Raw genomic sequence first — 46704 nt, forward strand, 5'->3', positions numbered from 1 at the left:
CGATCCACGGCCGTGACTCCCTCTTCCCCACGACAAACCAACGAGCAACCAGGACGACAGTCACATGATCAACAGCTTCTGTTAGGACCTCTAAGGCTGAGCGTCAGAAGGCAGACCAGCTTGCCGAAGAAGCCGCTGAGCAAGTCCGGCTTCTCACCGAGGAACTCGAACGACTACGCGGTAAAGTACCCGACGTCACCGCTACCGCAGAAGCGGAGACGACGGCGCCGGCCGTGCAGGCACCGCTGGATGTCGAAGCCGACGACATCGATCTGCCTTTCTCCAAGGCTGCCCGCCATCTGGACGACCGAGCCGACCGCCTTGACCAGCTCGCCAGCGAAGTTCACTTGGACAACCCGCCGGACATCTCGCTCACCTCGAACGATGCGCCGGACAACCCGCAGATGTCCGAACCGGATACGGTCTACCTGACACCCGAACACGTCGTCGACGCGGTCAAGGCGCTGCTGACCGAGGACGGAGCTGACGACGATGCGGAGGGCCTGCTCCATCTGGCGGGGCAGACGGTGGATCGGTTCCATACCCAGACGACGACCGGCGCGAGCACCCAGTTCGCCCGGCGCTGCGAGTTCACCCGACTGAGTACGGCTCCCCTACCTCTTGAAGTGCGTCTACATGGCGATCATGTCGCTCGACCCCACCGGCACAGGTCAGGCGCGCTGGACCAGCCGCTGGAAGACCGCCCTGAACGCCTTCGGCATCACCTTCGACGGCCTGGCTCTCCGCAGCCCGCCAGTAACCCAACCACCCTGGTTACACCGTTCGTTGGCAGACCCGGCCGAGGCCGCCAGCGAATTTCGTGCCGCGGCCCTTGGGCACACCCCTCGAAAGTCCGGCACACTCCCGTCACCGGTCCGTGGAAGATTGGCTGCATGGCGACTGTCGTGGCGTTCCACGCCCACCCCGATGACGAAGTGATCATGACAGGAGGCACCCTTGCGTGCGCCGCCGCCGAAGGACACCGCGTCGTAGTCGTCACTGCGACTGACGGCAACACCGGCGAGGCAAGCGGCAAGGAGCCCCTGCGGATGCGCGAACTGCGGGCGAGTTGTGCAGCGTTGGGGGTCCACCGGGTCGTCCACCTCGGGTACGCGGACAGCGGCAGGGATGAGCCGATGCTCCCTGACCCTCCCGGCCGCGTCCGTTTCGCTAGGGCGGACACGGAGGAGGCGGCAGAGCGACTCGCGGCGATCCTCAGGGCTGAGCGGGCAGACGTCCTGCTGAGCTACGACGCCAACGGCGGGTACGGCCACCGTGACCACGTGAAGGTCCATGAGGTCGGCCGCAGAGCTGCCGCACGTGTCTCTGTCGCCGTCCTGCTGGAGGCGACGCTGCCACGAGAACCCATCGTTAGGGCGCTGCGCCTGGCTTGCCACCTTGGCCTGCCACTGCGGGGGACCACCGAGGCGTTCCACAGCGCCTACACTCCGCGCGCTGCTATCACGCACCGCGTCGACACGCGGCGCGCCGCCCGCCGCAGGCGGGCGGCGCTGGCCGCGCACCAGTCGCAGGTCCATGGCACGGGCCGGATCGCCCCGCTGATGCGCTTCGCCCTACGGCTGCCGGCGCCCGTCTTCGGTTGGCTGCTGGGGCGGGAGTGGTACGTGGAGCCCGGTGCGGCACCCGCGTACGGACTCCGCTCCTCGATCTTCGCCGAACCGCCCCGCTGACACCGGCTCCGCCCCCGCCCCGCCCTCGACCTCGACCTCGACCTCGACCTCGACCTCGAGGATGATTCGGCGAAGGCTCGGCGGGGGATCCCCTGGGGGGGGATCTCTTGGGGGAGGGGACATGCCGCAGCAGCTCTCGCGCGACGATCTGAAAGAACTCCTGAACATCGCGCTCAAGGAGTACGAGTGGCTCCGCCGTGAAATAGACCAGCGCGTCGTCGCTCGCAGTCAACTCATCAGCTTTATAGGCGCGATGGCCGTCCTGGCGTCGGCCGTGGGCACGATCCTACTTAAGGACGGGAAGCAGGGGCTGTCGGGCATCTTCGTCAGTGGCATCGGCGCGTTCTTCGTACTCGCCATCGTCTACTGGCGGACGAGCAACAAATCCATCGTTCGGCTCGGCGCCTACCTCGAGGGGCTGGAGAAGAAGATCAACACGCTGACCGTGGAACTGTATGGAGAGGTCACGGTCGAATGGGAGACCCAGCGCGAGGGCGTGCGCCAACAGTCCCCGAACTGGCTTATGAAGGTCGGCGGATCCGTCCTCGCCCTCTACCGCAGGGAACCGATGGCCCGCCCCACGCCCTTCAACCGCGTTGGATGGCCCTAACCTTGCGCTTTCGCGAAGCACGATGTCCAGCAGGTGATCAGATAGGCGAAAAGTGCCTCTGACAAGCAAGAATGAGGATTGTCGAGGTCCTTGTTCCTGCCATCGCCGGAGGCACTTCTCAGGTGAAGAAGACTATCGCGTCGTACCCGCGTGTCCGCGGCGAGGGCGGTGGTCGCGGGGTGAGCTTGTTCCGCTTTGACGGACACCATCGGTGTGGTGGTCAGGCCGCCAGTGCGGCCTCGTAGTCGGCGGGACTGCGGTAACCGAGGCTGCTGTGCAGCCGGTGCAAGTTGTACCAGCTCTCGATCCACTCAAAGATCGCGGTGTGGGCGGCGGACCAGCTCGGCCAGGGCTGGGTGCCGCTCAGCTCGTTCTTCAAGGTGGCGAAGAACGACTCGGCCAGCGCGTTGTCCCAGCACTGGCCGGTGCGGCCGACCGACAGTCGGATGTCCAACTCGCCTGCCAGCAGGGAGAATTCATGACTGGTGTACTGGCAGCCGCGGTCGGAATGAAAGATCACCGACCCGGCGGGGCGGCGCTGGTGGCAGGCAGCTCGCAAGGCGTCGGCGACCAGCTCGGTGCGCAGGTGGTCGGCCGTTGCCCAGCCGACCACCCGGCGGGAGGCGATGTCGATGACGGTGGCCAGGAAGAGCCAGCCCTCGTCGGTGGGAATGTAGGTGATGTCGCCGCACCAGCGGGCGTCGGTCGCCATCGGGTCGGGCCGGAAATCGCGCAGGACCAGGTCGGGGCGGATGGCCGCGTGCGGGTCGGGGATCGTGGTGCGGTGCCGTCTTCTGCGGTGCCGGCCGGCGAGCCCGGCGGCCCGCATCAGCCGGGCGATGCGTCTGCGGCCGCACGCCGTGCCCTCGCGCTTGAGGACGGCGTGGATGCGCGGGGCGCCGTAGGTGCCGCGGGACTGGGCGTGGACGGCGGTGATCTGCTCGGTCAGCTCCGCGTCCTGCGCGGCGCGGGGGCCCGACAGCACCGGTGCGGCGGGCATAGAAGGCGGCACGGGAGACCTTCAGCAGCTCACACGCGCGTTTGACGCTGTGGCCCGCCTGCTTCTCCGCCTCGATGAACGGATGCACGTTCACCGGGTCTCCTTCGCGAAGAAAGCCGTGGCCCGCTTGAGGACCTCCACGTCCTCCCGCAGTCGGCGGTTCTCCCGCCGCAGCGCGGCCAGTTCCTCACGTTCGCTGCTGGTCAGCCCGTCACGCTCACCCGCGTCGACCTCGGCCTGCTTGACCCAGTCGCGCACCGCGGTCTCGGTCAGGTCGAAGTCCTTGGCGACCTGACCGACCGAGCGGTCCCCGCGCTGGCACAGCTCGACGATCTCGGCCTTGAACTCCGGCGTGAACGAGCGGCGAGGACGCGGCTTCTTCTTCCCCATGCTCTCCATGATGGACATCATCCTTCCGGGGGCCGATCTTCGATGTCCGTCAAAGCGGATCAAGCCCAGTCGACGGTGTTGCCCTTGTCCCGGGCGTGCAGGACCTCACTGGTGGTGAGTTCCACGCTGGTTGCGGCGCCGGTCGTGCCCTTGACCTTGACGTGGCGTTCCTCGGTGCCGCGGGCGCAGCGCAGGTCGTAGGGCTTGCCGAGCTTCTCCACCGCATGAGTGGCGGGAAAGTGATCGCTCGATCGGATGGTTGGCGCGTTGAGGCGTGTCACGAGGGCGGAGCGGGACAGGTTGCGGGCGTCCCATTCGTCCTTTGCGAAGGAGCACATCATGCGTGTACGCCGGTCTATGACCGTGGCCGCCACTAGGGCTGCCGCCTGCCCGAGCCGCCGGCGGTGGCGCCGTACGGCTGTCGCTGCGGCTGCGGTGTGTGCCGCGCTGGGTGGCGTGCTGGGCACTGCGACATCCGCAGCGGCTGAGGTGTCCGGCGGCACCGGAGAAGTCCGCAACGCCAGCACCGGCCGGCACATCGGAACCTACGGCAACTACGGTCAGGTGCTTGCTGCGTTCACCGATGCGAACTGGCCGGGCTCGTCCGACAGGAGCTGGACCTTCACTCCGCGCGAGCACGGCAGGTACTACAGCATCCAGAGCACCACCAAGGGAACGTGCTGGACCCGCAGCCCGAGGCCGGCAGCCGGTGGCGACTGGGAACGATACGGCCCATGGGTTGTCACCCTGGCGCCGTGCAGCCCGAACGCCACGAACCAGCAGTTCCAGCTGTGGTCGGTGCCCTACCCGGCGCCGCGCGGGACGGTCTCCATCCACCCCCGGGACGACATCTCCACCGTCCTGAGGCAGACCAGCACCCTCGGTGACGGCGGTACCTGGAACGCGCTGAGCCTGGAGAACCCCCAGCACACCAACGACGAGTTCTGGACGGTGCCCGTCACTCCCAACGTCGGCTGGTGATCCCCTACACCTCCGGCACGTCCTGCGGCATCGAGGCAACGGCGAGTCCAGTCGTGACAGGTATGCGCCGCCCCTCATCAGAAGCGTCAGCAGAGCGTCCGCAAGGCCCAGGGCCGACCGGACCGCGTAACCACGTCGGCGTCGCCCGCGACAGCGCCGGACGCTGGCGGCACCCGGCCGGCCCCCACTGCATCCGCGCGGACGTCGACGTACAGGAGGTGCCGCTGTTCCGCGAAGGCGACACCTTTCCTTGAGCCAGGTCCGGGCCGTGGTCGGCTCCATGGTCGGGCCGACCACGGCGGCCGGTGAGCTCCTGGCGCAGGTCCAGGTAGCAGCGCAGCCGTACGCCGGGCTGCCCTGCGTCCCGCGTCGTCTGCTCCGCAGTCGCCGCTGCCCACCGTTCGGCGAGCAGCTGCTGGAAGGCCAGGGCGGTGTCGTCGTCGGCGGCCGCGACGTCGACGACGACCAGGCCCGGCTCACTCACGTGCGCCTTGTTGATGGGGCCCATGTACGGCAATACGCCTGCGGGTTCCGCAGCGGCGGTGTCTTCACCCGACCGAGTGCCGGTGGTCAGGGGCTGTCGCCGCCCCAGTCCCAGCGGGCCGGGTCGCCGGGGCGCGGGTCGTAGAGCGCCCGGCCCCCGGGTCCGAACTGGCCCGAGTTCCGTGAGGAGGGAGAACCCGTCGTCGATCTCCTCCGGCCTCCAGCCGGTGATGTCGAGCAGCAATCCGTCCAGCAGCCCGCCCACCAGTTCGGCGTAACTGCGTCCCGGATTCGGGCCCGGATGGTCGTGGTCGGTGCTGTAGATCCGGCCGCGCAGCAGCTGCTCATCGTCACTGTCCATGTCGTCCAGCCTTGCAGCCGCCACCGACAACGAGGGCTTGCCCAAGGGGTGCTTGGGCAAGCCCTCGCGCTGCCAGGGGTGGCTTGCCCGGATCAGCTGCGCCAGCGTCCGAGCCAGCCGCCGGCCTTCAAGGCCTGCGCCGCCGCCTCCTCCTGGCGCTCCTGCTCCTGCCGCTCGCGTTCGGCCTGTTCCACCTGCCGCTCCGCTTCGAGCGCCCTCGCCTTGCAGTCGTCGCACAAGTGCGGGTGACTGTCCCCGCGGCCCCAGTCGACCGCGACGCTGGCCTTCCACCAGTCGTCGGTGAACTTCTGTCCGCAGTCGGCGCACACCGGACGCTGAGCCTCGCGTTCGGCTGCTTCCTGCGCGAGACGGTGCCGCGCCTCTTCGGCACGGCGGGCGAGGGCGGCATCGCGGCGGGGCGCGGGCCGCGGGCCGACCTGGTTGGACACGAGCAGGACCGGCGGGTGCGTCGCGTCACCCCACTCGGGATCGGGGACGGACCAGCGGGTGCGCCACATCGGCTTGTCCTAGCCGTCAGTGTCCTTCGCCTTCCGGTGGAAGTGGCGCATGTACTTGTCGAACTTCAAGGCGATGACGCTCGCGTCCTCGGTGCAGTTGTCGGCCTCGATGAACAACAGCGGCAACCCCACCTCCGGGGCGACGAGGACGATGTCGGCCCACGCACATCCCACGCCGGGGTTCCTTCACGTGCCCGTCGACGGGAGGACGACTTCGGTGGCGTAGGAGGTGATGCTGCCGATCCCGTCAGGCGCGTCGACCCAGCCTGGGCGGCCGCGATGGCTTCGGCCGGCTCACCCGCTATCAGGTGAAGGTCGGACTTCGGACAGATCATCGCGATGACCGTCTCGTTGACCGTCATCGCGCGAGGCGCCGGAGCGGCCCGCGCTCTTGGGCATGCCGCCCATCTCCTCCGGCCCCCGGTCCAACTCGATCGCGGCAGCGGCCAGCCCGTCCTTGGTGAGCAGGCGCACCTCCTTTCCTCCTCTGCTGCGGCCGCCGTCGACGGACAGGCCATGCCGTCGCAGCTCGTTGAGCGCGCCGCGATGGGAGGCGGTGCGCGCCTCCTTCCGCAGGGCTGGCGTCTTCTTCGTGGTGTGCCGGAAAGTCAGGTGCGGTGAGGACAGACGCTGTATCTGATCCGCCGTCGCGGCCTTGAGCACCCGAGCACGCACAGCAGATCGGCGTGCAGGTTGTTCGTCGATCCCGCCTCGTTCGTCCTGCGCTTGCCCGCCATCAGCCCCGCCCTCCCGTGCGTCGCGACCGGCCACCGGCCGGGCGCCGGCCCCCGGCCGCAGAGGGCACCCGGCGCGCCCTCAACCCGGTGATCGCCTCCACCACTGGCACCCCCACCTATTTCCAGGGCTTGGTCAGTGAGAGGAGGAGAGAAGAGGGTCGTGACGACGCGCGACAGTCCCGGAAAGCTGTGGTGGCCTGGGGAAATGCGGTCAGCGCTCGCGCCGGGCACGGAAGTGGGTACGGCAGTGGGATCGCAAGCGCCGGCGGCAGGGGACTGCGGCGGCTTGCCCAGCCGACCAGCCCTCCCAGACCTGGGTGCTCGGCTCCTTGGTCGGCGGCGTGGTCAGGGTACGGCGGGCGCCTGTGTCCGGTCATCATCCCGGGTCTCTCCCTTGCGTCGTGGCGTCCTCCACCGGCCCTGTGACGGCCGGTGACACACCCGCGCGAGGCAGAACCGCCCCGATGCTCGGTGGCCGCTGCATGTCCCTCCTGCGGGCGCGCGGCGGCCATCGTGAACACCCACCCCTTGTCCGCGACCTGACGGCGGCCGGTAGCGAAGTTGGTCAAGGAGAAACGCCCACTCCTGGCGGCCCTCGCGGAATCGGACAAGGGGTCCGTGGTCGGCCCGACCGCGATCGGACAAGGGGTCGTGGTCGGGCCGACCAGACTCGACAAGGGGGCCCGGGTCACCCCATGCAGTCCTATTCCATCCCGGTTTGAAAAGGGGGGAGAGATCTCCGGCCTCTGTCCACAGGCTGACGGGCTGACCCTGCTGGAGACGTCGTCGTGATCGGCACGGCGACCGTACGTCAGGAGCTGCCCGTGTCCCCCAACGTTCCCCCGCTGCCCCCGCACCTGGTCCAGCTGGGCTTCGACTACATCCTGGCGGTGGAGAGCGGAGACGGCGTCCAGGCCGCGCGGCTCGCGCCCGAGGTGGAGCAGCTGTCGGGGCTGCTGCCGGGCATCACGGAACTGATCGTCTTCCCCGTGACCGCGCTGTCCGACGACACCGACCCCTGCGCCGACTCCTTCGTCCTGGACGAGGTCGGCGTCATCTACCTGATGGCGATCCGCGCGTGGGCCACGCACGCTCCCGCGGCTGCCGCGCCGGGGATCGCCCACACCGTCGCGCACTTCGTCGGCCATGTCCTCGCCGACGCGCCGAAGGACGTCGTCCGGGCTCTGCAGGCGCTGCGCGATGAGGAGGTGGAGCGGGCCCGCGCTGCGCACTGCGCAGACGGCGCGCGCCGGTAACCGCACCTGCGCACCGCGCGGGTGCGCACCGCCTGCGCATTCGGTGCGGCCGATGCGCACCAACCGGTGCGGATGACCGCACCGGTGCGCGCGTGGCGCGATGCGTAGGTTCTCGCGGATGGTGTCCTGCCAGCGGGCGGCTTTCGCGTACCGGAGCACGGTGTTGAGGCCCCAGCCCAGATGCCGGGCGATAGCCCGGCGTGAGTGGCCCTGGGCAAGCATCTCGTGGACCAGGGCGTGCGCTGCCTTCTTCCGCTCGGCCCGCCGGCCGACGGGCTCCGAGTCGTCCTGCGACCGACCGGAAGCTGGTCGGGTGTCCTGCGACAACATCCCGGGGGAACCTCCGGGCGACAGGTTGCGCAAGCAGTCGCGGTGGGCGGCGACACAGGTCTCCACGGCTCGGCCGAGGCCCTGCCACAGGTGGAACCGGTCGGCGACCTGCAGAGTGTCGGGGGCGCCGCGACCGGGCGCCCTCGGCGTAGGCGCCCGCCCGGTCGCGGCAGATGATCTCAACGCCGGGATGACGGATCAGCCAGGCAGCCAGCGGCCCGGCTTCACGTGTCGGGAGCACATCGACCACCTGGTGGTCTTCGACACTGGTCAAGACGGTGGAGCAGGTCTGGCCGCGGCGGATCGCGAAGTCGCCCACGCCCAACACCCGCGGCGTGCTGAACCGTGGATCGGGCAACGCCATGACGCTGCGTAACAAGGTCATCCTTCCTGCACCGAAGCCCAGTTGGGCCGTCAGCCGGGCGCCGGCCCGCCCCGCCAGGGCGAGCCCCACTCGCTCCAGGGAGCGGTTGAGCCGCGTGGTGAATCGCGCATACGGCGCGGCCAGCTGGGAGAACGGCTCGGCGAACGTCCGGCGCCGGCAGTCGGCCGATCCGCAGATGAAGCGCCGGACCGCCGGCCGGATCACAAAGACCTGCTCAGCGAGCGGAAGATCCTTCAACCTGCGCTGGTAACGGTCGTGGACCCGGTTCGAAAAGCAGCCGCAGTCCGGACATCTGCCCCGGCCGCGCGACCTTTCGCCACCACCTCGACCGTACCGAACGCGGCCGTAACCGCCTCGACGTCCACCTCGTCGATTCCCTCGAACACCAGCGAGTCCCACAACGGTGCATCGGTCTGCATGACCAGCACCATCACCATCACCATCACCATCCACAACCGACCGCAGCAGCTGTCGACAGACACCTGAGGAAGCATCAATTCTGACCGTCCAGCGACAAGGCGGTGCGCGGTCTCATGCCAACCCGACTCCTCACAATCGACCATCGAGGTAACGTTCCGCGACCACTCCCCAAGATCTGTGCCGGAACCGAGTTTTGGGAACGCCGCGAAACCGCTGGTCGCATGCGGGCGTGCGTACTTGTGCTGCAGGAAGTCTTGGGTCAGAGCCGGATCGCGTTTGGAGCTTCACTCCCCAGGCGGCTCAGCTCTTGCATGGCCTCGCGCTCTATGTGTGAAAGATCGAACAGGACGGTGCATGCCTGCACCAGGCACTGCACATCACCTGATTCACCGGCTTTTGTGATCAATGCGGCGACTTCCGTCCACAGGGTGGCTGCCTCCGTGTACAGCCTGTGACCGGTACGCAGGTGTCTACTGCCGAGCAGTTGAGCGCATTCGCCGAGGAAGTCGCGGTAGAGATTGCGGAACAGGGCGCCGCCAGTGCCTGCTTTCTCCATCAAGACGGCAGCCTGCGGCAGGTCCCGCTGCGGATTGTCGGTCCGCTGGAGCCATGTGCGCACCAGCTTGCCGGCCTTCTCGATCCCTCGGTAACCGAGGTTGGCGATAGGCGGGTTGAGGAAGACGTCGGCGCAGGCGGTGATAGCGGGAACGATCTGGCGCGGTAGGGAGGGCAGGTTCCTCGGTGCGGTCAGGGTGAAGGACCTGTGCTTGGCGGTCATCGGGCCGCGCGCGGCCCTGGCCTGGGCGAGGCTGGTCAGGCTGGTGGATACGGCTCCGCCTTGCCGGTGGGTGTCCACCAGGTAGGCGTCGTGGTCGTCGTAGCCATGCATGGCGACGATATGACCGCCGAAGTGCACCTTCGACGTGAAGTAGTCCAGGTAGTAGCTGTCGAGCTGCAAGCCGACCGGGTGGCCGGCGTCGATGGGGACCACCACGTTCTCCCAGGCCCTGCGGGGGGAGGTGGTCTCTTGGACCCGGAGCTCCAGCCCGAGTCTGGTGGCCAGGTTTCTGGTGAGGTCGAAAGGCTTGACCCTTCCCCCGAGGAAGGGGAAGCCCATGTTCTTGCTGTCCCAGTAGATGAAGGACAGGCCGGAGCCGAGGCCGAAGAGCATGGGCTCGGTCAGATCGATTCCTTGGTGCCGCAACAGCACACCCGCAGCTGTCGTCTCGCAGTGCTGCGCACCGCAGGCATCAATCTCCATTGCCGTGGTCATGCCATGCATTCCTGGGCGGGGATGATCAGCCGGGTCATCAGTTCTTCCTGCGCGCCGGGTTGGTACTGCACCAAGGCGTTCTGCACCGTGGCGCAGCCCACGCCGTACTTGTGCATCACGGCCACTTTCGTCAGCCCGGCACGGTAACCCCCAAGTTTCGCCGCGTACAGCTCGATCTTGGACTTCGGCACCATCAATGCCTCCTCGCAGCACGGAGCACGTCCATGCTCCCACCGCAAGCCCTTTGGTGTTGCCGAAACTCATCGACATCCACGCGCTTCGATCCAGGGTGTTGTCGGCGCTGACCGACACCCGTTCCCGAAACTTACTGGCACACCCACTTGATTGGGTCGGTGGGAAGCAGCAACATCTGAAGCTCAGTTGAAACTGCTGCAAGGGGGCGTCCGGTCCCCCGCGTCAGCGCAGTCGGCTGCGGGCGTGCGCACTTGGGTTGCAGGTGGCAGTCACGGTCGGACGGCCGCTGGCGCCAACGAGCCTGGGCAGGGTCAACCTGCCTCCTCTGTTCAGACCTTGCCCTGCGGCTGGTCTGTGCCTTGGGCACGGCTTGGGTGCTCCTGTCGTGGCGTCCGAGAGTCCGCGACGGGAGGCAAGCGACAGTTTTGCCTGCGCTTCTCCCGTCGGGCGGAGCCTGTTGCGCGACGTTGAAGATGTGCAGGAAGGCGATGTGGTCACTGTCGATAAAGCAGCGTGAAACGACCCCGTGCGGTCGCCGGGCCGCCGGGCCGCCGGGGTCGTGATGAACACGGTGTCGGTTTCGTGCTCACGGTGTCGCGTGGGTCTTGATGGTGGCGGGACAGTCGTGTTGGTGGGGCTGGGGTCCCGCGATGTTGAGGATGGGCTCTTCTCCTTCCAGGATTTCGAAGACGAAGACGACGCCGGAGGAGGTGGCCTGGATGGCGCACTGGTTGTCGAAGGTCAGAGGCGTGTAGGGCCGCCAGGCGCAACCGGCGCGGTCGAGAGCTACGATCATGTCGGGGTACTTCGGGTGGCCGGGGAACGTCTGCCTGTTGGCCAGGCAAGCCGGAAGCTCGATGACATCACGCCAGGTCTGGAGGCAGATCAGGATGATCTTCTGGCAGCGGCAGACGCTCAGCTCAAGGTCGCCGTAGGCGAACAGACGCGGACATGACCGACGCCTCCCGACGACCACTTCAAAGGGCTCGCCGAGCGTTTCGGTGACCGTGTCCCAGGCCGCGCCGTTCGCGACCGGGCCCAGCTGTCCCGACCGGGCGAGTTCCGTCAGGACGTCGAGTAGTTCCATGAGGGTGACCGAGCGGGGCAGACCGCGGCTGGTGAGGTGGATCAGCTCGACGGCGCGTCGGAGAACAGGGTGTCCTGCCGTCCGGCGATCGTGATGTGGTGCTTGATGTAGCTGGAGGTCTCCTCCTTCGTCATCGTGGGCGCGACCGTGGCGGCAAGATCGACGTTTCTCTCGTCGGACGCGGGAAACTCCCCCGCCGGCTCTCGCGCCAGTGTTGAAGAAGTCGGATGCCTACCGGAACGAGACCTACCGGCGTGACCGGTACCGGACGGGGTTCACAGCCCGAGGTCGGAGAGACCGGGGTGATCGTCGGGTCGGCGGCCCAGCGGCCAGTGGTACTTGCGCTCCTCCTCGGCGATGGGCAGGTCGTTGATGCTCGCGTGGCGCACGCGCATGAGGCCGCTGTCGTCGAACTCCCAGTTCTCGTTGCCGTAGGCGCGGAACCAGTGCCCGGAATCGTCGTGGTACTCGTAGGCGAACCGGACGGCGATGCGGTTTCCGTCGAACGCCCACAACTCCTTGATGAGGCGGTAGTCCAGTTCCCGGTTCCACTTGCGGGCCAGGAACTTCACGATCTCGTCGCGGCCTGTGACGAACTCCGCGCGGTTGCGCCAGCGCGAGTCGGGCGTGTAGGCGAGGGCGATTTTCTCGGGGTCGCGGGTGTTCCAGCCGTCTTCGGCCTGGCGGACCTTGGTGATCGCCGTTTCCCGGGTGAACGGCGGGAACGGGGGGCGCTGCTCGGGCATGACGCACTCCTCTGGGAAGCCCTGCGACAGTGAGAACGGTCGTTCTCGCAATGTCCCCATACACTAGGAGAACGACGGTTCTCATGCAAGGGGAAGAAGTCTTGGACACCGAGCTGGCACGCGAGCGCATCCTGGACGCCGCCGAAGACCTCTTCTACGCCCGAGGCATCCAAGCCGTCGGCATGGACCTGATCCGTGACGCCTCGGGTGTCACGCTGCGGCGCCTCTATCAGCTGTTCCCCTCCAAGGGCGACCTCGTCGAGGCCTACCTGGCCCGTAGGGACACCCGCTGGCTCCAAAGCCTTGCAGCCCATGTCGACACAGCCGCGGAAACTCCGCAGGAGCGGCTGCTCGCCGTCTTCGACTGGCTGGAAGACTGGTTCACCCAGCCCGGCTTCCACGGGTGCGCCTTCGTCAACTCCTTCGGCGAGCTGGGCGGCACATCACCCCGGGTCGCTGCCGCGGCCCGCCACCACAAGGACACCTTCCACGCCTACCTGCGGGAACTCGCAACAGCTGCAGGAGCGGCAGCGGATACCGGCACCCAGATCGCCCTGCTGGCCGAGGGAGCAATGACCGTCGCCGCCATCTCGGGCGCACCCGCAGCGGCCCGCCAAGCCAAACAGGCGGCGCAGCTTCTGCTGACGCTCGCCACACGCCGCGTCAACACTGATCTCCCCTCGTAGCCGGGGAGGCGTAGCGCCTTTGCGGTGCAGGAGGGTGACGATGCGGGACGGTCGGCCCGGCCAGGGCTGCTCCTGCTCTCCGTTTCGGCGGCGGCCTTCGTGGCGCCGTACGGGTGACCGGATCGGGCAGGCACCTCTCGTCGTAGCGGACGCTCGCACCGGAGAACACCGAGACTGAGCAATTCAGTTGGCCGGTCAGGGTTCGAGTCGGCCGGCTGAGTGTTCCTCGCGAGCGCTGTGCCGTGGGGTGGTCCGCCAGAACTGGCGCAACGCGCTGACGAGCGCCTCGGGCGCATCTTCGGCGATGTGGTGGCCGGAGTCGATCGGCCCGCCCTCCAGCCGGTCGGCCGCCCAGTCGCGCCACACGCTCAGCACGTCACCGTAGAGGTCGGCCATGTCGTCACGGGTGGCCCACAGCACCTGCAACGGACAGCCGATGCGCCGGCCGGCCTGCCGGTCAGCGTCATCGTGCTCCCGGTCGACACCGAGGCCGGCTCGATAGTCCTCGCACATGGCGTGCACGGTGGCCGGATCGTGGATCGCGCGCCGGTAATCCTCGTACGCCTCGGTGCCCATCTGCTCGGGGGTGGCCTTGTACCAGGCGTCGGGGTCCGCGTTGATGATGCGTTCGGCGGGCTTGTCGGTCTGCCCGAGGAAGAACCAGTGCCACCAGCTTGCGGCGAACGTCGCGTCGCAGCGTCGGAGCGCCTCCCCGATGGGGACGGCGTCCAGCACGCTGAGGGCGGATACGGACTCCGGATGATCCAGGGCGAGCCGTGTGGACACGTACGCGCCCCGGTCGTGCCCGACGACGGCAAACCGGTCGTGCCCGAGTCGGCGCATGACCGCCAGGCAGTCGCTTGCCATGGCGCGCTTGGCATACGGACTGTGCCGCTCGTCGGTCGGGGGCTTGTCGGACTCGCCGTAGCCACGCAGATCCGGGCAGACCACCGTGTGGCCGGCTGCGGCCAGCAGCGGGGCAACGCGGTGCCAGGTGGCGTGCGTGCGCGGATGGCCGTGCAAGAGCAGCACCGCCGGACCGCTGCCGCCGTAACGCACCCGCAGGTGTGCGCCGTTTCCCTCGCACCGCGTCAACTCAAAGCCGTCGAACACGTAGCCTCCTGCGCCTCGGACATCGCGGCTCACCTGCCCCGCGGCGCTCCGCCCACACGTCGGTACCCGGTTGACTGTGCGTGTCGGCCTTTGTCGTGCTCACACGGCCAACTGAAGCGCTCCTTACCCAGCCCTCGGGCACCCGAGCCTCCCTCGTCGATCGGTTGACTTGCGCCGGGTGGGCGTGAGTCGGCCGGCGACCTGGCTGCAGAACCGCGAGGTTCGCTCCGGTCGCATCAGCGGCAACATGCGCCGACCACTCGGCGCACGGCCATCCCAGCTGGGAATGGGATCGGCATGAAGGCGGCGACACGCCACCCGACGGTCGCTGCGGCACAATCAGAGGTCATGGTTGCGCACCCTGATCCAGCCGTTCTGTATCCCGACGTCGCGACCCGAGGCAGCCTCGGCGCGGCGCTCCAAGCTGTGGCGGAAGAGGGCGGTTTCTCCCTCCCCGTTCGGGCCTCGGCCTCCGATCCGTTGCACTGTGCCGCCGTCGACAGCGCACTGCCCCATCGCAGGGCACTGCTCATCAGCTCGTCGGCGATCAAGCGCTGGTGGTCGATCCGCGGTGAAGGTTCGATCCAATACGTGCCACTCATCCAGGGCGACACCGACGATCTGACGCAGGTCGCCAGGGCCGCACAGGCCTGGCACGACGGGGTGGCATTGACCGACATCCCCCAGGCCACGCCGTTCGTGCACCTGACCGGCCGTTTCGAGGTCCCCGACCACGATCCCGTGCGCCTGACCGAATCCCAGTGGCAGGGCCTGCGCACCGAGGCGCGCGCAGCGGAGCAGCCCGGGTATCAGGCACTGGTCGAGGCGGCATATGCCGAGCCGGCGCTGCGGAATCTCTATCCGTTCACCAGCCACTGGGCGCTGCGCTTCTCGACCACCACCGGCCCGTTCACGTCGATCGTCGGACCGTGCCTGCTTGCGGACGACATCGACCGGTACACGGTCAGCGCAGCCTTCACGGGCAAGGACCCTCTCGCAGAAGCCACTACGGCGCAGGAGGCAGTGGCGGCAGCCGTGCGCCATCTGCCCTCCGGCCTCGGGCCTGTCACGTCCGGGGCATTCCCCGCCGAGAATCGGCGTGAACTCGGTTCATGAGCTCCGTTGCCGTCACCAACAGGTGACGGCGCAGCCAAGGGCGACGAAAGCTAGGTGGATCTCAGGGAGGTTTAACAGGAGTTCGTGCGCTCTGTCGTGTTCTGTCCACCGCTTCCAGGCGAACGAGCGAGCGGTGATGTCGTGCGACGAACCGAGTACGACGCGTCCCGGGCCGTCAAGCGCCTGAAAGTGCCCGCAGGCGCGTTCCAATGGGCGCGGCACAGTGAACACCACCGGCCCGATGCCGCACCCCGCGCACTCCGCGGGCCGGCCCCCACGCCGCGCGAGCTCATGCACCCGGGCAGGCTCACGGTCCTGCGGCCCGCCCGATGCCGGCATGGCCGACGCCGTCCGCCGGCGCGGCGAAGGGTGTGCGTACGCTCGCCGCGGAGACGGCAGAGGCAAGGTGTGACGGGGGTCACGGGAACTCGGTGTGTGCGGCGCGGCAGCTAGTGGGGGTGAGCACTCATATGCGTACCCGGATACGGGCCGGGGATCCGAGCGCCTTCGCCGAGCTGTTCGACAGCTACGCCCGCGCGGTCTACAACCATGCCTTCCGACTCACCGCCGACTGGTCGACGGCCGAGGACGTGATGGCCGAGACCTTCACGGAGGCATGGCGACTGCGTGAGCGGATCGAGGCCGAGGGCGGCTCCCTGCGCCCCTGGCTGCTGGGCGTCGCGACCAACGTCGCCCGCAGCCACTACCGCAGCAACCGTCGCTACCGGGCGGCGGCGACCGCCGCCGCGGAGGCCGAGATGACGCTGCCCGACCACGCCGAGGAGGTCGCCGGCCGGCTCGACGACCGACGGCGCATCGCTGCCGCACTCGGGGCACTCGCCGCACTGCGCAGACCGGAACGCGAGGTCCTGGCGCTGTGCCTGTGGGAGGGACTGGAGTACACGGCCGCGGCCGAGGCGCTCGGCATCCCCGTGGGCACGGTCCGCTCCCGCCTCTTCCGGGCCCGCGCGAAACTGCGGAAGCTCACCGAAGCGGAACTGGCGGGAGAGCCCGGCGAACTCGTGCACGGGAAACGGGAACTCGGGCCGCCGGATCGACAGACAACAGGAGAACGTACCAACTCGATCCGGCCCGTATCGGAAGGAAACCGATGAAAGCGACCCCGTCCCGGCAGAGTCCGGCCGAGTGGGATGAGAGCGCACGCCTCCACCCCCTGAGGGCGCGCGATCTCCCGACGGGCCGTCACCAGTTCCACAAGGAGCAATTGATGGCCCACATCCAGCAGGAAGTCCAGCAGGACGAGCGCTCGGCGGCGACCGCCCTTGCCCGGCCGAAGACCCGGCGGTTCCGGCTGCCCCGCCCGGCCGTCACGCTTCCCGTGACGGCCCTCGCCCTGGCTGGCGCGGTCGTCGCCGGGACAGCGATGAGTGACGGAAACGGCGTCAGGACCGGCGTCGCCACCGGACCGGCCCTGACCACCGAGCTCGGTACCCCGACCACCAAGGGTCTTCCGCAGCTGGTCGACCGGATCTCGCTGGCGGCGGCCGAAGGGCCCCACCCCACCGTCAAGCCGGGCCAGTACGTCTACATCGAGTCCAAGACCGCCGACACCTTCGTCAAGACCGTCGACGACAAGAGCAGCCTGGCCAGCCACAAGCTGCACCGGCGCCAGGTGTGGCTGTCCGCCGACGGCACCAAGGGCTGGCTGATCGACCCGGCCGTCAACGACAGCCCCGAGGGGGAGACGCTGAGCCTGCCCGATGAACAGGGCAACACCCCGGTGGCCGGGCTCAACCACCCGTCGTACGACTTCCTGGCCACGCTGACCACCGACCCCGACAAGCTGCTGGCGATGATCTACAAGGAGACCCAGGGCCAGGGCAACAGCCCCGACCAGCAGGCGTTCACCACGATCGGTGATCTGCTCGGCGAGAGCTATCCGCCGGCACAGCTCTACGCGGCCCTCTTCAAGGCCGCCGCGAAGATTCCCGGAGTCGTCGTGGTGCCCAATGCCCAGGACGCGATGGGCCGGTCCGGGGTGGCGGTGGCCCGGCTGGACGAGACCACCGGCCAACGCGAGGAATGGATCTTCGACAAGAACACCCACGCCTTCCTCGGTGAGCGCAGCGTCCAGGTGAAGGTGAAGGCGAGCGACGGCCCGGACAGTCTGATGAAGCCCGGTACCGTGACCTTCACCAGCGCCATCGTCAACCGCGCGGTCGTAGACGGCATCAAGCAGACCCCCACCCGGACCGGCTGACGTCCTGCCGGCCCGACGGCCTCCCCCACGCTTCCCTACGGCGGCGTGGGCGAGGCCGTCGGGCCGGCGGTGCATGCAGGGGCAATCACACGGAGCGAAAGCACAGCTTGTGCAACTGCCGGCTCCCGGCCCGCGACAGGTGGATGGCCGCCGGAAGATCGGTGTGGCACACGAGACCGCCGGGGCGGCTCATGCCGCCAGCCACCGCACGACATGCCGGACTTCGCGCCCCGGCGGCACACCGGCGGAGCCGGGAATGGCCCACCGGTGTGCCGTTTGCGCGTCACGGAGTGAGAGAGGTGAGGGTTCCGCCTTCGACCTTCAGGGCCGCACCGGTGGTGGCCGAGGCCCGGTCGGAGCTGGTGAAGAGGATGAGGTCGGCGACCTCGGAGGGCCGGATCAGCCGCTGGATCAGGGACGTCGGGCGGAAGCGGGCGATGAACTCGCGCTGCGCGGCGTCGAAGGACTCCGCCTCGGGGATGAGGGCGGTGATGTACTCCTCGATGCCTTCGGTGTGAGTGGGGCCGGGCAGCACCGAGTTGACGGTGACGCCGGTGCCGGCCGCGGCCTTGGCCAGGCCGCCGGCCACCGCCAGCAGGGCGGTCTTGGTCACGCCGTAGTGGACCATGTCCAGGGGGGTGTCGATGGCCGTCTCGCTGGAGACGAACACGATGCGGCCGAAGCCGCGGTCCATCATTCCGGGCATGTAGTGGCGGGCCAGCCGTACGCCGCTGAGAACGTTGACCTCGAAGAAGCGACGCCACTCCTCGTCCTCGATCTCCAGAACCGGGGTGGAGGCGAAGATACCGGTGTTGTTGACCAGGACATCCACCTCGGGCACCGCCTCCAGCAGCGCCTGAGCGCCTTCGGTCGTGGCCACATCCGCGGCCACGGTGACGATGTCGGCGTCGGGCACACGCTCACGGATGCCGTCGGCCGCCGCCTTGAGGCGGGCCTCGTCGCGGCCGTTGAGCACGGTGCGGGCTCCGGCGCGGGCGAACGCCTCGGCGGTGGCCAGGCCGATGCCCAGCGTCGAGCCGGTGATCAAAGCAGTGCGGCCGGTGAAGTCGATGTGCACGATGTCTTCCCTCGGTAGTCCGGCGACGGGACAGAGAGGCCCGTCGACCGCCCGTCTGAGACGGAACGTTCTCTCCGAGAATGAGACGGAACGTTCTCTCTTGTCAAGCCTTGCTAGTGTGAGAACGTTCCGTCTCATCATGAGGGCGACCCCGTGGTGAGCCTTCGTCCCGACCCGAGGAGGTCCCCGTGGCGCGACGTTCGCCGGAGGAGACACGGCGGCACATCCTGGAGGTCGCCGGCGACCTCTTCTACAGCCGCGGCGTCCGCGCGGTCGGCATGGATCTGGTGATCAGCACTGCCGGGGTGGCCAATGCCACGCTCTACCGCCAGTTCGCGACCAAGGACGAGTTGGTCACCGCCTACCTCGTCACACGCAACGAGCACTGGTGGCAGCGCCTGCGCGAGTCAGCCACCGCGCCCGACGCCCGCGAACGGATCAGGGCGCTGTTCGATCTCATCCGCCAGGACATGACCGTCCCGGGCTACCGCGGCTGCGCCACCCTCAACATCACTAGCGAGTTCCCCGACACCGACCACCCGGCCCACACCGCCGCCATCGCACACAAGACCGAAGTGCAGGCCTGGCTGCGCGACCAGCTTCGCGAGGCCGGCGACCCGGATCCCGAGGACACGGCCGGCAAGCTCATGGTCATCCTCGACGGCGCCCAGGTCCTGGCCGCCGCCCTGGGAACCGACGCCCCCGGTGACCACATGACCCAACTGGCCGAGCAACTCCTCGACGCACGGCTGCCCGCCGCCCGCTGAGCCCACGACCGGCACGCTTCCGATCTGCGAAGAAGCGTGAACGGCAGCAGGTGGCGGTCCGGGCCCCGAAGCGCGATCCCGATTTCGAGGGTTGACTCCCGAAAGTGTGAGTGATTGAGTACTCACATGAAGACGCAACGCCCCCGCCAGTTGTCCACCGCCGAGGAGCGCCGCGAGACGGTGCTGCACACCGCCATCGGCGCGTTCGCCGCCCGCGGCTACTGGGCGACGACGACCAGCGAGGTCGCCAAGGCGGCCGGCATCTCCCAGGCGTACGTCTACCGGCTGTTCCCGAGCAAGGAGTCGCTCTTCGTCGCCGTGGTGGAGCACTGCTTCGTGCAGGTGCGGGGCAGTCTGGAGCGCGCCGCGGCCAAGGCAGGCGGGAGCAGCCCCGGGGTCGTACTCGCCGCCATGGGCGAGGCCTACGCCCGGCTGATCAGCGACAACGACTTGATGCTGGTCCAGCTCCACGCCCAGGCCGCGGCCGTCTCCGAGCCGGCCGTACGGGAGGCGGTCCGCCAGGGTTACGCCCGTCTGGTGGAGTACGTACGTGGTGCGTCGGGGGGCAGCGAGAGCGAGGTCCAGGAGTTTTTCGCGCGCGGCATGCTCTGCCACCTGATTGTCTCCATGGGAGCGGAGGCAGTGGACGCCCCGTGGGCGCGGACCCTCGCGGCGGGCATCAGGCATTACTGAGCCCACCGGGCATCGGGCGTCGTCGGACCTGTCGGCGGGGTGTGTCACCCCGCCTCTCTTTCGCTCACGGTTGTGAGTGGTTGACCACACATGGAGTGGGGATGTTCAAGCCAACCAGCACCACCACCGGCCCGGGGCCCGCTCTCGCGGCCCTGGCCGGGGCGCAGTTCACCGTCATGCTCGCCACCTCGATCGTGAACGTGGCGCTGCCGCAGATCCGTGCGGGCGTGGGCCTGACGGAGAGCGGCACGACCTGGGTGGTCAACGCCTACGGTCTCGCGTTCGGGGCGCTGCTGCTGGCGGGCGGCCGCGCGGCGGACCTGCTGGGACGCCGTCGCGTCCTGCTCGCGGGGCTCGCGGTGTTCGGCGCCGCATCGGTGGCGGCGGGACTGGCCGGCTCGTCCGACATCCTGATCGCCGCCCGCGCTGTGCAGGGACTGGGCGCCGCGGCCGTCGCCCCTGCGGCCCTGGCCCTGGTGATGGACGTGTTCCCGCCCGGCCCGGGCCGAGGGAAGGCGCTGGGCGTGTGGGGCGCGGTCTCGGGTGCCGGCGGCGCGGCCGGTGTCCTCCTCGGCGGTGCCCTGACGCAGGCCTGGGGCTGGCCCTGGATCTTCTACACCGTCGCGATCGGAGCGTTCCTCGTCCTGGCGGCCGCAGCCGCGTTCGTACCGCAGGCAGCCGGCAGGGAGACCGGTTCGTTCGCCCTCGCGGGCACCGCCGCCGTGACGCTCGCCCTGACCGCCCTGGTGTGGGGGCTGACCACCGCACGCCGCTCCGGCTGGACGGACGGCTCGGTGCTCGGATCCTTCGCCCTGGCAGCCGTACTGCTGGCCGCGTTCGTCCTGATCGAGCGCCGCCATCCGGACCCGCTCCTGCCGCCCCGCCTGTTCCGCGCCGGTCGCGTCACCGCGGGCAACGTGCTCATGGCACTGCTGGGCTCGGTGTGGATCGCCCTGTTCTTCTTCCTGCCGCTCTACCAGCAGCAGGTCCTCGGCCACAACCCGCTGGTGACCGGCCTGGGCCAGCTCCCGCTCGCCGCCGCGAACGTGCTCGGCTCCACGCTGGCGCCGCGCATCTCCCGCCGCATCGGGGCCACCGTAACCGTCGTCGCGGCGCTGCTGACCGAAGCCGCCGGGCTGCTGTGGCTCTCGCAGATCAGCGCCCACGGCAGCTACCTCGCGAGCATCCTCGGACCGAGCATCCTGATCGGCCTGGGCCTGAGCATCGCCTTCGTCCAACTGACCGCCCTGTCCGTGGAGGGCGTCGCCAAGGAGGACGCCGGTCTGGCCGGTGGAGTGGTCAACACCACCCGTCAGGTCGGCGGCGCCGTCGGCCTGGCAGTCCTCGCCACCCTGGCCGGCTCCGTCACCGCCGACGCGGCCACCCACCGGCCGCACCTGGAGGCACTGACCGCCGGCTACCGCACCGCGTTCACCATCTCAGCCGCGGTCCTGGCCGTCACCGCCCTCCTCGCCGTCCTCATCACGCGGCGGGGAACCGCACCGGCAGCACACGCTCCGGGTACCACCGCGCCCCTCCCGTCCGCCGTCCGGACCCGCTGACCACCTCCACACACCGCACCACACCACTCAGCCGCCACCACATCAACCGGAAGGAAACACCGGCATGTTCACCATCGACGAGACCGCCCCCGTCATCGTCCGCCTGTCCACCGTGATCGACGCCCCGCTGGAGACAGTCTGGGGCCTGCACGCCGACATCGAATCCTGGGCCGACTGGAACGCGGACGTCGACCGGGCGAAGCTCGACGGCCCGCTGCTGCCCGGCACCTCCTTCAGCTGGAAGACCCACGGCCTGGACATCACCTCCACCATCCGGGAGATCGTCCCCGGCGAGCGGATCGTGTGGGGCGGCCCGGCGGGCGGCATCGAAGGCATCCACGTGTGGACCTTCGAGCAGACCGGCAGCCAGGTCACCGTCCACACCGAGGAGTCCTGGAGCGGCGCCCCCGTCGACGCCGCCGCCGAGGAACTCGGCCAGGCCCTGCGCCACTCCCTGACCACCTGGCTCGCCGCCCTCAAGGCTCGTGCCGAGCAGGCCGGCTGACAGCCCGCCGGACCCTCCGACACGTCCTCGCCCCGTTCGCCCCTTACCGAAGTGAGATTACCGACATGACCAGCAAGCCCTACCTGACCGGCCACTACACCCCCGCAGTCGACGAGATCACCGCCACCGGGCTGACCGTCGAGGGCTCCCTCCCCCCGGAGCTGACCGGCCGGCTGATCCGCAACAGCCACAACCCGAAGCCCGGCATCACCCCCACCCACTGGTTCAAGGGCAGCGGCATGGTGCACGGCATCCGCCTGCGCGACGGCCGCGCCGAGTGGTACCGCAACCGCTGGGTGCACACCCCCGCCCTCGACGGCGCCCCCTACATGACCGAGCACGGCCCCGACATGACGGCCAGCACCGCCGGCACCCACGTCATCGAGCACGCCGGCCGCCTGCTCGCGCTGTGCGAGTCCAACTTCCCCTTCGAACTCACCCGGGACCTGGACACCGTCGGCGCCCACGACTTCGCCGGCAAACTGCGCAGCGCCATGACCGCCCACCCGAAGACCGACCCGGTCACCGGCGAGCTGCACTTCTTCGGCTCCTCGCCCTTCCCGCCCTTCTTGACGTACTACGTCGCCGACGCCGAGGGAGAGATCACCCACAGCGCCGAGATCCCCGGCGCGACCGCCTCCCTCAAGCACGACTTCGCCATCACCTCCCGCCACGTCGTGTTCATCGAGGGCACGGTCACCTTCGCCCCGGCCGAGCACTCCGGCATCCCCTACGCCTGGAACGACGACCAGCCGGCCCGTATCGGCGTCATGCCCCGCGGCGCGGACGGTGCCGGCAAGATCCGCTGGTTCCCCATCGAGCCCGGCAGCATGCTGCACGCCGCCAACGCCTACGAGGACGCCCGGGGTCGCATCGTCCTGGAGGGCCCCACCGTCGACCGCGAGGGCTTCCGCCTCTCCTGGAACTGGTGGGTCGGCGCGCCCGGCCGCGGCTCCGAGCCCAACACCCGCTCCTACACTCGCCGTTGGGTCATCGACCCGGCCGCCGGAACCGTCAACGAGCAGATCATCGACGACCTCGCGGTGGAGTTCCCGACCCTCAACGAGGACTATCTCGGAGCGGAGCACCGGTACCAGTACGCGGTCTCCTTCCCCGACCAGGAGGGCTACGGCGGTTACGGCATCGTCAAGTACGACCGCACCACCGGCGCCCGCCGCATCCACCAGGTCGGCGACGCCCGCCTGCCCAGCGAGGCCGTCTTCGTCCCGGCCGCCGACGCCACCACCGAGGACGACGGCTACCTCCTCACCGTCATCTCCGACCTCAAGCAGGACGCCTCCCGCCTCCTGGTCCTGGATGCCTCGGGCCTGGACCAGATCGCCGCCGTCCAGCTGCCGCGCCGAGTCACCGGCGGCATCCACGGCTCCTGGATCCCCGACACCGCCCTCGACCTCACCCGTAGCTGAACACCACCCCAGGCCTTGGGGGCGCGCCCGGCTCGTCCCCAAGGCACCCAGAACGCGCACGCCCGTACCGTGCCCGACCCGACCTCTCCCCCGCCGCCGTCCCCCGCCCGACGTCGCCGCCGCACCGACGGCGGCACGGGCGCGGCGACCCCGCCACGCGCAACCCGTGGCATGGCGGGCCACCTTGCATGAGGCACCCGCCCACGTACCGAGCAGGCTCCCGGCCACCAGGTCGACCGCCACTGTCCAGTAGGTCGCCCAGGTCCGTGAAGGGCACAGCGGCCAGCCTGGCGGGAAGAGCCGTGATCACGACGGCCAGGCTCATCGCCTTGTTCAGGACGACGGCCGGCAGAGCCGCGAAGCCGAACAGGCTGATCAGCAGCGGCAGCTGAACTCCGCGCCGCCCAGGCCGACCATCCCGCCCAGCACGCCGATGGCCGCCCCCGCCCCGAGCACCAAGGGCGCCGAGTGCGTCGGACGTACGGGAGCGAGGTCCTCGTCAGTGGCCGTACCGGGCATCCTCGCTGGCAGTCGTAACCTGACCGCTGCGGGATGAGTCCTGTGCCGGGCGGGCGACCGGGAACGGGCCCGCGCCGAGGATCGGGCGGGTGGCGAAGAGTTGCGGGCGGCAGCCGGGTCGCTGGAGGCCGACGGCCCCGGTACTCCCGGGGCCGTCGGACGGTCAGGCGGTCGTGGGCACGAGCCGCCACTGCTGGCAGTTGTTGTTCAGCCAGGTCCACTGACGTACGTCGACGCCGTTGCCGGTACCGCAGTTGGCGACGTCCGCGACCTTGCCGGTGGCGGCGTTGACGATCCGGACGTAGTCGCCGCCGGTGTAGATCAGGCGGAACTTCTGGCAGTTGTTGTTCAGCCAGGACCACTGCCGGATGTCGGTGCCGTCGGCGGAGGAGCAGCCGGCGACGTCCGCGACCTTGCCGGTGGCCACGTTCACCAGGCGGCTGGAGTCGTCGGCCATGTCCTCGATGCGCCACTTCTGGTTGGCGCCGCCGGTGCAGCTCCATTGGAAGATGTTGGTGCCGTCGGCGGTGTTGCCGCCCTCGACGTCGAGGCACCTGCCGCTGTTGCGGTTGACGATGGTGTACGCGGTCGGGGTGGTCGCGGTCTCACCCGAGGGGCCGGCCAGTGTCACCCCCGTGGCGACCGGGGTGCCGAAATTGGGCGTCCCGTCGGCGTTCCATGTGAACTTCTGCGCGCGGGTGGTACGGGCGTTGCCGCAGCCGCCGTTGGCCGCGCTGTTGGCGTGGTAGACGATCCAGTTCTCGGTGCCGTCGGGCGAGGTGAAGAACCCGTTGTGGCCGGGCCCGTAGACCCCGGCTGCGTCATTGCGCTGGAAGACCGGCGTCTGCTTCTTGGTCCAGGAGGCAGGGCTCAGCGGGTCGCTGCCGGTGAGTTCCAGCTGGCCCAGCTTGTAGTCGGCCGTCTGGCAGGAGCTGGCGGAGAAGGTCAGGAAGGTGCGGCCGTTGCGGTACAGCGGCTCCGGCCCCTCGTTGACCGCGCCACCGGAGGTCTCCCAGCTCAGGGTGGGGCTGGAGATGATCGTGAAGGGACCGCTGAGCGTGTACGGGTTGCTCATCGGGGCGATGACCAGGCTCTGCGTACTGCCGTTGATCTTGCCGCTGCCCAGCAGGTACAGCTTGTTGTCGTGCTTGAGGACACTGGCGTCGATCAGCCAGCCCTGCGCGGCGGCCGGGCCGGGGGTGAGGCTGTCGTCGGTGAGGATGTTCTTGTACGTGTACGTGCCCATCGGGTCCGTGCCGGAGCTCTCCAGCACGTGCGTGCGCTGGGTGTCACAGCAGGTGGCGCCGGCCTGTGCGGCCGAGTAGTACAGGTACCACTTGCCGTCCAGGAAGTGGATTTCCGGCGCCCAGATGTTGGCGTTGCGGCCCGCGGTGGTGTCCGACCATATCTCCACGCTCGGGGCGGTGCTCAGCCCGGCGAGGGTGGGGGACTTCCGCATGAGCAGCTTGTTGGTGAACGTGGTCGTCACCAGGTAGTAGTTGCCGTTGTAGTACTCCAACCAGGGGTCGGCGCCCTTCTGCGTCTTGACCGGGTTGGTGAACGGCTTGCCGTCGGCCGCGGCGGTGGGCTGCGTGACGGCGAGGGACAGGGACGTGACCAGGGACAGCAGGGCTGCCCCGAGGATTGCCCAGCGACGACTCGACCGTCGACGGCGCAGGATGCGGAGCACGGGTGGTCCTTCCAGCGGCGGCTCGTCCAAACGACTCACCTCAGCCAATCATTCGAAATTACGAACGTCGTGCGGAACTGCGGACGAAACGTAGAGGGGCGTCAGGAGCACCGTCAATGGATCGGACGCGGCCGATATCCCGAACACCGCCGACCACCCGAACAACCGCCGTCAGACACACGGAAAGCCCAGGTCAGGCGGCGCAGGGGGCGGGATCGGGCGGGGACGGCCGTACGCGGTCGGACACCGGTCAGTTGGTGGTGCGTGCCGCGCTCGATGGCGGATCAACCGGTTCGGCGCCGTGGAGATGTATGGCAGTACATCAGTGAATTCACCGTCCCGGCCGGCCCCGTCAGCCAGGTGGCCTCGGCCATAACGGTGGACCTGGAGGTCGGGTTCGTCGCGGACCGGGCGGTGCGGCCGAAGGCCGGCGTCGTGGTCGGTTGGCTTCCCGGAGGGACGGGTCGCGAGGCTGAGGGCCCGAGGTGACGGACATGAAGGCGGGACTGGTCCAGATGGTCCACGCGCCGGCGTCCCTGTCCTCCCCCGACAGACACGGCCCAGAAGGCGGCCCGGGTGCCGGTCGGCGATGTGGCCACCGGTCTCGGGGAGCGATGCCGCAGGGACGGTTCCGGGAGTGCCGAACCGTCCCTGCGGCATCGCTCGGACGGTTCGGCGGGTGCCGAACCGTCCCGGCCGTAGCGTCAGGGCCATGACGCACACGACGCATGAATTCGACCGCTATGAGGATGTGCGGGTGGCGCTTGCCGACCCGGCGCTCGTTCCACAGCTGCCGACGGCGGACGACGGTCCCGCCGGGGCGAGCGTCGCCTGGCTGCGTGCCACCGTGGCCCGGTTCAGCTCCGGTGAGCCCCACCGGAGGCGGCGGGCTCTGGTGGAGGCCGAACTGGCCGAGCTGGAGCCCGCCGTACTGCGCCGGTCGGTGGCGGCGGGGTCCGAAGAGGAGGTCCGGGTTCGGGTCGTGCGTTCCCTCGCCGAGGCCCTGGGGATGCCGGAGCCCCGAGCGGTTGCGGAGGCAGTGACGGTGGTCGCCGGGACCTACTTCGGAGGTACTGACCCGGCCGCGGACGCGGCGGTGGCCCGGCTGGTGGCGCAGCTGGGACCGGCCGATGAAGCCGGTCTCGAGGCTGCCGCCAACCGCATCGGGCTGCTGGTGCAGGCCTGTGCGGCGACGGCTGCACTGGTGGAGGCCGCGGCCGACAGTGACGTACCGCTGGCGCGGGCACTCCGGGAGGTTCCGCCGGTACGGACCATGCGCCAGGTCGCGGCCCGTGCCACCCGGGTCGCCGGTCGAGAGATCGCCGAGGGCGATGTGGTGCTTCTCGATCTCGCGACCGCCCATCGCGTGCACCCCGTGCCTCTCACCTTCGGCGCGCCGCCGCGGGTCTGCCCGGGCCGGGCTCACGCCCTCGCTGTGGCCGAGGGCCTGCTGCAGCGCCCGCTGACCTCTTTCGCCCGCCTGCATCACCAGGCCACCCCGCTGCTGTTGCCCAACGCCTGGGACTACGCCTCCGCGGCTGCGCTGGCGGCGCAGGGCTTCCAGGCGGTCGGCACCACGAGCCTGGGCGTGGCCGCGGCCGCCGGCCTGCCGGACGGGGCGGCCGCGACCGTCGAAGAGACCTTGGCACTGGCCGGCCGGCTCGGACGGGGACCCTTCCTGTTCACCGTCGACGCCGAAGGGGGCTTCAGCGATGCCCCGGAGGAAGTGGCCGAGCTGGCCCGGCGGCTGTACGACGCGGGCGCCGCAGGGATCAACCTCGAAGACGGTCGCCCGGACGGGACCCTCGCCCCCGTGGAACTGCACGCCGAGAAGATCGCCGCTGTCAAGGCCGCCGTGCCCGCGCTGTTCGTGAACGCCCGCACCGACACCCACCGGCTCGGTCGCCAGGAGGAAGAGACGACGGCGCGCCTCGCGGTCTACGAACAGGCCGGCGCGGACGGGGTCTTCGTGCCGGGGCTGTCGGATCCGGACGCGATCGCCGCCCTGACGGCAACCCTCCTCGTCCCACTGAACATCCTGTACACGCCGACCGGCCCCACCCTCGCCGACCTGGCCTCACTCGGCGTGCGCAGGATCAGTTTCGGCTCACTGCTCTACCGCAGGGCCCTGGCGGCGGCCGTGGCCGCCGCCACCGCCATCCGTGACGGCCGGTCGACGGACCTCACGTCCCTCTCCTACGCGGAGGTACAGGCGGGGACGCCTGAGAGGACGTCGCCGTGCAAGTCCATGTGATGTCGAGAAAGCGGAGGAGTTCGGTCTGGGTGAGCAGGGCGTCGACGGTGACGACGTGACCGTCAGGACGAGCGGTTGCGGCAGGGGCCCGAAGGCGGTGACGTCGTTCGTTTTCGCGGGTATTTCGCGCCGGGCGAGGACGACGCCGTCCGTGCGCAGGGCGGACACGCGATGAACGGGGCTGCCGTCCGGCCGGATCGCCCCCGGGGGGAAGGGCCTTGCCGTCCATGGCGACCTGGACGGCAGCCGAGGACGACGCCACCCTGAGAGTGATCCACGTCACTGGTCAATGCTGTCAGGGATGCGGGGGCTGTCTCGTTCAGGGAGCACGCGAACCAGACAGGAGCGAACCATGCAGCACCGCATCGTCGTCCTCGGGGCCGGATACGCCGGAGCCTTCTCCGCCGGTTATCTGGCCCGCCAACTCCACTGCGACGACTTCGAGATCACCGTCGTCAACGCCGAACCCGATTTCGTCGAGCGGCTGCGCCTGCATCAGCTCGCCGCCGGACAGGATCTCCGCCACCGGCCGCTGGCGGAGGTGTTCGCGGGCACCGGCATCCGGCTACGACTGGCGCGGGTGACCGGCATCGACGCCGAGCACCGCACTGTCACAGTCGCCGACGGCGAGGGCATCGACCGGCTCGCATACGACACCCTCCTCTACGCGCTCGGCAGCACCGCCGCCGACCACGGCGTTCCGGGCGTCGACGAGCACGCCTTCCACGTGGCCGCGCGACCGTCCGCGCTCCGCCTGCGCGCACGCCTGGACGAGCTGGGCGAGGACGGGAGGGTGCTGGTGGTCGGCGGCAACCTGACCGCCATCGAGGCCGCCACCGAGATCGCCGAATCCCGTCCAGGACTCCGGGTCGACCTCGCCACCAGCGGCGAACTGGGCGGCTGGCTGGGCACGAAGGCCCGACGTCACCTGCTGCGTGCCTTCGACCGGTTCGGTATCACGGTCCACGAGCACACCACCATCGAGCGCGTCGAGGCGGCGGCGGCGGTCGCCGCCGACGGCACCGCCTTCGCCTCCGACGCGACCGTGTGGGCCGCCGGCTTCGCCGTCCACCCGATCGCCGCCGCCAGCGGCCTCGAGGTGGTGACCAACGGCCAGATCACGGTCGACCGTCAGATGCGGTCGGTCTCGCACCCGGATGTCTACGTAGCCGGCGACAGCGCCTTCGTCATCGGCGGGAACGGCCGGCCGTTGCCGATGTCCTGCGCCTCCGCGGGATCCACCAGCATGCAGGCGACGGCCGCGATCATCGGGGACCGGACCGGGCGCAGGATCTCGACGACCTCGCTGTCGTATGTCGGCAACCACATCAGCCTCGGCCGGAAGGACGGGATCTTCCAGCTGGTCGACGGTGAGGCGCGATCGAAGTCGTGGGCCCTATGTGGCCGGGCGGCCGCGCGCGTCAAGTCGGCGATCCTCACGACTGCCGCCTGGAGCCTGAGCCACCCGACCTTGGGAAGGCCGAGTCACAAGTACCGCTTGGCCACCACCCGAGAGCAATCGCCCAACATGGTCGCCGGATAAAGTCGCGCTCATGGACACTGCCGCCGTGTCGCGTTTCGAGGCCAGCCGGAGTCGGCTGGCCTCGCTCGCCTATCGTCTGCTCGGCTCGGCCGCCGACGCCGAGGACACGGTGCAGGACGCGTTCCTGCGGTGGCAGGCCGCCGACCGGGAGCACATCGAGGTGCCCGAGGCATGGCTGACCAAGGTCGTCACCAACCTGGCGCTCGACCGGCTCCGTTCGGCGAAGGTGCGGCACGAACGCGCGGTCGGCGCCTGGATGCCCGAACCGCTCCTCGACGGCGACCCGATGCTGGGCCCGGCCGACACCGTCGAGCAGCGCGAATCGGTGACCCTCGCGGTGCTGACGCTCATGGAACGTCTGTCGCCGGTCGAACGGGCCGTGTACGTGCTGCGCGAGGCCTTTGCGTACAGCCACGCCGAGATAGCCGGGATTCTCGACATCACCGAGTCCGGGAGTCAGCAACACGCCCACCGAGCCCGGCGTCGAATCGCCGCCGCCGGCCACGGAACCGACCTCGACCACGCCTCCGCGCGTCGAATCGTCGAGGCGTTCGTCGATGCCGCCTCCTCGGGCCGGACCGAACGGCTGGTGGCGCTGCTGACCGACGACGCGACCGGCATCTCCGACGGCGCCGGGCTGGGGCTGGCCGCGAAGCTGATCCGGTACTCGAGCCCGGAGCGGATCGCCGGCGCGGTGCGGGCCGGCTTCAAACCGACTCCGGCCAAGCGGAGACTCGCCGGTGGCTCGCCCTCGATCCATGCCGCCGTGGTCAACGGCTGCCCGGCCATGCTCGCCACGCTCGACGACCGGGTCGTGGGCGTCATGATCCTGGAGATCCGTGACGACAAGATCGCGGGCGTGCGCGGCATCGCCGCCCCCGACCGACTCGGTCGCCTCACCGACGAATGGCAGCGACAGGAGCATGATGTCCCGCTGATCGAATCGTGGTAACCGGCCGTCCGACACTCGGTCTCCCGTTCGTCCGTCACGTCCCGTCGAACCACTCGGCGAGCACCGCGGCTCGGCCGTGGTCGACGTCGTGGATGGCGGTGAGCAGCGTGACGTGATGCTTGCGCGCCCGTTCGCGGAGGTCGGTGCCGTAGCGCGCCACCTCACCGAGACATCCACCGCGCCGGCGTCCGCATGAAGCATGTGCCGGGACCGACCGTTGACGCGGACGCGGGACACGGACGGACGGCAGCCTGGGTCGGCCCACCACTTGATCGCCGACCACGCCCCTGACCCGTGTTGCCCTGGCCCGAGCCCGCGCCCGGCATCGCCGGTCCGCCGAAGGCCCGTGGCCGGGTGTGATGGACATACCGGGTGAGGGTCGGTGGGACACGGGGAAGAAGTGGCGACATTGGATGGGAGGTTGCCATGGATGGTGGAGATCTGGAACTGGGCGAGCTTCTGGCCGCTGCGGAGGCCGCGCCCCCCGGGGAGTCCGTCGACGTGATCGCGCACGACCTGCGCAAGCGCTTCGGGGCGGAACGTGTGTCGTTCCTGTTCGTCGACCTCGTGGGGCAGCAACTGCTGCGCCTGACCGCGCGCCCCGAGGGCGACACTGCGGACGGTGCCGAACGGATCGATCTGCGGGGCAGCGTCTACGACACGGTTCTCCGCAGCCAGCGCCAGCACGTGGCACCGGACGGCCAGGGCGGGCGGCGCGTGATCTCGCCGGTGACCAACCGCGGCGACTGCATCGGTGTGCTGGAGGTGACCCTGCAGTACGCCGACGACACCGTCCTCGCACAGATCAGCGACGCGGCCCACGCACTGGCCTACATCATCGTCACCGACCGCCGCTTCACCGACCTGTACCACGCCGGCCGGCGCACCACCCAGACCAGCCTGGCCGCCGAGATCCAGCACCAGCTGCTTCCCTCCGCCTCCTGCTGCGAAGCGCCCCAGTTCACCCTCGCGGCAGGACTGGTCCCGGCCGACGACATCGGCGGCGACACCTACGACTACACCCTCGATCGCGACACACTGCACCTGTCCATCACCGATGCCATGGGCCACGACACCAACTCCGCTCTTCTGGCCACGTTGCTCATGGGCGCGTTGCGTGGGGCCCGCCGCAGTGGCTGCGACGCCCTCCAGCAGGCCAGACGCGCCCACGAGGCCCTGCTGACCCACAGCCGTGGCCTGGCCACCGGACAACTGCTGTGCATCGACCTCGAGACGGGCATGTGCGAACTGGTCAACGCAGGGCATCCCTGGCCTCTGCGCCTGCGCCAAGGCGCCGCCGAAGTCGAAGAAGTCAAGCTCGCCGTCAACCTGCCGTTCGGCGTGGCGGCACCCACCTCCTACCGACTCCAGGAACTCCAGCTACACCCCGGCGACCGCCTGGTCCTGCTCACTGACGGCATGCAGGAACGCGGTGCCGGAGCTGTCGACCTGGCCTCACTCGTGCGCGGCACCCGCACCTCGCATCCCAGAGAGGCCGTCCGAAGCCTGACGACGGCGGTCCTGGATGCCTGCCGGGGCAACCTCAAGGACGACGCGACGGTCCTCGTCCTGGACTGGCACGGTCCCCGGGCGCGATGACCGGCACGACGGAGAGCCCCCGGACCTACGACGAGGTCGTCGCCGACCTGGCCCGCTCGGTCGACGGCTTCGTGCCGAGCCCGGCTCACCGATGAACCGCCTCCGCTTGATCTGTGACCCGCAGCTCGCCGCGCTCAGCGAGCTGGGCGTCGAATGGGCATGACACCGCGTCCGTAAGGTCGGTGAACCGGCCGGATGCGTGAATACAGACAGGCCCGGGCCGTCCCACTGTGCCAGCACCCTCCGACACCGACACCGACACCGACACCGGCCCCGGCATGGGTGAGGGGTGCGGGCTGCGGACGGTGTCGCCAGACGATCGGCGGCGGTGCTGATCTGCTGAAAGACGCTTCGGGCCATGACCGCTCACCCGGGACGTCGTGTCCCTGCCGGCTGATCCAGCCCGCTGAAGCAGTTCGTCCGATATCGAGGCGGGCCGCCGGTCGTTATGCGGGAGAAGAGGAAGGAAACCCGCCATGCCAACACAGGGACCCGCGATGCAGCCCACGACCGAGCTCGACGCCCGCTACAGCTCCGCCCTCAATCCCCGCCCGGGTGCCGCAGACGTCACCGCCACGGAGTGGGCCGAGGCCCAGCGGCAACTCGAGACCGCCGAGATCTTCTGGGTGTCCACGGTGCGGTCCGACGGCAGACTGCACGTCACGCCCGTGATCGCCGCCTGGCACGACGGAGTGCTCTACTTCTCCACCGGCCCGGGGGAACAGAAGGCGAGGAACCTCGCTCATGATGCCCACTGCGCGCTGACCACCGGGAGCAGCTCGCTCACCGAAGGGCTCGACCTCGTGGTCGAGGGCAAGGCCGAGCCGGTCTCCGAGCCGGCGGTGCTGGAGGAGGTGATCGCGGCCTTCGAGGCGAAGTACGGGCGCCACATCACCTCACCCGAAGGCACCTTCCACGGGATGGGGGATGCATTGCGGAAGGGGGACGAGATGGTCTTCGCGGTGGCCCCGGCCACGGCGTACGGCTTCGGCCGGGACAACGGGGTTTACACCCATACCCGGTGGTCGTTCTGAGCAGCGGAGTACCCACGAGGCCGTAGGCGGGCGTTCCGCCAGCCGAACGGGCAGAACAGCCCCACCGCAGCGGCCCGCACAACCGCAGTGGCCGGCACAACTGCCGCATCACGCGACGGCGGTCCCCTCGAGCTCGACCATCTGGCCGGGGACCGCCAGCCGTGTCACCCCGAGCATCGTGGTGGTCGGCGCCACCCCGGCGGCGCCCAACCGCGACGCCGGCACGCCGTAGTGCGGGAACAGCAGATCGACGTCGGTGGTGTAGACGTTGAGCCGGACGAGGTTCGCGAGGGACATGCCGGCCTCGCCGAGCACGGACTCCAGGTTGTCGAGGCTCAGCGCCAGCTGCGCCGCCATGTCACCGTCGTGCTGGGGCTTGCCGCCGCCGCTCATCGCGGTCTGTCCGGAGCAGTACAGGGTCCGGGTGTGCCCGGAGACGATCGTGTGTTCGACACGGTTCTCGTATGCGCGCCGATCGGCTGGTCTCGCTGGTGCTGGTGCTGCTGCTGCGTCAGCGCGGTCGTCTGACCGCGGACACGCTGGCCCGCGAGCTGGAGGTATCCACCCGTACCGTGCTGCGCGACATCGAGGCGCTCTCCGCAGCCGGCGTCCCGGTCTACGCCGAACGCGGCCGACACGGCGGGTTCGCGTTGTTGCCCGGCTTCCGGACCGAGCTCACCGGACTGTCGACCCAGCCGCCGCGACGACGGCATTTTCGGGCGACTTCGCAAACCTCCAGAAGACGCACAGCCGTCCCGGCACCCTGTCCGCTGCACGGAAGTTGAGGCAGGGAGTCTGAGAACGGGAGGCAGCCCCGCGGCTTGACGCGGTCCGGGCGGACGACCGACCGGGTCGGTGCCACCGTCGAGGGTCAGGCTTGCTGAATCGGCAAACGAGCTCGTCTTCTGGGCGGGGTCTTCCGCAGGATCGGCGTTGAGCCAACGGAACGGCGGAAGGGGGGCCGTCCTGGGGCCACAGAAGACCGACGGGTTCGGAGGAGACGCATGGAGCAGCACGTCGCGGAGATCACACACCGGTTGGTGTCCTCCCCGGGAGGCCGGATTCACCTCGCGGAACAGGGAACCGGGCCCCTGGTGCTGCTCGTCCACGGCTTCCCGGAGTCCTGGTACTCCTGGCGGCACCAGCTGCCGGTACTCGCGGCGGCGGGATACCGCGCGGTCGCCGTTGATGTCCGCGGCTACGGCCGCTCCTCCAAGCCGGCTGCGCCGCGTGCGTACCGGATGCTCGACCTCGTGGAGGACAACGTCGCGGTGGTGCACGCCTTGGGTGAGGAGACGGCGGTGGTCATCGGCCACGACTGGGGCGCGACCATCGCCGCGAACTCCGCCCTGCTCAGGCCGGAGGTCTTCCGGGCCGTTGGGTTGTTGAGCGTTCCCTACACCCCGCGCGGCGGGCCCCGCCCGAGCGACGTCTTCGCTCGGATGGGCGGGGACGAGGAGTTCTACGTCTCGTACTTCCAGGAGCCGGGCCGTGCCGAGGCCGAGATCGAACCCGATGTACGCGGCTGGCTCGCGGGCTTCTACGCGGCCCTGTCCGCGGACACCATGCCCGCACCCGGTGCTCCCGATCCGCACTTCGTCAGCAGGGCCGGGACGCTGCGGGACCGGTTCCCCGTCGGTCGACTGCCCGCCTGGCTCAGCGAGCGGGACCTCGACGTCTACGCCGGCGAGTTCGAACGGACCGGCATGACCGGAGCGCTCAACCGCTACCGGAACATGGACCGCGACTGGGAAGACCTCGCGGCCTTCGACGGTGCCCCCATCGCCCAGCCGTCCCTGTTCATCGGCGGCAGCCTGGACGCTTCCACGACGTGGCTGGCCGACGCGATACAGGCGTACCCGGTCACGCTTCCGGGCCTGACCTCCTCCCACCTCCTCGACGGCTGCGGCCACTGGATTCAGCAAGAACGCCCCGACGAGGTCAACCGGCTGCTGATCGACTGGCTCGCCATCCTGCCTGCCTGACACACTCACGGCCGCCACTTCCGACGTCGGTGTGCACCCGCGCTTCCCCACGGGTGCACACCAAGCACCGCCGGAAGGCTGTCAGTCCTGGTTCATGGGATCACGGCGTGAGTGATGCCTTGGCACGTGCTCTCCTGGCGGGCAGTTGGGTGGTCCGCGAAGACTAGGAGCAGCTACGAGAGGTGGGCGAGACCTGGCCCGGTGTTTCTCTCTGCGGCGGCTGTGGGTGGTGCCGGCGGATGCGTCCTTTGCCGGCGGCTTTGGCCGCGTACATGGCGAGGTCGGCCTGGTGCAGGAGCTCCGCCGGGGTGATTCCGGGAAGGGCTGTCGCCATGCCGATGGAGGCCGAGACCACCGCTTCCGTGCTGCCGAGCTGGTAGGGCTTGGTCAAGGAGGACAGGATTCTCTGGGCGACCTCGTAGGCGGTGGAGGGGTCCGTGCCCGCCTCCCATTCGAGGAGGACGGCGAACTCGTCGCCGCCGAGGCGGGCGACGGTGTCCGCTGCCCGTACGGATGCCTGGAGCCGACGGGCGGCGTGGGTCAGGAGGGCATCGCCCGTTGCGTGTCCGGCTGAGTCGTTGACGGCCTTGAAGCCGTCCAGGTCCACGAAGAGTACGACGGGCGGGATTGCGGTCGCGGTTCGCTTCCGCAGGGCGTGGCTGACCCTGTTGGAGAACAGGGCCCGGTTGGGCAGGCCGGTCAGTGCGTCGTGGAAGGCGAGGTGCTCCAGTTGTGCCTGCTGCGCTACCCGTTCGCTTACATCCCGGCTGGTGAAGATCATTCCCTGGGGGTGGTGGCTGATCGTCGATTCGACGTGACGCCATCGTCCGTCGGCGGTCTGTACGCGGCAGGCCACACGGCGGCCCGGACTCGACGTGCCTGATTCGGCCTCCTGCCGCAGTGCCTGTACGGCTTGCATCAGCGTCATGAGGTCGTCCGGGTGGCAGTACAGGGGCAGCCGGGCGCCCACCAGTTCCTCGGGTCGGTAGCCGAACACCGGGTAGGCGGCCGGGCTGACGTAGAGCACACGCCCGTCCAGACTGACGATGGTGATCACGTCGAGCGTGCCGTCGACCAGCGTGCGGTAATGGGCCTCCCGGGCTTCGGCTTCCTGCGTGATGCGCAGGTGGTCGGCGTGGGTGACGCCCTGCCGGATGCCGAGTGCGAGCAGCACCGAGCCCGCCAGGCTCGCCAGCACAAGATCGACGGGTCCCCCGGCGACGGTGTGAGCCGCCATGGCCAACGCGCAGACGATCACGGGCACGAAGGCTGCCACCACGCCGATGACGGGCATCATCCGCTGGTCGAGTCGCACGAGGCTGGCGCCCCCTGGCAACCAGGGTGCGATCGTGATGAGCAACAGTCCGGTCATCGAGCAGGCTGCCGGGACGGGAATCCCACCCCATGTGCCGTCCGCCGGCCAGAGGATGCGCAGCATGTCGCCCGCCGACAGGACCACCAGGGCCAGGGCGCTCACCGTGGTCGATGTGCGCTCGTCGCGGTTCAGGCAGAAACCCAGGGCGACTACCAGGCCCAGGACGAGAACGTCCGTCACGACGCGCGCGAGACTGAGGACCGATGCCGACACACCGCCTTCTCCTGCGCGGTGCAGCAGCAGGACCCAGGCCAAGGTGAGCAACGAGCCCGCGACCAGCCATCCGTCCAGCAGGCGTCGTAGCCAGATCAGGGGTGTGCCGTTGTCCGCGGCCGCCAGCACCAGCCCGGTGACGGCAACCGCCAGGCATACGGCGATCCCGGCGCCTGCCAGCAGGCGAATCAGCAGCGGCAGGACACCCGCGGAGTGCTCCTGAGAAGGAGCGAACTGACTCACCAGGAGGTGATGAACGCCGCCTGTTGCGACTGAGCCAGCGAACAGTGTGAGACGGCACCGGACCCTGCCCGGGGCTGTCCTGGCTCGGGCGAGAAAGGACAGGGCGGCTGCCGCGTGCGCAGCAGGAACACCGATGCCCACCGGCACGAGTTCGGCTGTCACCACACCTGCCACGGCGACGGCGGCGATCCCGGCGACGTTGCACAAGGCTTTTCCCACCCAGGCGCCGCGTAGCCGGTTGGCGCCAGCGATGCGAAGGAACCCTTCTGAACCGGCCCACCCGTGGATCATGCACCCCCCAACGATCAAGTTCACCAGCACAGACACGACCACGCCCGGGACTGTCTGAACGGGTTACGAGAATAGGACGATCCTCTTGCGAGAGGCACGACCGGTTTGAGGGACTTCACCTGAAATAACGACAACTGAGCCCGCTGCGGACGTCAGTGATGAGGAGCTGGTAAAAAGCGGTTGAGCGGAAGGCGCAGGGGCACTCAGGGCGACCGGCTGACCAGCAAAGGCACCTTCTGACCGACGACCGGGTCCGCCCGCTGACCCGGCAGACCTCGCCGGGTCAGCGGGGCGACGGTCCACCGACCTGGCGAATCAAAACGTCCCCTCGGTGGCTCAGGCAGCCGCCACTTCGGAACATGGCGCTCCCGAAGGGCCCTGGCAGCGCCACTGGGGCCGCCTGCCCCCTCCTCAACCGCACCCCGGGCCACAGCTGAGGCTCCGGCTCGGCAACCTACGACCGAGCGATCATTCGGTCGCCAAAGCTCGCCGGCTTGTGCGTGGCGTCTTTCGCTGCGTCCACCGCTGAGCCATCATGATCCGCCGTCAGCCGTTTGCTGAACGCGAAGAGGTGAGGCGCATGGCCAGACTCCGTATGGGTGAGGGGATTCTCCGCCGCAAACCCATTGAGCACATCGAGGAGACCGAACTCGTCGAGGGCACACGGCTGGAACGGTCGCTCGGGCTGTGGCAGCTCACCGCGATCGGCGTGGGCGGCATCATCGGCGCGGGCATCTTCACCCTGGCGGGCACCGTGGCCAACGGCACGGCGGGGCCGGCCGTGCTCGTCTCCTTTCTCGTCGCCGGTGTCGCCAGCGCCGCAGCCGCGCTGTCGTATGCCGAGTTCGCGGGGCTCATCCCGAAGGCGGGTTCGGCGTACACGTACGGCTATGCGGTGCTCGGCGAGCTCGCGGGCTGGTTCATCGGCTGGGACCTGCTGCTGGAGTACACGGCCATCGTGGCGGTGGTGGCGATCGGCATCTCCGGCTACTTCAGCTTCCTCGTCGGCGCGGTGGGCGCCGACCTGCCGAACTGGATGCTGGGCGCGCCCGGCACCGGCGACGGGCACCGCATCGACCTGTTCGCCGCGCTGCTGTGCCTGCTCATCGCGTACCTGCTGAACCTCGGCATCAAGAACGCGGCCCGCTTCGAGACCGCGGTGGTCGTGCTGAAGGTGCTGGTCGTGCTGCTGGTCATCGCGGTCGGTGTCTTCCACATCAACACCGCGAACTACAGCCCCTTCTTCCCGTACGGGATCGGCGGCGCGTTCACCGGTGCGGCGACCGTGTTCTTCGCGGTCTTCGGGTACGACGCGATGTCGACGGCGGCCGAGGAGTCGAAGGACGCGCAGCGGCACATGCCGAAGGCGATCCTCTACTCGCTGGCGATCTCGATGGTGCTGTACGTGGCCGCCTGCCTGGTGCTCACGGGCATGCAGAACTACACGGTCATCGACAGGGAGAGCGGGTTCTCGACGGCGTTCGAGTCGGTGGGACTGAGCGGACTCGCGAATGTGATCGCGGCCGGTGCCATCATCGGCATCCTGACGGTCATGTTCACGTTCATGCTGGGCGTGACCCGGGTGTGGTTCGCGATGTCCCGCGACGGGCTGCTGCCCGAATGGTTCGCCAAGACGCATCCGACGCGGCACGTCCCGACCCGGGTCACCTGGATCGTCGGGTTCGCCTCGGCGGCCATCGCCGGCTTCCTGCCGATCGGCGAAGCGGCCGAGCTGACCAACATCGGCATCCTGCTGGCGTTCGTGGTGGTGTGCACGGCGGTGATCGTGCTGCGGTACCGGCAGCCGGAGTTGCCGCGGACGTTCCGGACGCCGTGGATGCCGTTCGTGCCGGCGGTGGGTGTCGTCTTCTCGATCTGGCTGATCACGTTCCTGCAGTCCCAGACCTGGCTGCGTTTCGCCGTGTGGTTCGGGATCGGGCTCGTGATCTATTTCGGGTACTCGTACCGGCGGTCGGAACTGGCCCGCCGTTAAGGGGGGAGGGAGGGCCAGCAGGGTCCGGCGGGCCCTTCTCCCCCATCACCAGCCCCGCCAGGCCCGGTGCTTGGCCGCCGGTGCCCCCGGCACGCCCCTTGGGACCGAGGCGGGGCGGCCGGCCTCGACGACGGCTGACCAGTTCCTGTCCGACCTCGGGTCGATCATCCCGCGGCCGGCCTCCGAGCTTTTCCTCGGCTCGGAAGATCCGCCAACGGGGCGGCTCCCTGGACGGTCCAGCAGCGCGTCAGGCCGAAGGTGCGATGTGCGCGAACCATGGTGGTGGCCCCGGACGAGAGGGAGGAGAGACCGTGGACAACCCTGACACTCGGCAGTTCCGGAAAAGTACATCGGCCGGCACAGGCGGTCCTGGCGCCCCCGCCCAGGCAGGGATCATCGGCATGGGGCTCGCCGCCGTGATGACGATCGCACTCGCTCAGGGTTCCTGGGAGTGGTTCGCCGCATACATCGGAGTGACGCTTCTGGCGGTGATCTTCTCCGCCTACCGCCTGCCGCCGTGGACGCCCGGTCTCCGCTCTGCGTACACGCAGAATCTGGTCGCGTACTCGCTGGTGGTGGGTCTGTGCGTCGCGATCACGCTGGCTCCGATGCTGCAACGCTCGGCGTGGCTCTTTCCCATGCCAGGGACCCGCAGCGACTGCCGGGAAATGGGCAGGTACGAGAGCCTGCAGACAGAGGCCGCGCTGGCCGACCTCGCCGGTCGCGACGGTGCCGCCCTGGCTTTCGCGCGGGAAAGCCAGAGACATGTCGCCACTGCCGACTGCCTGGCAGCCACCACGACCCGGTGGCTGCCACTGTATGGACTTGGGGCGGCCGTACTGGCGGGTCTGGGAACATGGTCTGTCGGCCGTACCCGGGCGCTGAGGCAAGCGGAACCGGCCACCCGAACACCTCGTCGGGGCTGAGCACGGGGCTGAGCAGCTGCACGTCATCGAGCAGGGCATCGACATCGACACTTGCGCCCTGGAGGGCCGGGAGAGGCCCCGGGGGTGGTGTCCGTACTCGCCTGACTTCCGCGCGAACCGATGGCGGGGCAGGCCGTGTCCGGCGTCCACCGCGATGAGCACGTCCGGGTCGCCGCCCTTCCGCTGCCCGGCTGCGATCAGGCGCTCGACGAGCTCGCGTGATGTCCGGCCCGGGGCGCACGCGGCCGCAGGGGCCGGCCGTCGACGCTCGGAGTGGGACGACGGCAACGGCCGCCGCTGGGAGCCGCTCGACGATCAGGACGGCAGGGTACCGCCGTCGACTTCGCGCCAGAAGGCGTCGACCCGTGCGTTGAACACGTCCGGGGACTCCTGGAACGGCTGGTGGGCCTCCCCCGCCAGGATCTCGAAGCGGGCGCCCGGGATGGTGTCGGCCACGAGCCGCCCGAGCCGCGGCGGCGTGGCGATGTCCTGTTCGCCGGCCAGGACGAGGGTCGGTGCGGTGATGCCGGGCAGCCGGTCGAGCGTGTCGTGCCGCATGAACGGCTCCAGTTGACGCTGGAAAGCCTCCGCGGACTGCGGGTACGGGAAGGCGAGCGTTTCGTCGATGATCCGCTGCACCGTGCCGTCGGCGTGGGCGCGCGGCGTGTAGATCCACAGGAGGAACGCCTCCAGCATGGCGCGCTCGTCGGGCGCCTCCGTCGCCAGCCAGCGCCAGAAGCGGGTCATGGTGGTGAAGTAGGGGTCCGCCCGTGCCCAGGTACTCATGAGGACGAGACTGCGGACGGACTCCGGGTGACGGAGCGCCAGCTCCTGAGCGATCGCGCTGCCGCCCGAGAAGCCGGCTACATGGGTCCTGTCGACCTGGAGCACCCGGAGCAGTTCTGCGGCATCGTCGGCCATCATGGCCACGGTCATGGGCCCGTCGGGCAACGGCGTCCGCCCCGACCCCCGGTTGTCGAAGGTGATGACCCGGTACCGGTCCGACAGCCCGTCCAACTGCGCCTGCCACGCCTCGGCGGGGTCGCTCAGCCCCGCGATCAGCAGGACGTCGGGCCCTTGGCCACGGCTTTCGGTCCAGATCGTGGTTCCGTTGGCTTCGACGTAGTCGCCCATGGAAACACCTCCCGCCCCATCATCGCCACGGCCGGCCCGTGTTCGAATACCGCCGCGCCGCACACACTCCTGAGTGGTGATCCGAGCGCCCCACCTGCCACCGCATCGGCCGCAGGAGCGTCATCTCCACCTTCACCGCCGCGGCCCTCACCACCGGCGTCGCAGCCGCACCCCATGCCGCGGCCACCCCGCTGGTCTCCGCATGAGCGCCCGATACAGGAAGGCCGCCGGGCCGAGCCCGTTGCCGTCACCGTGGCCGATGCCCTCACCGCCCACCGTATCCAGCCGGGGAACTCGCTCCCGGTGCCCGCCGGCCCTCTACCCGCGCAATCACTCACCCTCTGGTGGCCATGACGGTCTTCCCGCTGTTTCGGTTTCGACCGGCCGGCCTTTGGTCCTGCATCTCGCTACTCCTCAATCACGCAGCGTAATATTCTGCGATCTTCGCCGATGGCGTGGGAGAGCGCAGGGACGGAGGCACGGCCGCCACGTCGCCGGCGCCGCCAGGACGCCGGGGTCCCGAGGCGGGATCCTGGGATGAGGATGCGGATCTTCTGTGTGGTTGTCGTGCTGGTCGCCGCGAACCTGCTGAATAACTGGCTCGTGCGGGACCCCGACGCGTACGTGGTCACTTGTATCGCCGCGACGGCTGTTCTGTTGCTGATCGCCCGTTGGGACGGTCTCGCCCCGGCCGATCTGGGACTCGGTGCGGCGGGTCTGCGCCAGGGACTGCGTTGGGCGCCCGTCCTGGCCGGTGCCGTCCTCGTCGTCTTCTTGCTCCTCCTTGCCGTTCCGGCCACACGAGAGGCGTTCCGGGACGCCAGGGCCGCCGACCTCTCCGCGCAGGAACTGCTGTGGCGCATTCTGGTGCGAGTGCCGTTCGGCACTGTGCTGCTGGAGGAGACCGCCTTCCGCGGTGTGCTGTGGGCCATGATCCGGCGCCGACACGGGACGGTGTGGGCGACCGTCGTGTCCTCGCTGCTCTTCGGGATGTGGCATTTGCTGCCCTCCCGCGGGCTGGGCCGCTCCAACGCCGCTGTCGCAGCGGCCTTCGGCGGAAGCGGGACGGCAACCGTCGTAGCGGCCGTCGCGGCTATGGCCGTCGCCGGGGCCGTCCTGTGCGGGCTGCGACAGCGCTCCGGCAGTCTGCTGGCGCCCACGGCAGTGCACTGGGCGGTCAACGGTTTCGGCTACACGCTGGCCTGGGCGGCGCCCCGGTGGTGGCCTGACGGCTGACCCGTCGTGCCGAAGAGCTCACACCCGCGGTGTGCCAGCCTGGCGGGTTCTCGGGCGGACGACGGGAACCTCGGCAGGCTGGCCCCTATTGACACGCGCCATTCTCCTCTTACCGAGGAGCGACGGCCGCGAATACTCCCCGTGCAGCCGTTCCGTTTGGCCACGTCCACCCGGCGACGAGGCATCCGGACGACGCCTGAGCGGTCTCCGCCGGCCGGAGAACGCGGTTGACCTGAACCTCAAACCCGTCGCCAGGGCCGGTTTCATGCACGGTGACGGTCGGGTCAGGAGTGTCGCTCCTGTTCTGGTGCTGCGGCATCGCCTCACCGCGCAGGAGGGCGCGCAACTGCCCCCTCACCACCGGGTCGTGGACACCATCGTAGATCCACCGCGTGCCGAGCACCCCGTGCTCGGAGGTGCCGATCAACGCCTCACCGGGGACGCCCTCCAGCGCCGCGCCGCGGTAGCCCATCGGCACCAGATACGCCACCGGATCCTGCGCGGCGGCGTCCACCACGACCATGAACTCGATCCCGACCGCGCCCTCCGGATCGTCCAAACGGAACCCACCGGCCTTGACCAGTTCCGGCGCTCCTGCGTCGCCCACGTACCAGCTCTGCTTCGGCAGCCAGCCGGTGAGCAGCTCCAGCTTGGTGGGTGTCATGGTGGTGTGGTGGATGGACGCCATGCGAGCTCCCTCACGCGTAGGTCTGGGCCGTCCTCGAACGGGATGTGATCAACCTATAGGACACCCGCCGTGCTTCCCGAGCGCCGGCGAGCCGGCCTCGTAGACCTCCCGGTTGTGCTGGTGACCTCCGACAGCCGCCTTCCCGTCCTGTAGGCATTCTGGTTCTCCGACAGTCGAGTTGGGGGCAAGGACGTCGTGCCAAATCATGCGGGACCATGGGGACCACCGGGCACCGAGACTCCGGTCACCTGGACGCCGACACCTGCGTAGTCCTGCCCGGATCGGGCACGGGCCCCGGCACAAAGAGGCTCAGCCGGTAGGTGGTCGGCTGCGTCAGACGCCCACAGAACGTGTCCATCCGCACCGCCGTCCAGTCGATCCGCTTGTCCCACGCCCGCATACGGTGGATGTGAGCACGCCATTCCGACTCGTCCTGGGTCTCGAAAAGTACCTCCCAGTGACCCGCGGCAGGCGCGAAGCGAGCGGCGGCCCGCTGCCTCTCGTCGTGCTGCCGCCGTTTCCTCTTCCGCTGCCCTGGCATCGGCCCAGCATCGCCGGACCACGCGACCGCAGCAAGACGATTACCCGCACCACCCACCGTCGGCGTTGAAGTCATGGACCACGTCCCGGACCCGGTCGGAGCCGGGGAAGGTGAAACCGGCGATCTTCGCCACGGGCATGCCCTGCGCGGACAGCAGCACCATCTGCCCGCGCCGCCAGGTCACCACCGACACCGCGGGTGCCCACGATCAGGCCGCCTTCCGCGCGACGAGCCGGACGGGGATCTCGGCGTACGTGTTCAGTATCGTGTTCTCCGCGATCACCGGGTCGCCGGTGAACTCGACGCGCTCGACGGACTCGAGAAGCGCGTGGATCAGGGCCTGCAACTCGAGGCGGGCTACGCCCTGGCCGACGCAGTTGTGCGCGCCGTATCCGAACCCGAGGTGGTCGACCGGATTGCGGCGGAAGTCGAACTCGTCCGCGCGCTCCCACTTGCGCTCGTCACGGTTCGCGGAGGCGAAGAGGTTCCACACGCGAGCGCCCTGCGGGATCGCCACCCCTCCGAGCTCGGTATCGCGCGCCGCGATGCGGGTGAGGCCCCGCACGGGAGTCTCGAATCTCAGTAGCTCGTTGATCGTCGAAGCCACGAGCCCGGGCTCGGCGCGAAGAGCGGCCCACTGGTCCGGGCGCTCGGCGAAGACGACGAGCAGATGGCCGATCGCCGCGGCTGTGGTCTCCAGCGACGGGCCGATGAAGTCGACGAGGAGGAGCGGGCATTTCTCCTTGGGAATGACACCCTGATCGGCTGCCTCGAGCATGGCGGCTCCGGGGCTTCCGGACGCGAGTTCCCTGTTCTCCGCGAGCTCGCCGGCGAACTCGAACAGGCGCCGCGTCATCTCCAGGTTGTGCGGAGTGCGTTCCGTAACCGGGCCCAGCAGGTCGTTGCCTACCTGTCCCCACGCGTAGAGGTGCTCACGGTTGCGGGCGGGCAGTCCGAGGTAGTCGGGGATGACCGACATCGGCATCGCCTGGGCCAGCTCGGCGACGCCGTCGATCTCGCCCCTGGCGACGACTTCGGCGACGAGGTCCCGCGCCTTCTGGGCGATCTCCTCACTGCGGCCACGCAAGGAGCGGGGCCGCAGTCCCGCCCCGACGACGGAGCGCAGCACGTCGTGCTCCGGCGGGTCGCTGACGAGGGTGACGCCCCGCATTATCCGGTTCACATCGGGATTGAGTCCCACGCCCTCGCCGGAGATGAAGGTGCCGTGATCGGCCAGCGCGGCTTTCACCTCGTCATAACGCGTGACCACGTACACGTCCGGTTCGCGCAGCCGGACGACAGCGCCCAGCTCTCGCAGGTGTCGATACTGCTCGTAGCGAGTGCGCTGGTCCGAGGTGGCGAACATGTCGATCTCTGTCATGGGTACGACAGCCACGGGTTCCTCCTTGAGCTACTGATGGCGATGGTCGGCGGGGCTTGGCCCACGTGCGGGAGCGGTCGACGAAGAAGTCGATCAGCGGCGTCCCGGTAAGACCGAGGTGAACGAGCCGACGGTCACTCCGGTCGGTCCGGATCCGGCGTTCGCGGTGACCACGGCCACGGCCACGCTGGTCGGGAGATGCGCGGCCACGCTGCGGCCCGGAGGAAACACGCCACACACCTTCGCTTCCGGGTCGAGCCGAACACATCCTCCTGAGCTTGCTTCGGAGGACGTCGTCACAAACCCGGTTCCAGTGACCAGCAACGCCTCAAGCCGTCCCGTCGCTCCGCCACCCCGGGCCACCGCTCCAGGAGCGCAGCGCCAGATGTTCGGCCACGCCGGGTTTCAGCTGACCCGCGAGCGAGTTCTCCTCGCTCTGCAATCCGGTGAGTACCAGGCTCGGCACGGACATACGATCGGGGTGTGACGATCACGTACGAGTGGCGGGGTGACCTCGACAATGCCGCCCTCAACGCGCTGCACGCCGACGGCTTCGGCCCTCCGGTCGCTCGGACCGACTGGCGAGCACGACTGCAGCGACACAGCCTCGGCTGGGTCTGCGCATGGGAGGACGGCTCTCTGATCGGCTTCGTCAACGTTGTCTGGGACGGCGGAGCTCATGCCTTCATCCTGGACACGGTGGTCGCCCAGCATTGCCGGTCGAGAGGAGTCGGAGCCGCGCTCGTCGCAACTGCGGCCAAGGAAGCCCGTGCCGCGAAGTGCGAGTGGCTTCACGTCGACTTCGAGGAGCACCTGCGTTCGTTCTATTTCGACGCCTGCGGCTTCAGGGAGACGACAGCGGGACTGATCGCCCTGTAGCGCGGTAACCCTGGCTCTTGACCTGGTGCCCCGCTCGACGCGTCCGCCGTACAGATCGGCGCCGACGGCCTGGGCTGACTTCCGGGGTCGGGGCAGGGTCGGCGCGCAGGTCACCGCCCCGACGGAGGTTCGGCCGCGATCTGGCACCTCACCGTGACCGACGACTCCGCGTGCGGGTCGGCCCGCCTGGCCGTGAGCCCTGGGCAGACCATGGACGGATTCGGTCAGGACGCCACCGGGCGGGCCACGCCCAGGACCTGCCCCCGGCAGCCCCGGACCACCCGGTCCGGGGCTGGAGACCGTCCGGGCGTCCTGCGGCTCCGGCCGGTGGGGTCGGAGCCGCTGAGGCGTAACGGGCCAGGGCGGTGGGTCACTGGGTGTAGAAGGTGGCGTCCGCCCGGTCGGTCGTCGTACTGAGGGCCTGGACGTACAGCAGGTAGTTGTAGTGGCGGATGTAGCGGCCCGGGAAGTTGTACGACTCGTACGAGACCCCGGCGGAGTCGGAGAGGCCGGCCCGGGCCGTGAAGGAGGCGTCAGCGGCGAACAGCGACGTCCCGTCGTTCTTCTCCACCCACACCTCGTTGTTCTTGTGGCGCA

47 protein-coding genes and 3 pseudogenes are annotated in these 46704 nt (G+C 69.3%); 23 read left to right on the top strand and 27 right to left on the bottom strand.

The genetic code is table 11. The annotated features are described in order from the left end of the window. Positions 1-173 precede the first annotated feature (173 nt). Complete coding sequence (locus tag ACF1A1_RS37855) at positions 174-542, bottom strand: hypothetical protein (RefSeq protein ID WP_392006538.1); 369 nt, start codon at positions 540-542, stop codon at positions 174-176. Between the two features lie 351 nt (positions 543-893). Between ACF1A1_RS37855 and ACF1A1_RS37860 the strand changes: the two genes are divergently transcribed. Then, positions 894-1691, top strand: coding sequence for a PIG-L deacetylase family protein (locus ACF1A1_RS37860; protein WP_392006540.1), 798 nt, complete (start codon positions 894-896; stop codon positions 1689-1691). A gap of 121 nt (positions 1692-1812) precedes the next feature. After that, the gene (locus ACF1A1_RS37865) at positions 1813-2301 is read left to right on the top strand and encodes a hypothetical protein (RefSeq protein ID WP_392006542.1); all 489 of its coding nucleotides are present in this window, start codon (positions 1813-1815) and stop codon (positions 2299-2301) included. A gap of 220 nt (positions 2302-2521) precedes the next feature. Here the strand turns inward: ACF1A1_RS37865 and ACF1A1_RS37870 are convergent, their stop codons facing one another. The 3 genes from ACF1A1_RS37870 to ACF1A1_RS37880 form a co-directional block, all read right to left on the bottom strand. Further along, entirely contained in the window at positions 2522-3301 is a 780-nt protein-coding gene (locus ACF1A1_RS37870) for an IS3 family transposase (protein WP_392006544.1), read from the bottom strand. 90 nt (positions 3302-3391) lie between these two features. Next, positions 3392-3700, bottom strand: coding sequence for a transposase (locus ACF1A1_RS37875; RefSeq protein ID WP_392006546.1), 309 nt, complete (start codon positions 3698-3700; stop codon positions 3392-3394). A 50-nt stretch (positions 3701-3750) separates the two neighbouring features. Then, positions 3751-3912 carry a protein NO VEIN domain-containing protein gene (locus tag ACF1A1_RS37880; RefSeq protein ID WP_392006548.1) on the bottom strand — a complete coding sequence of 54 codons (162 nt, stop codon included), beginning with the start codon at positions 3910-3912 and terminating at the stop codon, positions 3751-3753. A 235-nt stretch (positions 3913-4147) separates the two neighbouring features. On the opposite strand from ACF1A1_RS37880, the gene ACF1A1_RS37885 reads away from it, so the two are divergent. After that, on the top strand, positions 4148-4672 hold the full coding sequence (locus tag ACF1A1_RS37885; protein WP_392006550.1) for an RICIN domain-containing protein: 525 nt from the start codon (positions 4148-4150) through the stop codon (positions 4670-4672). 4 nt (positions 4673-4676) lie between these two features. Here ACF1A1_RS37885 and ACF1A1_RS37890 read toward each other — a convergent pair whose 3' ends face one another. The 11 genes and pseudogenes from ACF1A1_RS37890 to ACF1A1_RS37940 all read right to left on the bottom strand — a co-directional run bounded on the left by ACF1A1_RS37890 (position 4677) and on the right by ACF1A1_RS37940 (position 12463). Then, positions 4677-5180: a DUF6207 family protein gene (locus ACF1A1_RS37890; RefSeq protein ID WP_392006552.1), complete on the bottom strand. Its 504-nt coding sequence runs from the start codon at positions 5178-5180 to the stop codon at positions 4677-4679. Positions 5181-5242: 62 nt separating this feature from the next. Next, positions 5243-5516 (bottom strand): annotated as a pseudogene (locus ACF1A1_RS37895) (hypothetical protein). Positions 5517-5608: 92 nt separating this feature from the next. Further along, positions 5609-6034: a hypothetical protein gene (locus tag ACF1A1_RS37900; protein WP_392006554.1), complete on the bottom strand. Its 426-nt coding sequence runs from the start codon at positions 6032-6034 to the stop codon at positions 5609-5611. A gap of 9 nt (positions 6035-6043) precedes the next feature. After that, positions 6044-6208 carry a hypothetical protein gene (locus ACF1A1_RS37905; RefSeq protein WP_392006556.1) on the bottom strand — a complete coding sequence of 55 codons (165 nt, stop codon included), beginning with the start codon at positions 6206-6208 and terminating at the stop codon, positions 6044-6046. Between the two features lie 120 nt (positions 6209-6328). After that, on the bottom strand, positions 6329-6697 hold the full coding sequence (locus tag ACF1A1_RS37910; RefSeq protein WP_392006558.1) for a hypothetical protein: 369 nt from the start codon (positions 6695-6697) through the stop codon (positions 6329-6331). Between the two features lie 1127 nt (positions 6698-7824). Next, on the bottom strand, positions 7825-8979 hold the full coding sequence (locus ACF1A1_RS37915) for a hypothetical protein (RefSeq protein WP_392006626.1): 1155 nt from the start codon (positions 8977-8979) through the stop codon (positions 7825-7827). Next, the gene (locus ACF1A1_RS37920) at positions 8976-9224 is read right to left on the bottom strand and encodes a hypothetical protein (RefSeq protein ID WP_392006559.1); all 249 of its coding nucleotides are present in this window, start codon (positions 9222-9224) and stop codon (positions 8976-8978) included. The genes ACF1A1_RS37915 and ACF1A1_RS37920 overlap by 4 nt, the downstream gene beginning before the upstream one ends. 197 nt (positions 9225-9421) lie before the next feature. Then, positions 9422-10435 (bottom strand): BtrH N-terminal domain-containing protein, encoded by a 1014-nt coding sequence (locus ACF1A1_RS37925; RefSeq protein WP_392006561.1) that lies wholly within the window; start codon positions 10433-10435, stop codon positions 9422-9424. After that, positions 10432-10629, bottom strand: coding sequence for a hypothetical protein (locus ACF1A1_RS37930; RefSeq protein ID WP_392006563.1), 198 nt, complete (start codon positions 10627-10629; stop codon positions 10432-10434). The genes ACF1A1_RS37925 and ACF1A1_RS37930 overlap by 4 nt, the downstream gene beginning before the upstream one ends. A gap of 587 nt (positions 10630-11216) precedes the next feature. After that, positions 11217-11717, bottom strand: a complete 501-nt coding sequence (locus ACF1A1_RS37935) for a hypothetical protein (RefSeq protein WP_392006565.1) — start codon at positions 11715-11717, stop codon at positions 11217-11219. Positions 11718-11992: 275 nt separating this feature from the next. After that, a complete protein-coding gene (locus ACF1A1_RS37940; protein WP_392006567.1) occupies positions 11993-12463 on the bottom strand; it encodes a DUF1348 family protein in 471 nt (156 codons plus the stop codon). Positions 12464-12564: 101 nt separating this feature from the next. On the opposite strand from ACF1A1_RS37940, the gene ACF1A1_RS37945 reads away from it, so the two are divergent. Continuing rightward, the gene (locus ACF1A1_RS37945; RefSeq protein WP_392006569.1) at positions 12565-13149 is read left to right on the top strand and encodes a TetR/AcrR family transcriptional regulator; all 585 of its coding nucleotides are present in this window, start codon (positions 12565-12567) and stop codon (positions 13147-13149) included. A 195-nt stretch (positions 13150-13344) separates the two neighbouring features. On the opposite strand, the gene ACF1A1_RS37950 is transcribed toward ACF1A1_RS37945, so the two are convergent. Beyond that, on the bottom strand, positions 13345-14262 hold the full coding sequence (locus ACF1A1_RS37950; RefSeq protein WP_392006571.1) for an alpha/beta fold hydrolase: 918 nt from the start codon (positions 14260-14262) through the stop codon (positions 13345-13347). Positions 14263-14610: 348 nt separating this feature from the next. On the opposite strand from ACF1A1_RS37950, the gene ACF1A1_RS37955 reads away from it, so the two are divergent. From ACF1A1_RS37955 to ACF1A1_RS37965, 3 genes are all read left to right on the top strand, one after another. Next, the gene (locus ACF1A1_RS37955) at positions 14611-15378 is read left to right on the top strand and encodes a DUF6193 family natural product biosynthesis protein (protein ID WP_392006573.1); all 768 of its coding nucleotides are present in this window, start codon (positions 14611-14613) and stop codon (positions 15376-15378) included. 470 nt (positions 15379-15848) lie between these two features. Then, entirely contained in the window at positions 15849-16493 is a 645-nt protein-coding gene (locus ACF1A1_RS37960; protein ID WP_392006575.1) for an RNA polymerase sigma factor, read from the top strand. Then, on the top strand, positions 16490-17599 hold the full coding sequence (locus ACF1A1_RS37965; protein ID WP_392006577.1) for a CU044_5270 family protein: 1110 nt from the start codon (positions 16490-16492) through the stop codon (positions 17597-17599). Before ACF1A1_RS37960 ends, ACF1A1_RS37965 begins: the two co-directional genes overlap by 4 nt. 283 nt (positions 17600-17882) lie before the next feature. Here ACF1A1_RS37965 and ACF1A1_RS37970 read toward each other — a convergent pair whose 3' ends face one another. After that, the gene (locus ACF1A1_RS37970) at positions 17883-18677 is read right to left on the bottom strand and encodes an SDR family NAD(P)-dependent oxidoreductase (RefSeq protein ID WP_392006579.1); all 795 of its coding nucleotides are present in this window, start codon (positions 18675-18677) and stop codon (positions 17883-17885) included. Between the two features lie 188 nt (positions 18678-18865). Here ACF1A1_RS37970 and ACF1A1_RS37975 point away from each other — a divergent pair, with 188 nt between their 5' ends. From ACF1A1_RS37975 to ACF1A1_RS37995, 5 genes are all read left to right on the top strand, one after another. Continuing rightward, positions 18866-19444 carry a TetR/AcrR family transcriptional regulator gene (locus tag ACF1A1_RS37975; RefSeq protein WP_392006581.1) on the top strand — a complete coding sequence of 193 codons (579 nt, stop codon included), beginning with the start codon at positions 18866-18868 and terminating at the stop codon, positions 19442-19444. Between the two features lie 126 nt (positions 19445-19570). Next, complete coding sequence (locus tag ACF1A1_RS37980; RefSeq protein ID WP_392006583.1) at positions 19571-20137, top strand: TetR/AcrR family transcriptional regulator; 567 nt, start codon at positions 19571-19573, stop codon at positions 20135-20137. Positions 20138-20238: 101 nt separating this feature from the next. Beyond that, positions 20239-21699 carry an MFS transporter gene (locus ACF1A1_RS37985; RefSeq protein ID WP_392006585.1) on the top strand — a complete coding sequence of 487 codons (1461 nt, stop codon included), beginning with the start codon at positions 20239-20241 and terminating at the stop codon, positions 21697-21699. Positions 21700-21763: 64 nt separating this feature from the next. After that, positions 21764-22204, top strand: coding sequence for an SRPBCC family protein (locus ACF1A1_RS37990; RefSeq protein WP_392006586.1), 441 nt, complete (start codon positions 21764-21766; stop codon positions 22202-22204). Between the two features lie 65 nt (positions 22205-22269). Next, the gene (locus tag ACF1A1_RS37995) at positions 22270-23631 is read left to right on the top strand and encodes a carotenoid oxygenase family protein (protein ID WP_392006588.1); all 1362 of its coding nucleotides are present in this window, start codon (positions 22270-22272) and stop codon (positions 23629-23631) included. A 682-nt stretch (positions 23632-24313) separates the two neighbouring features. Here ACF1A1_RS37995 and ACF1A1_RS38000 read toward each other — a convergent pair. Next, positions 24314-25840: a family 43 glycosylhydrolase gene (locus tag ACF1A1_RS38000; RefSeq protein WP_392006590.1), complete on the bottom strand. Its 1527-nt coding sequence runs from the start codon at positions 25838-25840 to the stop codon at positions 24314-24316. A gap of 712 nt (positions 25841-26552) precedes the next feature. Here ACF1A1_RS38000 and ACF1A1_RS38005 point away from each other — a divergent pair. The 3 genes from ACF1A1_RS38005 (at position 26553) to ACF1A1_RS38015 (ending at position 30589) form a co-directional block, all read left to right on the top strand. Next, positions 26553-28094 (top strand): isocitrate lyase/phosphoenolpyruvate mutase family protein, encoded by a 1542-nt coding sequence (locus tag ACF1A1_RS38005; RefSeq protein WP_392006592.1) that lies wholly within the window; start codon positions 26553-26555, stop codon positions 28092-28094. Positions 28095-28446: 352 nt separating this feature from the next. Then, positions 28447-29637 (top strand): NAD(P)/FAD-dependent oxidoreductase, encoded by a 1191-nt coding sequence (locus ACF1A1_RS38010; RefSeq protein WP_392006594.1) that lies wholly within the window; start codon positions 28447-28449, stop codon positions 29635-29637. A gap of 10 nt (positions 29638-29647) precedes the next feature. Next, on the top strand, positions 29648-30589 hold the full coding sequence (locus ACF1A1_RS38015; protein WP_392006596.1) for a sigma-70 family RNA polymerase sigma factor: 942 nt from the start codon (positions 29648-29650) through the stop codon (positions 30587-30589). Between the two features lie 34 nt (positions 30590-30623). On the opposite strand, the gene ACF1A1_RS38020 is transcribed toward ACF1A1_RS38015, so the two are convergent. Continuing rightward, complete coding sequence (locus ACF1A1_RS38020) at positions 30624-30749, bottom strand: hypothetical protein (protein WP_392006598.1); 126 nt, start codon at positions 30747-30749, stop codon at positions 30624-30626. Positions 30750-31015: 266 nt separating this feature from the next. On the opposite strand from ACF1A1_RS38020, the gene ACF1A1_RS38025 reads away from it, so the two are divergent. After that, positions 31016-32188 carry a PP2C family protein-serine/threonine phosphatase gene (locus ACF1A1_RS38025; RefSeq protein ID WP_392006600.1) on the top strand — a complete coding sequence of 391 codons (1173 nt, stop codon included), beginning with the start codon at positions 31016-31018 and terminating at the stop codon, positions 32186-32188. Between the two features lie 476 nt (positions 32189-32664). Continuing rightward, positions 32665-33222 (top strand): pyridoxamine 5'-phosphate oxidase family protein, encoded by a 558-nt coding sequence (locus ACF1A1_RS38030; protein WP_392006602.1) that lies wholly within the window; start codon positions 32665-32667, stop codon positions 33220-33222. A 108-nt stretch (positions 33223-33330) separates the two neighbouring features. Here ACF1A1_RS38030 and ACF1A1_RS38035 read toward each other — a convergent pair whose 3' ends face one another. Beyond that, the gene (locus tag ACF1A1_RS38035) at positions 33331-33663 is read right to left on the bottom strand and encodes a RidA family protein (protein ID WP_392006628.1); all 333 of its coding nucleotides are present in this window, start codon (positions 33661-33663) and stop codon (positions 33331-33333) included. Positions 33664-33686: 23 nt separating this feature from the next. On the opposite strand from ACF1A1_RS38035, the pseudogene ACF1A1_RS38040 reads away from it, so the two are divergent. Both ACF1A1_RS38040 and ACF1A1_RS38045 read left to right on the top strand, forming a co-directional pair. After that, positions 33687-33911: pseudogene (locus ACF1A1_RS38040) on the top strand (helix-turn-helix transcriptional regulator); the annotation flags it as partial. 315 nt (positions 33912-34226) lie between these two features. Next, a complete protein-coding gene (locus ACF1A1_RS38045) occupies positions 34227-35207 on the top strand; it encodes an alpha/beta fold hydrolase (RefSeq protein ID WP_392006604.1) in 981 nt (326 codons plus the stop codon). A gap of 163 nt (positions 35208-35370) precedes the next feature. On the opposite strand, the gene ACF1A1_RS38050 is transcribed toward ACF1A1_RS38045, so the two are convergent. Beyond that, entirely contained in the window at positions 35371-37371 is a 2001-nt protein-coding gene (locus ACF1A1_RS38050) for a diguanylate cyclase domain-containing protein (RefSeq protein ID WP_392006606.1), read from the bottom strand. Between the two features lie 538 nt (positions 37372-37909). Between ACF1A1_RS38050 and ACF1A1_RS38055 the strand changes: the two genes are divergently transcribed. Together ACF1A1_RS38055 and ACF1A1_RS38060 are read left to right on the top strand one after the other, a co-directional pair. After that, a complete protein-coding gene (locus tag ACF1A1_RS38055) occupies positions 37910-39322 on the top strand; it encodes an amino acid permease (protein WP_392006608.1) in 1413 nt (470 codons plus the stop codon). 311 nt (positions 39323-39633) lie between these two features. Further along, on the top strand, positions 39634-40248 hold the full coding sequence (locus tag ACF1A1_RS38060; RefSeq protein ID WP_392006610.1) for a hypothetical protein: 615 nt from the start codon (positions 39634-39636) through the stop codon (positions 40246-40248). A gap of 315 nt (positions 40249-40563) precedes the next feature. On the opposite strand, the gene ACF1A1_RS38065 is transcribed toward ACF1A1_RS38060, so the two are convergent. Beyond that, positions 40564-41382: an alpha/beta fold hydrolase gene (locus ACF1A1_RS38065; RefSeq protein ID WP_392006612.1), complete on the bottom strand. Its 819-nt coding sequence runs from the start codon at positions 41380-41382 to the stop codon at positions 40564-40566. Positions 41383-41919: 537 nt separating this feature from the next. Here ACF1A1_RS38065 and ACF1A1_RS38070 point away from each other — a divergent pair. After that, positions 41920-42618 carry a CPBP family intramembrane glutamic endopeptidase gene (locus ACF1A1_RS38070; protein WP_392006614.1) on the top strand — a complete coding sequence of 233 codons (699 nt, stop codon included), beginning with the start codon at positions 41920-41922 and terminating at the stop codon, positions 42616-42618. A 109-nt stretch (positions 42619-42727) separates the two neighbouring features. Here ACF1A1_RS38070 and ACF1A1_RS38075 read toward each other — a convergent pair whose 3' ends face one another. From ACF1A1_RS38075 to ACF1A1_RS38090, 4 genes and pseudogenes are all read right to left on the bottom strand, one after another. After that, a complete protein-coding gene (locus tag ACF1A1_RS38075) occupies positions 42728-43306 on the bottom strand; it encodes a 1,4-alpha-glucan branching protein (RefSeq protein WP_392006616.1) in 579 nt (192 codons plus the stop codon). 596 nt (positions 43307-43902) lie between these two features. Further along, a pseudogene (locus ACF1A1_RS38080) lies at positions 43903-44010 on the bottom strand (helix-turn-helix domain-containing protein); the annotation flags it as partial. A 45-nt stretch (positions 44011-44055) separates the two neighbouring features. Beyond that, positions 44056-45243: a cytochrome P450 gene (locus ACF1A1_RS38085; protein ID WP_392006618.1), complete on the bottom strand. Its 1188-nt coding sequence runs from the start codon at positions 45241-45243 to the stop codon at positions 44056-44058. Positions 45244-45556: 313 nt separating this feature from the next. After that, a complete protein-coding gene (locus tag ACF1A1_RS38090) occupies positions 45557-45694 on the bottom strand; it encodes a hypothetical protein (RefSeq protein ID WP_392006620.1) in 138 nt (45 codons plus the stop codon). Between the two features lie 17 nt (positions 45695-45711). Between ACF1A1_RS38090 and ACF1A1_RS38095 the strand changes: the two genes are divergently transcribed. Next, positions 45712-46107, top strand: coding sequence for a GNAT family N-acetyltransferase (locus ACF1A1_RS38095; protein ID WP_392006622.1), 396 nt, complete (start codon positions 45712-45714; stop codon positions 46105-46107). 370 nt (positions 46108-46477) lie between these two features. On the opposite strand, the gene ACF1A1_RS38100 is transcribed toward ACF1A1_RS38095, so the two are convergent. Beyond that, positions 46478-46704: AbfB domain-containing protein (locus ACF1A1_RS38100; protein WP_392006624.1), on the bottom strand; the 227-nt coding region annotated here is incomplete at its 5' end.

It is taken from the genome of Streptomyces sp. NPDC014995 (assembly GCF_043080745.1).
GTDB lineage: Bacteria > Actinomycetota > Actinomycetes > Streptomycetales > Streptomycetaceae > Streptomyces.

Coding starts and splice junctions, on each gene's coding strand:
- ACF1A1_RS37855 (WP_392006538.1), bottom strand. CDS start 542: ATGGAACCGATCCACCGTCTGCCCCGCCAGATGGAGCAGGCCCTCCGC.
- ACF1A1_RS37860 (WP_392006540.1), top strand. CDS start 894: ATGGCGACTGTCGTGGCGTTCCACGCCCACCCCGATGACGAAGTGATC.
- ACF1A1_RS37865 (WP_392006542.1), top strand. CDS start 1,813: ATGCCGCAGCAGCTCTCGCGCGACGATCTGAAAGAACTCCTGAACATC.
- ACF1A1_RS37870 (WP_392006544.1), bottom strand. CDS start 3,301: ATGCCCGCCGCACCGGTGCTGTCGGGCCCCCGCGCCGCGCAGGACGCG.
- ACF1A1_RS37875 (WP_392006546.1), bottom strand. CDS start 3,700: ATGGAGAGCATGGGGAAGAAGAAGCCGCGTCCTCGCCGCTCGTTCACG.
- ACF1A1_RS37890 (WP_392006552.1), bottom strand. CDS start 5,180: ATGGGCCCCATCAACAAGGCGCACGTGAGTGAGCCGGGCCTGGTCGTC.
- ACF1A1_RS37900 (WP_392006554.1), bottom strand. CDS start 6,034: ATGTGGCGCACCCGCTGGTCCGTCCCCGATCCCGAGTGGGGTGACGCG.
- ACF1A1_RS37925 (WP_392006561.1), bottom strand. CDS start 10,435: ATGACCACGGCAATGGAGATTGATGCCTGCGGTGCGCAGCACTGCGAG.
- ACF1A1_RS37930 (WP_392006563.1), bottom strand. CDS start 10,629: ATGGTGCCGAAGTCCAAGATCGAGCTGTACGCGGCGAAACTTGGGGGT.
- ACF1A1_RS37935 (WP_392006565.1), bottom strand. CDS start 11,717: ATGGAACTACTCGACGTCCTGACGGAACTCGCCCGGTCGGGACAGCTG.
- ACF1A1_RS37940 (WP_392006567.1), bottom strand. CDS start 12,463: ATGCCCGAGCAGCGCCCCCCGTTCCCGCCGTTCACCCGGGAAACGGCG.
- ACF1A1_RS37955 (WP_392006573.1), top strand. CDS start 14,611: ATGGTTGCGCACCCTGATCCAGCCGTTCTGTATCCCGACGTCGCGACC.
- ACF1A1_RS37960 (WP_392006575.1), top strand. CDS start 15,849: ATGCGTACCCGGATACGGGCCGGGGATCCGAGCGCCTTCGCCGAGCTG.
- ACF1A1_RS37965 (WP_392006577.1), top strand. CDS start 16,490: ATGAAAGCGACCCCGTCCCGGCAGAGTCCGGCCGAGTGGGATGAGAGC.
- ACF1A1_RS37980 (WP_392006583.1), top strand. CDS start 19,571: ATGAAGACGCAACGCCCCCGCCAGTTGTCCACCGCCGAGGAGCGCCGC.
- ACF1A1_RS37985 (WP_392006585.1), top strand. CDS start 20,239: ATGTTCAAGCCAACCAGCACCACCACCGGCCCGGGGCCCGCTCTCGCG.
- ACF1A1_RS37990 (WP_392006586.1), top strand. CDS start 21,764: ATGTTCACCATCGACGAGACCGCCCCCGTCATCGTCCGCCTGTCCACC.
- ACF1A1_RS37995 (WP_392006588.1), top strand. CDS start 22,270: ATGACCAGCAAGCCCTACCTGACCGGCCACTACACCCCCGCAGTCGAC.
- ACF1A1_RS38005 (WP_392006592.1), top strand. CDS start 26,553: ATGACGCACACGACGCATGAATTCGACCGCTATGAGGATGTGCGGGTG.
- ACF1A1_RS38010 (WP_392006594.1), top strand. CDS start 28,447: ATGCAGCACCGCATCGTCGTCCTCGGGGCCGGATACGCCGGAGCCTTC.
- ACF1A1_RS38015 (WP_392006596.1), top strand. CDS start 29,648: ATGGACACTGCCGCCGTGTCGCGTTTCGAGGCCAGCCGGAGTCGGCTG.
- ACF1A1_RS38025 (WP_392006600.1), top strand. CDS start 31,016: ATGGATGGTGGAGATCTGGAACTGGGCGAGCTTCTGGCCGCTGCGGAG.
- ACF1A1_RS38030 (WP_392006602.1), top strand. CDS start 32,665: ATGCCAACACAGGGACCCGCGATGCAGCCCACGACCGAGCTCGACGCC.
- ACF1A1_RS38045 (WP_392006604.1), top strand. CDS start 34,227: ATGGAGCAGCACGTCGCGGAGATCACACACCGGTTGGTGTCCTCCCCG.
- ACF1A1_RS38055 (WP_392006608.1), top strand. CDS start 37,910: ATGGCCAGACTCCGTATGGGTGAGGGGATTCTCCGCCGCAAACCCATT.
- ACF1A1_RS38065 (WP_392006612.1), bottom strand. CDS start 41,382: ATGGGCGACTACGTCGAAGCCAACGGAACCACGATCTGGACCGAAAGC.
- ACF1A1_RS38070 (WP_392006614.1), top strand. CDS start 41,920: ATGAGGATGCGGATCTTCTGTGTGGTTGTCGTGCTGGTCGCCGCGAAC.
- ACF1A1_RS38075 (WP_392006616.1), bottom strand. CDS start 43,306: ATGGCGTCCATCCACCACACCACCATGACACCCACCAAGCTGGAGCTG.